Annotated in this window: 54 protein-coding genes, 1 tRNA gene and 1 pseudogene (1 of these 56 only partly in view); 28 read left to right on the top strand and 28 right to left on the bottom strand. The window is 69.5% G+C overall.

Features of this window, described 5'->3' with window-relative positions; all coding sequences use genetic code 11:
• Together V7D63_RS02730 and V7D63_RS02725 are read left to right on the top strand one after the other, a co-directional pair.
• On the top strand, positions 1-311 hold the end of the coding sequence (locus V7D63_RS02730) for an O-antigen ligase family protein (RefSeq protein ID WP_333590717.1). Its footprint begins 952 nt before the window's first position; 311 of the gene's 1,263 nt are visible here — the last part of the coding sequence; its start codon lies off the left edge, out of view; the stop codon is at positions 309-311.
• A gap of 35 nt (positions 312-346) precedes the next feature.
• Positions 347-1,243: a M48 family metalloprotease gene (locus tag V7D63_RS02725; protein ID WP_333590716.1), complete on the top strand. Its 897-nt coding sequence runs from the start codon at positions 347-349 to the stop codon at positions 1,241-1,243.
• On the opposite strand, the gene V7D63_RS02720 is transcribed toward V7D63_RS02725, so the two are convergent.
• The 4 genes from V7D63_RS02720 to V7D63_RS02705 all read right to left on the bottom strand — a co-directional run bounded on the left by V7D63_RS02720 (position 1,233) and on the right by V7D63_RS02705 (position 6,519).
• A complete protein-coding gene (locus V7D63_RS02720) occupies positions 1,233-2,567 on the bottom strand; it encodes an O-antigen ligase family protein (RefSeq protein WP_333590715.1) in 1,335 nt (444 codons plus the stop codon). The genes V7D63_RS02725 and V7D63_RS02720 overlap by 11 nt on opposite strands.
• 46 nt (positions 2,568-2,613) lie before the next feature.
• Complete coding sequence (locus V7D63_RS02715; protein WP_333590714.1) at positions 2,614-2,892, bottom strand: hypothetical protein; 279 nt, start codon at positions 2,890-2,892, stop codon at positions 2,614-2,616.
• Between the two features lie 115 nt (positions 2,893-3,007).
• Positions 3,008-4,249: a tetratricopeptide repeat protein gene (locus tag V7D63_RS02710; RefSeq protein ID WP_333590713.1), complete on the bottom strand. Its 1,242-nt coding sequence runs from the start codon at positions 4,247-4,249 to the stop codon at positions 3,008-3,010.
• A complete protein-coding gene (locus V7D63_RS02705; protein ID WP_333590712.1) occupies positions 4,246-6,519 on the bottom strand; it encodes a GumC family protein in 2,274 nt (757 codons plus the stop codon). Before V7D63_RS02705 ends, V7D63_RS02710 begins: the two co-directional genes overlap by 4 nt.
• Before the next feature lie 232 nt (positions 6,520-6,751).
• Between V7D63_RS02705 and V7D63_RS02700 the strand changes: the two genes are divergently transcribed.
• Positions 6,752-7,231, top strand: a complete 480-nt coding sequence (locus V7D63_RS02700) for a J domain-containing protein (protein ID WP_333590711.1) — start codon at positions 6,752-6,754, stop codon at positions 7,229-7,231.
• Between the two features lie 7 nt (positions 7,232-7,238).
• Here the strand turns inward: V7D63_RS02700 and V7D63_RS02695 are convergent, their stop codons facing one another.
• Positions 7,239-8,114, bottom strand: coding sequence for an isoaspartyl peptidase/L-asparaginase family protein (locus V7D63_RS02695; protein ID WP_333590710.1), 876 nt, complete (start codon positions 8,112-8,114; stop codon positions 7,239-7,241).
• Between the two features lie 104 nt (positions 8,115-8,218).
• On the opposite strand from V7D63_RS02695, the gene V7D63_RS02690 reads away from it, so the two are divergent.
• From V7D63_RS02690 to V7D63_RS02680, 3 genes are read left to right on the top strand one after another with little or no spacing between them, the layout of a single operon-like run.
• Entirely contained in the window at positions 8,219-9,226 is a 1,008-nt protein-coding gene (locus V7D63_RS02690; RefSeq protein WP_333590709.1) for an NADPH:quinone oxidoreductase family protein, read from the top strand.
• Positions 9,223-9,954, top strand: a complete 732-nt coding sequence (locus V7D63_RS02685; RefSeq protein WP_333590708.1) for a 2OG-Fe(II) oxygenase — start codon at positions 9,223-9,225, stop codon at positions 9,952-9,954. The genes V7D63_RS02690 and V7D63_RS02685 overlap by 4 nt, the downstream gene beginning before the upstream one ends.
• A complete protein-coding gene (locus V7D63_RS02680) occupies positions 9,951-10,712 on the top strand; it encodes a 2OG-Fe(II) oxygenase (protein ID WP_333590707.1) in 762 nt (253 codons plus the stop codon). The genes V7D63_RS02685 and V7D63_RS02680 overlap by 4 nt, the downstream gene beginning before the upstream one ends.
• A gap of 7 nt (positions 10,713-10,719) precedes the next feature.
• Here V7D63_RS02680 and V7D63_RS02675 read toward each other — a convergent pair whose 3' ends face one another.
• Positions 10,720-11,118: a YkvA family protein gene (locus tag V7D63_RS02675; RefSeq protein ID WP_333590706.1), complete on the bottom strand. Its 399-nt coding sequence runs from the start codon at positions 11,116-11,118 to the stop codon at positions 10,720-10,722.
• A gap of 54 nt (positions 11,119-11,172) precedes the next feature.
• On the opposite strand from V7D63_RS02675, the gene V7D63_RS02670 reads away from it, so the two are divergent.
• The 4 genes from V7D63_RS02670 (at position 11,173) to V7D63_RS02655 (ending at position 13,741) form a co-directional block, all read left to right on the top strand.
• Positions 11,173-11,955: an SDR family oxidoreductase gene (locus V7D63_RS02670; RefSeq protein WP_333590705.1), complete on the top strand. Its 783-nt coding sequence runs from the start codon at positions 11,173-11,175 to the stop codon at positions 11,953-11,955.
• 142 nt (positions 11,956-12,097) lie between these two features.
• Positions 12,098-12,172: transfer RNA gene (locus V7D63_RS02665), tRNA-Gly, on the top strand.
• 196 nt (positions 12,173-12,368) lie between these two features.
• Positions 12,369-12,917 carry an IPTL-CTERM sorting domain-containing protein gene (locus V7D63_RS02660; protein ID WP_333590704.1) on the top strand — a complete coding sequence of 183 codons (549 nt, stop codon included), beginning with the start codon at positions 12,369-12,371 and terminating at the stop codon, positions 12,915-12,917.
• An 83-nt stretch (positions 12,918-13,000) separates the two neighbouring features.
• Positions 13,001-13,741 (top strand): TMEM175 family protein, encoded by a 741-nt coding sequence (locus V7D63_RS02655; protein ID WP_333590703.1) that lies wholly within the window; start codon positions 13,001-13,003, stop codon positions 13,739-13,741.
• Between the two features lie 6 nt (positions 13,742-13,747).
• Here the strand turns inward: V7D63_RS02655 and V7D63_RS02650 are convergent, their stop codons facing one another.
• Positions 13,748-14,824: a phytase gene (locus V7D63_RS02650; protein WP_333590702.1), complete on the bottom strand. Its 1,077-nt coding sequence runs from the start codon at positions 14,822-14,824 to the stop codon at positions 13,748-13,750.
• A 247-nt stretch (positions 14,825-15,071) separates the two neighbouring features.
• On the opposite strand from V7D63_RS02650, the gene V7D63_RS02645 reads away from it, so the two are divergent.
• The 3 genes from V7D63_RS02645 to lpdA all read left to right on the top strand — a co-directional run bounded on the left by V7D63_RS02645 (position 15,072) and on the right by lpdA (position 20,994).
• On the top strand, positions 15,072-17,369 hold the full coding sequence (locus V7D63_RS02645) for a TonB-dependent receptor plug domain-containing protein (protein WP_333590701.1): 2,298 nt from the start codon (positions 15,072-15,074) through the stop codon (positions 17,367-17,369).
• A 214-nt stretch (positions 17,370-17,583) separates the two neighbouring features.
• The gene (locus V7D63_RS02640) at positions 17,584-19,392 is read left to right on the top strand and encodes a PAS domain-containing sensor histidine kinase (protein ID WP_333590700.1); all 1,809 of its coding nucleotides are present in this window, start codon (positions 17,584-17,586) and stop codon (positions 19,390-19,392) included.
• Positions 19,393-19,581: 189 nt separating this feature from the next.
• Positions 19,582-20,994 (top strand): dihydrolipoyl dehydrogenase, encoded by a 1,413-nt coding sequence (lpdA, locus tag V7D63_RS02635; protein ID WP_333590699.1) that lies wholly within the window; start codon positions 19,582-19,584, stop codon positions 20,992-20,994.
• Between the two features lie 25 nt (positions 20,995-21,019).
• Here lpdA and V7D63_RS02630 read toward each other — a convergent pair whose 3' ends face one another.
• The 4 genes from V7D63_RS02630 to fsa all read right to left on the bottom strand — a co-directional run bounded on the left by V7D63_RS02630 (position 21,020) and on the right by fsa (position 24,337).
• Positions 21,020-21,967 (bottom strand): aspartyl protease family protein, encoded by a 948-nt coding sequence (locus V7D63_RS02630; RefSeq protein ID WP_333590698.1) that lies wholly within the window; start codon positions 21,965-21,967, stop codon positions 21,020-21,022.
• 65 nt (positions 21,968-22,032) lie between these two features.
• Positions 22,033-22,950 carry a tyrosine recombinase XerC gene (locus V7D63_RS02625; RefSeq protein ID WP_442882108.1) on the bottom strand — a complete coding sequence of 306 codons (918 nt, stop codon included), beginning with the start codon at positions 22,948-22,950 and terminating at the stop codon, positions 22,033-22,035.
• Positions 22,947-23,660, bottom strand: a complete 714-nt coding sequence (locus tag V7D63_RS02620; protein WP_333590696.1) for a DUF484 family protein — start codon at positions 23,658-23,660, stop codon at positions 22,947-22,949. The genes V7D63_RS02625 and V7D63_RS02620 overlap by 4 nt, the downstream gene beginning before the upstream one ends.
• A 23-nt stretch (positions 23,661-23,683) precedes the next feature.
• On the bottom strand, positions 23,684-24,337 hold the full coding sequence (gene fsa / locus V7D63_RS02615) for a fructose-6-phosphate aldolase (protein ID WP_333590695.1): 654 nt from the start codon (positions 24,335-24,337) through the stop codon (positions 23,684-23,686).
• A gap of 84 nt (positions 24,338-24,421) precedes the next feature.
• On the opposite strand from fsa, the gene V7D63_RS02610 reads away from it, so the two are divergent.
• On the top strand, positions 24,422-26,575 hold the full coding sequence (locus tag V7D63_RS02610; protein ID WP_333590694.1) for a primosomal protein N': 2,154 nt from the start codon (positions 24,422-24,424) through the stop codon (positions 26,573-26,575).
• Positions 26,576-26,622: 47 nt separating this feature from the next.
• Here the strand turns inward: V7D63_RS02610 and V7D63_RS02605 are convergent, their stop codons facing one another.
• Both V7D63_RS02605 and V7D63_RS02600 read right to left on the bottom strand, forming a co-directional pair.
• Complete coding sequence (locus tag V7D63_RS02605; RefSeq protein ID WP_333590763.1) at positions 26,623-27,195, bottom strand: cob(I)yrinic acid a,c-diamide adenosyltransferase; 573 nt, start codon at positions 27,193-27,195, stop codon at positions 26,623-26,625.
• Positions 27,196-27,197: 2 nt separating this feature from the next.
• The gene (locus V7D63_RS02600; RefSeq protein WP_333590693.1) at positions 27,198-27,401 is read right to left on the bottom strand and encodes a twin transmembrane helix small protein; all 204 of its coding nucleotides are present in this window, start codon (positions 27,399-27,401) and stop codon (positions 27,198-27,200) included.
• A 165-nt stretch (positions 27,402-27,566) separates the two neighbouring features.
• Here V7D63_RS02600 and V7D63_RS02595 point away from each other — a divergent pair, with 165 nt between their 5' ends.
• Positions 27,567-29,729 (top strand): TonB-dependent receptor domain-containing protein, encoded by a 2,163-nt coding sequence (locus V7D63_RS02595; protein WP_333590692.1) that lies wholly within the window; start codon positions 27,567-27,569, stop codon positions 29,727-29,729.
• Between the two features lie 168 nt (positions 29,730-29,897).
• Here the strand turns inward: V7D63_RS02595 and ahcY are convergent, their stop codons facing one another.
• On the bottom strand, positions 29,898-31,289 hold the full coding sequence (gene ahcY, locus V7D63_RS02590) for an adenosylhomocysteinase (protein WP_333590691.1): 1,392 nt from the start codon (positions 31,287-31,289) through the stop codon (positions 29,898-29,900).
• 168 nt (positions 31,290-31,457) lie between these two features.
• On the opposite strand from ahcY, the gene V7D63_RS02585 reads away from it, so the two are divergent.
• The 3 genes from V7D63_RS02585 to V7D63_RS02575 are packed head-to-tail and all read left to right on the top strand — an operon-like array spanning position 31,458 to position 33,820.
• Positions 31,458-32,372, top strand: coding sequence for a pepsin/retropepsin-like aspartic protease family protein (locus tag V7D63_RS02585; RefSeq protein ID WP_333590690.1), 915 nt, complete (start codon positions 31,458-31,460; stop codon positions 32,370-32,372).
• 37 nt (positions 32,373-32,409) lie between these two features.
• Positions 32,410-33,408 (top strand): biotin synthase BioB, encoded by a 999-nt coding sequence (gene bioB / locus V7D63_RS02580; protein ID WP_333590689.1) that lies wholly within the window; start codon positions 32,410-32,412, stop codon positions 33,406-33,408.
• Positions 33,409-33,442: 34 nt separating this feature from the next.
• The gene (locus tag V7D63_RS02575) at positions 33,443-33,820 is read left to right on the top strand and encodes a Tat pathway signal protein (protein ID WP_333590688.1); all 378 of its coding nucleotides are present in this window, start codon (positions 33,443-33,445) and stop codon (positions 33,818-33,820) included.
• Between the two features lie 32 nt (positions 33,821-33,852).
• On the opposite strand, the gene V7D63_RS02570 is transcribed toward V7D63_RS02575, so the two are convergent.
• The 4 genes from V7D63_RS02570 to V7D63_RS02555 all read right to left on the bottom strand — a co-directional run bounded on the left by V7D63_RS02570 (position 33,853) and on the right by V7D63_RS02555 (position 38,797).
• Positions 33,853-35,193 (bottom strand): trypsin-like peptidase domain-containing protein, encoded by a 1,341-nt coding sequence (locus V7D63_RS02570; RefSeq protein WP_333590687.1) that lies wholly within the window; start codon positions 35,191-35,193, stop codon positions 33,853-33,855.
• 28 nt (positions 35,194-35,221) lie between these two features.
• Complete coding sequence (locus V7D63_RS02565; protein ID WP_333590686.1) at positions 35,222-36,643, bottom strand: sensor histidine kinase; 1,422 nt, start codon at positions 36,641-36,643, stop codon at positions 35,222-35,224.
• Between the two features lies 1 nt (position 36,644).
• Positions 36,645-37,451 carry a response regulator transcription factor gene (locus tag V7D63_RS02560; RefSeq protein ID WP_333590685.1) on the bottom strand — a complete coding sequence of 269 codons (807 nt, stop codon included), beginning with the start codon at positions 37,449-37,451 and terminating at the stop codon, positions 36,645-36,647.
• 155 nt (positions 37,452-37,606) lie between these two features.
• On the bottom strand, positions 37,607-38,797 hold the full coding sequence (locus tag V7D63_RS02555) for an acyl-CoA dehydrogenase (protein ID WP_333590684.1): 1,191 nt from the start codon (positions 38,795-38,797) through the stop codon (positions 37,607-37,609).
• Positions 38,798-38,895: 98 nt separating this feature from the next.
• On the opposite strand from V7D63_RS02555, the gene V7D63_RS02550 reads away from it, so the two are divergent.
• Positions 38,896-39,162, top strand: coding sequence for a DUF6356 family protein (locus tag V7D63_RS02550; RefSeq protein ID WP_333590683.1), 267 nt, complete (start codon positions 38,896-38,898; stop codon positions 39,160-39,162).
• 15 nt (positions 39,163-39,177) lie between these two features.
• On the opposite strand, the gene V7D63_RS02545 is transcribed toward V7D63_RS02550, so the two are convergent.
• On the bottom strand, positions 39,178-39,972 hold the full coding sequence (locus V7D63_RS02545; RefSeq protein WP_333590682.1) for an SDR family oxidoreductase: 795 nt from the start codon (positions 39,970-39,972) through the stop codon (positions 39,178-39,180).
• Positions 39,969-40,265, bottom strand: a complete 297-nt coding sequence (locus V7D63_RS02540) for a 4a-hydroxytetrahydrobiopterin dehydratase (RefSeq protein ID WP_333590681.1) — start codon at positions 40,263-40,265, stop codon at positions 39,969-39,971. The genes V7D63_RS02545 and V7D63_RS02540 overlap by 4 nt, the downstream gene beginning before the upstream one ends.
• Positions 40,266-40,443: 178 nt before the next feature.
• On the opposite strand from V7D63_RS02540, the gene V7D63_RS02535 reads away from it, so the two are divergent.
• The 3 genes from V7D63_RS02535 to V7D63_RS02525 are packed head-to-tail and all read left to right on the top strand — an operon-like array spanning position 40,444 to position 43,398.
• Positions 40,444-41,205: a class I SAM-dependent methyltransferase gene (locus tag V7D63_RS02535; protein WP_333590680.1), complete on the top strand. Its 762-nt coding sequence runs from the start codon at positions 40,444-40,446 to the stop codon at positions 41,203-41,205.
• Positions 41,193-42,791, top strand: coding sequence for a 2-polyprenylphenol 6-hydroxylase (gene ubiB / locus V7D63_RS02530; RefSeq protein ID WP_333590679.1), 1,599 nt, complete (start codon positions 41,193-41,195; stop codon positions 42,789-42,791). Before V7D63_RS02535 ends, ubiB begins: the two co-directional genes overlap by 13 nt.
• A 19-nt stretch (positions 42,792-42,810) precedes the next feature.
• The gene (locus V7D63_RS02525) at positions 42,811-43,398 is read left to right on the top strand and encodes a hypothetical protein (RefSeq protein WP_333590678.1); all 588 of its coding nucleotides are present in this window, start codon (positions 42,811-42,813) and stop codon (positions 43,396-43,398) included.
• A gap of 2 nt (positions 43,399-43,400) precedes the next feature.
• Here V7D63_RS02525 and arfB read toward each other — a convergent pair whose 3' ends face one another.
• The 7 genes from arfB to V7D63_RS02490 form a co-directional block, all read right to left on the bottom strand.
• Positions 43,401-43,802: an alternative ribosome rescue aminoacyl-tRNA hydrolase ArfB gene (arfB, locus tag V7D63_RS02520; protein ID WP_333590677.1), complete on the bottom strand. Its 402-nt coding sequence runs from the start codon at positions 43,800-43,802 to the stop codon at positions 43,401-43,403.
• Positions 43,799-44,257, bottom strand: coding sequence for a YaiI/YqxD family protein (locus V7D63_RS02515; RefSeq protein WP_333590676.1), 459 nt, complete (start codon positions 44,255-44,257; stop codon positions 43,799-43,801). Before V7D63_RS02515 ends, arfB begins: the two co-directional genes overlap by 4 nt.
• Before the next feature lie 44 nt (positions 44,258-44,301).
• Positions 44,302-45,660: an amidohydrolase family protein gene (locus V7D63_RS02510; protein ID WP_333590675.1), complete on the bottom strand. Its 1,359-nt coding sequence runs from the start codon at positions 45,658-45,660 to the stop codon at positions 44,302-44,304.
• Entirely contained in the window at positions 45,660-47,138 is a 1,479-nt protein-coding gene (locus V7D63_RS02505) for an amidohydrolase (RefSeq protein WP_333590674.1), read from the bottom strand. The genes V7D63_RS02510 and V7D63_RS02505 overlap by 1 nt, the downstream gene beginning before the upstream one ends.
• Before the next feature lie 157 nt (positions 47,139-47,295).
• Positions 47,296-47,583 carry a DUF167 family protein gene (locus V7D63_RS02500; protein ID WP_333590673.1) on the bottom strand — a complete coding sequence of 96 codons (288 nt, stop codon included), beginning with the start codon at positions 47,581-47,583 and terminating at the stop codon, positions 47,296-47,298.
• 44 nt (positions 47,584-47,627) lie between these two features.
• Positions 47,628-48,557 (bottom strand): electron transfer flavoprotein subunit alpha/FixB family protein, encoded by a 930-nt coding sequence (locus V7D63_RS02495; protein ID WP_333590672.1) that lies wholly within the window; start codon positions 48,555-48,557, stop codon positions 47,628-47,630.
• Complete coding sequence (locus tag V7D63_RS02490; RefSeq protein ID WP_333590671.1) at positions 48,557-49,321, bottom strand: electron transfer flavoprotein subunit beta/FixA family protein; 765 nt, start codon at positions 49,319-49,321, stop codon at positions 48,557-48,559. The genes V7D63_RS02495 and V7D63_RS02490 overlap by 1 nt, the downstream gene beginning before the upstream one ends.
• 110 nt (positions 49,322-49,431) lie before the next feature.
• Between V7D63_RS02490 and V7D63_RS02485 the strand changes: the two genes are divergently transcribed.
• On the top strand, positions 49,432-49,776 hold the full coding sequence (locus V7D63_RS02485; RefSeq protein ID WP_333590670.1) for a hypothetical protein: 345 nt from the start codon (positions 49,432-49,434) through the stop codon (positions 49,774-49,776).
• On the opposite strand, the gene V7D63_RS02480 is transcribed toward V7D63_RS02485, so the two are convergent.
• The gene (locus V7D63_RS02480; RefSeq protein WP_333590669.1) at positions 49,773-50,597 is read right to left on the bottom strand and encodes a TerC family protein; all 825 of its coding nucleotides are present in this window, start codon (positions 50,595-50,597) and stop codon (positions 49,773-49,775) included. The genes V7D63_RS02485 and V7D63_RS02480 overlap by 4 nt on opposite strands.
• Positions 50,598-50,723: 126 nt before the next feature.
• Between V7D63_RS02480 and V7D63_RS02475 the strand changes: the two genes are divergently transcribed.
• The 5 genes and pseudogenes from V7D63_RS02475 to V7D63_RS02455 all read left to right on the top strand — a co-directional run.
• Entirely contained in the window at positions 50,724-51,677 is a 954-nt protein-coding gene (locus tag V7D63_RS02475) for a DUF808 domain-containing protein (protein WP_333590668.1), read from the top strand.
• 185 nt (positions 51,678-51,862) lie between these two features.
• Entirely contained in the window at positions 51,863-52,417 is a 555-nt protein-coding gene (locus tag V7D63_RS02470; RefSeq protein WP_333590667.1) for a F0F1 ATP synthase subunit delta, read from the top strand.
• 71 nt (positions 52,418-52,488) lie between these two features.
• Complete coding sequence (atpA, locus tag V7D63_RS02465; RefSeq protein ID WP_333590666.1) at positions 52,489-54,021, top strand: F0F1 ATP synthase subunit alpha; 1,533 nt, start codon at positions 52,489-52,491, stop codon at positions 54,019-54,021.
• Between the two features lie 34 nt (positions 54,022-54,055).
• Positions 54,056-54,934 carry a F0F1 ATP synthase subunit gamma gene (locus V7D63_RS02460; protein ID WP_333590665.1) on the top strand — a complete coding sequence of 293 codons (879 nt, stop codon included), beginning with the start codon at positions 54,056-54,058 and terminating at the stop codon, positions 54,932-54,934.
• A 37-nt stretch (positions 54,935-54,971) separates the two neighbouring features.
• Positions 54,972-55,542 (top strand): annotated as a pseudogene (locus V7D63_RS02455) (F0F1 ATP synthase subunit beta); the annotation flags it as partial.

Below are 55,542 nucleotides of genomic sequence, written 5' to 3'. Positions count from 1 at the left end.
GCCTGTTGATCGTCCGGGCGCTGAGGACCATCCGGGCCGCCCGTCGGCATCCGCGCTCGAACGTGCGCTCGATCGCCATCGCCGGGGCCTGTTGGACCGTGGCCTTCATCACCAGCTATCAGGGCGTCGGCTGGTTCGAGCATGTGCACCCCCTGTTCGCCTGGCTGTTGCTGTTTTCGGCGGCCAGCACCACGGCGGGGGACGCGCTTCAGCAGTTCAGCGACCGCGCCGCCATGGCGCGGGAACGGGCGGCGCGTCCGTCGTCGTCTCCGGCCGTCGCCCTCGATCCGATCCGGGACGGTCGACCTTGAAGCGGGCGCGGGCCGCGTTCGCGATCGGCGCCGTCTTGATCCTGGCGCCGAGCGTCGCCGACGCGGCTGCGCGCGCGGACGGTCCCCGAACCGCCCTGCACGCCCTGCGCGACCAGGACCGCCGCGTCCTGGCCATAGGCTGGCGACTGAGCGAGGCCGCGGCCGATCTGTGCGGCGGCGCCCGGCCGGGCCTGGGCTGGACCCTGCACGACCTGGATCAGTACCGACCCGGCCTTCGTCCGGCCGTCGCCTCGGTCTTCGGGCTGAACGGTGGGGATCTGGGCGTCATGGCCCTGGCGCCCGACGGCCCGGCGGCGCGAGGCGGGGTGCGCGAAGGCGATGTGGTTCTGAGCTTCGGGCGGCGCCGTTTCGACGCCGCACGCGCACCGACGCCGCGGGCGGACTATGCGCCCATGGCCCGGGCGCTGCACGACATCGAGGCGGAAACCGCCGCCGCGCCGATCCCCGTGCGCGTCCGCCGTGAGGGCCGGGTCGTCGATCTGGTCGTGCGTCCGCGCGGCCGCTGTCCCTGGCCCGTCCAGGTCGAGCCTTCGTCGCGCCTGTTCGCCGCCTCGGACGGGGTGCGGATTTCGGTGTCCAGCGCCCTGGCCGACTATGCGGTCCGCGACGACGACCTGGCCTTCGTCATCGCCCATGAGATGGCGCACAATCTGCGCCGTCCCGAGGAGACCGGCGCCCGGCGCGGCACGCGCGCACGCGAAGAGGCGGCCGACCGGGCGGGTCTGATCCTAGCGGCCCGCGCGGGCTATGACACTTCGGGCGCCGCCGCCTTCGTGACCCGGCTGGGGCGGACCCTGGGACGCCGCCCGTTCGACGGCCATCCGCCGACCCCGGCCCGCGCCGAGGCCTTGGTCCGGCTGCACGCCTGGATCGTGGCCGAGCGGCATGCGGGGCGTCCGCTCAGGCCGTGACGACGTCCTTGCGCGGCGCGGCCCGATGCGGCTCGGCCGCCGCGATCAGGCCTAGGCACAGGGCGGTCAGGACCAGGATGGTGGTCGACCGGATCGGAAAATCGACGACCGAATGCATCGCCAGCAGCACCAGGGCCGCACCCGCCGCCCGCACCAGAGGATCGCCGCGCGTCTCGCCCTTGTCGCGCCAGCTTCTCAGCCATCGCGGCGCGGCCCAGACCAGGGCGAAAATCAGAACCGCCGCACCCAGCCAGCCGGTCTCCAGCCACAACTCCAGATAGTCGTTGTGGGCGTGGTTGAAATAGGTCGCATCCAATGACGCCACGGGTTCGACCGACCGATAGACGGCGTCGAACGAACCCAGGCCGGAACCCAGCGGCTGATAACGGCCCGCGGCCTCCAGCACCTCGGGCCAGCGGTCCAGCCGTTCCTGACCCCCGCCCGCCTGCTCGAACCGGGCCATCAAGGGCGACAGGCCGAAGGCCAGCACCGCCAGTCCCGCGCCGACGCCGCCCAACAGCCACAGGCGCAGGGCGCGGATCGACCGCCCCGCCTCGCCCGAGCGCGCGATGATCAACAGGCCCAACAGCATGGCGGGCGCCAGAAGCACCACCCCCGCCCGCGACCGTATGGCGGCCAGGGCGATGACCGCCAGAAGGCCGAACAGGGCGCAGGCCCAACTCAACATCCTGGGCGAGACCGGCCAGCGTCGGCTGGGCGCCGCCAGGGCCGCCGCGAAGGGCACGCTCATCAGCACCAGGGTGGCGAAATGATTGCGGTTGACGAAGAAGCCCGCCATGGCGCCGTCGGCGGTGCGGGCGTCGATGTGCAGGGTGTTGTCGCCGCTGGCGACCTGCAAGGCGCCCAACAATATGCTCAAAGCCGCGCCGATCAGGACGATGACGACGAGGGCGAAACGCTGTCGCGCGTCCAGAACCAGGCAGGCGGCGAAGACCGCCAGGGCCGGGATCAGGCCCAGCGCCGTGGCCCAGGTCCGGTCGGGCGTCAGCGACAGGGCGGCCCAACCCGGCGTCGCCCCAGCCAGGGCGGGCGCCAGGGCGGCCTCGGCATGACCGGGCAGCCGCGCCCACAACGGCGTCGACAGGGGGATCAGTTGGATCAGGGGAACCGCGACCACGGCCAGGGCCAGGGCCACGGCCCATCCGTGCCGCCGCCAGTCCCCGGCGGCGCCCAGGCGCAAGACGGCCAAGATCAGAACGCCCAGCCCCAGAAACTCCAGGATCGCCAGGAGGACGGGGCGGGGCGGGGCTGCGCCGCCGATCAGAATTGAAAAGGCCAGAAGGGCGCTGACGGAAATCGCCAACAGCCGCTTCTGGCCCGAAATGGGTTCAGGCGAGTTCAGGACTCACTCAGGACGGGCTGCTTTCGTTGTCGCTGGAGACCTGGTCCACCGTGATGACGGTGACGGTGGTGATGAGACCAATCGTCAGAATGGTGCCGAAGACGCCCCCGCCGCCGAAGAAGCCGCCGCTCGCCAGCCAGGGACCGAGGGCGAAATCCTCACGTTCGCCCAGGGCGGCGCCCACGCGGTCGCCGACGCGCAGCGATTGGGCCGCGCCGTTCGAGGCCAGGGCCTGACCGCCGACGAGCGCCAGTCCGATGACCGAAGCAGCGATGATCTTGCGCATCTCAAACCCTCTCGACTTTGCGGAAACGCCGCACAGTTCCAAAACCCTATGCGCCCAAATGGTTCCCGGAGCAATAATGGGAATGTGAATTTTCGCGCCGGACGTGTCCGACGCCCTATCGAACAGGGGTCAGCGCCACGTCGTCCACCCAGATTTCAACCATGGACCGCCGGTCCTGAACTCGGCTGGCCAGAGTGAGCCGTTGCGCGCCGCAGGCGTCGGGACCTACGTCGATGACGGTCGAAAATCCTGTCCAGGCTCCGTGCGCGGGGGCCGACAGGGGGGCGGTCCCCAAGACGCGGTCTCCGGTCGCGCAGGCCAGGGTCCAGGCCAGGCGGCCGCTGGGTTCGCCCTGTTCGACGCGGAACCGTCCCGACAGCCGCCAACGCCCCGGCGTCAACAGCACGAGCTGTTCGGCGACCGTGCGGCCGGCCATGTCGGCGACGACGGCGTGCAGGGCGGGCTGGCCGCCCTCGGGATCGGCCGCGATCTCGGCCAGAACCCCGGCCCCGGCGGGCAGGCTCCAGCCGAAGGGCGGCGCGCCGGTCCCGTCGGTGAAGTCGCCGTGGCTCAGGGCCGGCCGCGCGGCGCCCTCGATGCGGACGATCAGGTCGCGCAGCACCGGAATGCGGCCCTGGGCGATCAGCGTGCCGTACAGCCGCGCCTTTTCCTCTTCGGTCACGCGGCCGGGACCGTCCTTCAGGGCGACGGCGACCGCCGCCGCGACGGGCAGGCCCTCGGGCCGCTCCAGCGCATGGATGAAGAAGTCGATCCGCCACGGCGGCTCGCGCCGCAACAGGGCCACCAGGGCGCCCTGGGCCTGGACGTCGTTGCGCAACGCCAGGCTGATCATCAGGTCGAAATACCGGGGTCTCAGGTCCGTGCGGCGACGCATCAACGTGTCGGCGTGGGCCAGGGCCGAGGCGGCCTGCCCCTGCTCCAGCCGGTGCATGACCAGCCAGCTATGGGCCGGGTCATCGCGCAGGCTCCAGTTGCCGGCCAGGGTCAGCATCCGATCCGCGGCCTCCAGGTCGCCTTCCTTGGCCGCGGCCAGGCCGGCGACGCGCAGGGCCGCCACGTTGAACGGCTTGCGGGTCAGGGCGCGCTGGGCCAGGCGCTGGGCCGTGTCGATCCGGCCCGCCGCCAGTTCGGCCTCGGCCGCGCGGGTCAGCACCGTCGGAGCGTCGGGACCCAGCCGCAGGGCCAGGTCCGGCGCCGCCGTCAGCACCAGGGCGTTGCGCAGAATCTGCCAGGCGATCCAGACGCCCGCCACGATCACCAGAAAGACCAGGGCGTCCGGCGCTCGTCCGGCCGCCCGCCGAGCCGCCCTCGCGTCAGGGGCGGCGGCGCGGCTCAAGTATCGGCCTTACGGTCGGCGTTGGAATCCGCCCCATAGGCGTAGTCGTAGGCGTAGTCATAGGCCCCGTAGGCGCTGGACTTGGTGTTGAACTTGGTCAGGACGGCGCCGAGAATCCGGGCGCGGCCCATCCTCAGTCGGGCCAGGGCGCCGCGCGCCTGGCCGCGGCGGGTGCCGTTGGCCTCGATGACGAAGACGGTGCCCGCGACATTGGCCGCCATGGCCGGGGCGTCGGCGAAGCCCAGGGTCGGCGGCCCGTCGATGACGACGATGTCGAACCGGCGACGGCTCTCGTCCAGGAAGCCTTGGACCCGCGCGCCGCTCAGCAGTTCGGCCGGATTGGGCGGCAGGGGACCGCAGGGGATGAACCACAGGCCGCCGTCCTCGGGCCGCTGGACCACGTCGCTGAGGCTGGCCGAGCCGGACAGGATCGAACTCATGCCCCGGTCGTTGTTGGCGCCCAGCAGGCGGTGCATCGAGGGTTTGCGCAGATCGACGTCGACCAGCAGCACGCGGTGGCCGATGCGGGCGAAATTCTCGGCGATGGCCAGGGCTGTGGTCGACTTGCCCTCGCCCGGCCGGGCGCTGGTGACGAACAGGGTCGAGGGCGCGCCGTTGGGCGTGGAGAATTGCAGCGCCGTGCGCAGCGAATAATAAGCCTCGGCGAAACCGGATCGCAGGTCCGCCAGGGCCTCGACCGGCGTCTGGCCCCTGGGCAGGATCGGCACGGCGCCCAACACCGCCACGTCCAGCTTGGACTCCACGTCCTCGGGGGTCGAAAGCGACTGGTCCAGGGCCTCCATGGCGAAGGCCAGCAACACGCCGAAGCCCAGGCCCAGGATGGCCGCGATGGCCAGGTTCAGCATCATGTTCGGCTTGGACGGCCCGCCCGGCGGCCGGGCGCGGTCGACGATCGAGATGTTGTTGGCGGTGATGCCGCCGGCGACCCCGACCTCCTTGTAGCGTTGCAGCAGGCCGTCATAGAGGCTGCGGGTGGTGTCCACCTCGCGTTGCAGGATGTTGTACTGGATGCTGCGGCTGCGCAGGTCCAGCACATCGCCTTTCAGGCCGTTGACCTGGGCCTGCAGGGCGCGCTCCTGACCCAAGACGGCCTGGTAGTTCTGGCGGATCGACGAGCGGATTTCGTTGGCCAGGGTGCGGATCTGGCTGTCGGTCTCGTCGATGCGCGCCTTCAACTGCAGCATCTCGGGAAACTCGGGCCGGTAGATCGACAGCTTCTGCTGGTATTCGGCGTTCAGGGTGGCGCGGTTCTCCGTCAGGCGCTGGATGGCCGGGTTCTGCAACACCTCGGGCAGGCTCATCAGGCTGGACGAATTGACCTGGTTCCATTTCTGCTCGGCGGCGATCCGTTCGGCGCGCACGCGGGTCAGGGACGAATTCAGCGCCAACAGGTCGTTGGCGGCCAGCGAGCGCGCGCCCCCGCCCGACGGATCGGCGCCGGCGGCCGTGGTCTCGTCGACATTGATGATGCCCTGCTGCTGGGCGTAGGCGACCAGCGAGCGTTCGGCCTCCTCCAGGCGGGTCTTGGTCTGGGCCAGACGCTGCTCCAGGAAGTCGCGGGCGTAGGAGGAGGAATCGAATTTGCGGTCCAGGTTGGCCTGGATGAAGTTGACGGCGAAGGCGTTGGCGATGCGCGCCGACTGCACCGGGTCGGGGCTGTCGAAGGTGATGTTCACCAGGCGCGACCCCCGCGCCGGCTGGACGCCCAGATTGGCTTGCAGCATGCCGACCACCGCGTCCTGACGCCGGGCCAAGCTGGCCGGGGCGGCGGCGGCGGCGCCGTCGCCCGAGGCCATGCCCATGGCCTGAAGGAAGCGGGCGTCGGCGGCCAGGCCCTCGCTCTCGGCCACGCGCTGGGCCAGGGACCGGCTGCGGATCAGGCCGTACTGGGTCTGGAAGAACTCCTCGGCCTGCATGGCCGCCGCATTGGGCGAGACGTCGCTGGTCTCCAGCACGCGGGCCGATTCCCGGTCGATCTGGATCGTCGTGGTCGCCGTATAGATCGGCGTCATCAGCAGGGTCGCCGCCACGCCCAGAACGATCGCGCCGATGAAACAGGCGGCGATGACGAAACGGTATTTGAACAGCAGGCGCCAATATTGGGCCAGGTCGATGGCGGGTTCGTCGACCACCCGCTCGGGCCGCCAGACGTCGACCGCGCCGTCGGGTCCGCGCGGGGCCAGGCCGCGACCCGCGCCGGGCAGCCGCCGGGGTTCGTCGTCCTCGCCGAAGATCCGGTCGTCCGCCATGCGTCGCGCCACTTCCCTCACGATCCGCGGCCAGGCCGCGCATCGCAAACGCCAAAGTCAGGTTTCGGCTCCAGCCCATCCGGTCCGACGGCTCGACGCTTACCCCACGCCCCTATCGTCGCCAAGCCTTGACACCCTTTCGCGCGAGAGCGGACTCGATTATTGTTCCGAATAAGGATTTCGCTCCGGGGGGAGATCGGATGACGGGCGGGATCTCAAGGGACGGACCTGAATGAGTGATCCCTATCGCGTACTGGGGGTTGAGCCGACGGCGGATTTCGCCGCCATTCAGGCCGCCTATCGCCGCCTGATGCGCGAACATCACCCGGATCGCGCCGGGGCCGGGGCGGACGCCGACCGCGCCCAGGCCATCAACGCCGCCTTCACCCTGCTGAAAGACCCCGCCCGTCGCGCGCGCCTGGACGCCGAACGGCGGGTCCATGCTCCGATCCGGCCGTCGCGAGCCTATGAGCCGCCGGTGTTCGTGCGCCGTCGCGGGCCGTCGCTGCAAGCCCGCCAGCGGCGCATCGAGGAGGTGCGCTGGGTGCGCCGCGCCATGCTGGCGGGGGCCTGTCTGCTGGTCGGCCTGGGCGTCGTGGGGGCCGTGCTGAACTATCGCCCGGCCAATGCGCCCTGGCAGACGTCGGCGGCCGAGGCGTCCGAAAAACTGATCGCCGATTCGCGCGAGACCCTGCGCGACCGTCTGAACTGAGCCGGCTTCAGCGGCCGAACACGTCCACCCCGACCTCGCCCTCGACCGTCAGCCAGGCGCGTTTCATGCCTTGGCTGTTGTAGGGGTCGGCGATGTTCCCATCTGCGTCCAGCGCGATCAGGCCGCCGTCGCCGCCCAAGGCTCCCACCTCGTCGATCACGGCGCGCGCCGCGTCCGTCAGCGACGCCCCGGCCGCGACGCGCCAGGCCGTCTGAGCGCAGGCCGCCACGCGGATGAAATATTCGCCCTGGCCGGTCGCCGAGGCCGCCACGCGGGCGTCGGCCCAGGAGCCGGCGCCGGGGATGGGGGTGTCGCCCACCCGGCCCGACATCTTGCCGAACACCCCCGCCGTCGAAGTCGCCGCCGCCAGCCGCCCGTGGACGTCCAGCACGCAGCAGCCGACCGTGCCGTGCGCCAGCACGCCCGGCGGGTGGTTGTCGTCGCCCTGGCCGGCCTGGGTGAACCAGCTCGGTTCGTCGGCGATGGCTTCAAAGCCGTGCTCGGCCGCGAACAGGGCCGCGCCCTCGCCCGCCAGCATCACGTGCGGGGTCTGTTCGACCACCGCCCGCGCCACGCGGATCGGATTGCGGAAGCCTTGCAGCGCCGCCACCGCCCCGGCGCGCCGGTCGGGTCCGATCATCAGGCTGGCGTCCAGCTCATAGGCGCCGGCCGCGTTGGGCGAGGCGCCGCGCCCGGCGACGTACAGGCCCGAATCCTCCAGCATGACCACCGCCTCGACCGCGGCGTCGGCGGCCGACAGGCCGTCCAGCAGGCGCGGCTTCATCACCTCGACCACCTCGCGCATATGGGCGATCTCGCGGTCATAATCGACGCCTCTGCGGGCGCCGGCGCCGCCGTGAAGGATGAGGGCGGGTCGGCCCATGCCTGTCGTCTCCTGATCGAACGCTTCGGCCTCTTTCCAAACGGGCCGAGGCCTGATTAGCGTCACCTGACCTCGGGCGCCACGCCCTGAACGTGAGACACGACATGCGCGCCCTTCTGTCCAAGGCCCCCGGCGGTCCCGAGACCCTGTCGCTGGAAGAGGTGCTGGACCCGACGCCGCATCCCGGCCAGGTGGTGATCGAGGTCAAGGCCGTGGGGATCAACTTCCCCGACACCCTGATCATCGAAGACAAATACCAGTTCCGGCCCGAGCGCCCCTTCGCGCCGGGAGCCGAGGTGGCGGGGGTGATCGACGCCGTCGGCGAGGGGGTCAAGGGCCTGCACAAGGGCGACCGCGTCATCGCCGTGCCCGGCTGGGGCGGCCTGGTCGAACGGATCGCGGTTCCGGCCCAGAGCGTCATCAAGATGCCCGACGCCATGTCCTTCGAGGAAGGCGCAGCCCTGATCATGACCTACGGCACCAGCTATTACGCCCTGAAGGACCGGGCGGGGTTGAAGCCGGGCGAGACCCTGCTGGTGCTGGGCGCGGCGGGGGGCGTGGGGGCCGCCGCCGTCGAACTGGGCAAGGCCATGGGCGCGCGCGTGGTCGCCGCCGCCTCGACCAACGACAAGGTCGAGTTCGCCCTGGATCTGGGGGCCGACAACGGCCTGATCTATCCGTCGGGACCGATGGACAAGACGGCCCAGAAGCAGTTGTCGGGCGAGTTCAAGCTGGCCACCGGCCGCGACGGGGCGGACGTGGTCTATGACGCCGTCGGCGGCGACTATTGCGAACCGGCCCTGCGCGCCATGGACTGGAACGGCCGCTATCTGGTCGTCGGCTTCCCGGCGGGCATACCGTCGCTGCCGCTGAACCTGACCCTGTTGAAGTCGGTCTCGGTGGTCGGCGTCTTCTGGGGCGCGGCGGCGGCGCGCGACCCGGCCGCCCACGCGGTCAATATGGCCGAGCTGATGGGCCTGTACGCCGAGGGCAAGATCCGGCCGCGCGTCAGCCGGACCTTCCCGCTGGAACGGGCGGGCGAGGCGATCAAGGCCCTGGGCGACCGCCAGGCCCTGGGCAAGATCGTCGTCACCATCGACGACCCGGCGTGACCTTCACCCTGTCGTCCGATCTGGACGTGACGGCGGCGGCCGAACGGCTGGCCGCGACCGGCCGCACGCGCCTGCATGGGATCTTCGGCCGGGGTTCGACGGCGATCCATGCGGCCATGACCGATCCGGCCATGCTGTGGAACCGGGCCATCCGCAATCCCTACAACGCCGACGTGCCCGTCGCCGTGTTCGAGAACGAGCCGCCCGAAGAACAGGCCCGGCTGATCGGCATGGCCTATGAAGAGGCGACGCGCGACTTTCAGTTCATCTTCGACCGGCTGCGCCTGGGCCAGGCGCGCGGCATGGGCCTGGCCGTGCCTCAGGCGCTGTACGACCTGCACGCCGTCTTCAACGGCGCGGCCTGGCTGGACTTCGCGCGGCGCCTGACCGGCGACGACCGCATCGCCTATGTCGACGCCCAGGCCACCCGCTATCTGCCCGGCCATTTCCTGAACGGCCACACCGACGAGCACGAGGGGGCGGGGCGGCTGTACGCCTATGTGCTGAATGTCTCGCCGGAATGGCCGGTCGACTGGGGCGGCCTGTTGATGTTCACCGACCCCGACGGCCAGGTGGCCGAGACCTTCGTTCCCCAGTTCGACACCCTGAACGTGTTCCAGGTGCCCGCCTGGCATTCGGTGTCGATGGTCGCCCCCTATGCCGGGGCGCCGCGCCTTTCGATCACCGGCTGGTGGCGGGTCAACCCGCCGGAGGCGGGCCGGCCGTGAGCACGCCCCCGATCGAACTGAACCCCGACCTGGACGTCGCGGCGCTGAAGGCCGCCTTCGCCCCGAACCGGCGCCTGCACATCCCGTCGATCCTGAAGCCCGCCTCGGCCGAGGCTGTGGCCCAGGTTCTGGAGGCCGAGACGCGCTGGAAGACCACGGTGGCGGCGGGCGGCGCCTTCTTCGAGCTGCCGCTGGACGGGACCCGTGCGGCCGATCCGTCGAAACAGGCCTGGCTGGACGCGGCGGCCGTCGACGGCTCAAGCCCCCTGACCCAGTATGTCTTCGACAACCGCCGTCTCGGTCCCGAGCAGACCGAAGGCCCGCAGGACGCCGCCGACGCCGTCCACGCCTTTCTGAACAGCCCCGCTTTTCTGGATTTCATGCGCGCCGTGACCGGCGACGACCGGATCGACCTGGTCGACGCCCAGGCCAGCCGCTATCGCCCCGGCCATGTGCTGACGGCGCACAACGACGTCTCGGCGGGCAAGAACCGGCTGTACGGCTATGTGCTGAACTTCACCCGCGACTGGCGGGCCGACTGGGGCGGCAATCTGCTGTTCTACGGCGCCGACGGCCATATCGAGCACGGCTGGGTTCCGGCCTTCAACGCCCTGAACGTCTTCGTCGTGCCGACGAAACACGCGGTGACCGAGATCGCCAGCTTCGCCCCGCGCTTCCGCTACTCCATCGTCGGCTGGGTGCGGTCGAACCAGAAGGTCGGGCCGCAGACGCGCGAAGAGGCGAAACAAGCGTACTGACCCCTGACTATTGATCCTTCAGCCGCCGCAACGCCTCGGCCGCCTGGTCGCGGTGGCGTTTGCGGATATTGGCGCCCAGGGTCGCGATCAGGGCGGCGATCACCGCCGCGTCGTCGGTGAAGCCGATGCCGGCGAAGACGTCGGGGATCGCATCCACCGGCAGGACGAAATAGGCCAGCGCCCCCAGCATGATCCCCTTGGCGGCCGCCGGCGTCTGGGGGTCGCGCGCGGCGTACCAGACCGCCAGGACCTGGTCGGCGAACGGGATGCGCGCCGCCGTGCGGGTGATCTTGGGCCAGAAGCCGCGCGAGACGCGGCGTTCGTTGACGCGCTGGACCGAGGGGACCAGGGCCTTGTTCGGGTCCAGCGCCTCGTCTGGACGGATGGGTTTGGCTTTGGCGGGCATGGCCGCTAAACCCCGCGACTGACTTCAGGTTCACACAACATAGGGGCTTCGGCCATGAAACTCGACGGGTCGATCGCGGCGGTGGTGACGGGCGGGGCCTCTGGCCTGGGCGAAGGCACGGCGCGGGCGCTGGCGGCCAGGGGCGTCAAGGTCGCCCTGTTCGACCTGAACGCCGAGCGCGGCGAACAGGTGGCCAAGGAGATCGGCGGCGTCTTCTGCTCGGTCGACGTGACTGACGACGCCTCTGTGGCGGCGGCCTTCGCCAAGGCCCGCGCCGCCCACGGCCAGGAACGTCTGACCGTCAATTGCGCGGGCATCGCCACCGGCCAGAAGACCGTGTCGCGCAAGAAGGACACCGGCGAGATCAAGGCCCACGACATGGCCCAGTTCGAGCGCACCGTGCGGGTCAATCTGTTCGGCACCTTCCGCGTCGCCAGCCAGTCGGCGGCGGGCATGGTCACGCTGGACCCCATGGAGGACGGCGAGCGCGGCGCGATCATCAATACGGCGTCCGTCGCGGCCCAGGACGGCCAGATCGGCCAGGCGGCCTATTCGGCGTCCAAGGGCGGGGTCTACGCCATGACCCTGCCGATGGCGCGCGACCTGATGAGCGAGGGCGTGCGGGTCAACACCATCCTGCCCGGCATCATGTGGACGCCGATGATGGCCGGCATGGACCAGAAGGTTCAGGACGCCCTGGCGGCCATGATCCCCTTCCCCAAGCGCCTGGGCACGCCCGCCGACTATGCGGCCCTGGCCCTGCACCTGGCCGAGAACACCTATATCAATGGCGAGTGCATCCGCCTGGACGGGGCCATTCGCCTGGCGCCGCGCTGATCGCCAAGGCGATCCGCATCGCCTCTGGCGCCATGTTCACGACGCGGTCGCTCACGACTTGAGCGCATTGTCGCGGAATTCTTGCGAAGGGGGCTTGCGAGGGGCCGCGAGGGTCCGGTATAGGCCCGCCCTCGACTGAAGCGCGGGCGTAGCTCAGGGGTAGAGCATCACCTTGCCAAGGTGAGGGTCGGGCGTTCGAATCGCCTCGCCCGCTCCAGTCGAAAGCCTCTAAAGGGCCGGTCGCGAGACCGGCCCTTTTGCTTTGGCGCGTTGGCGGCACTGGATTCCCGGAGAAAAGGCGGACAGCGGAGACCCCTTCAATTCTCTCGCTGAGAGCCGGGCTGAGCATCGAGGAAAGTTCGAGACAGATAACAAAGTTCAGCATAAAGTTATGGCTCTTGGGGGGAGTCAGCATGCAGAAAATTCTGAAAATCGCCGCCCTGCTGATCGGCATGGCTGTCTCCGCGGCGGCATCCCCGGTGATGGCGCAGGTGCTGCCCTACAGCCTGGCGAACACCGATCCCACCCTGCCCACCTATCACTTCGATAGCGGTCAGCCCTGCAGCATCCACACGACCGGCGGCCCATATTACTACAGGTTGGTGACGGCCACGGTCAGCACGGCCGGGGTTTACACCTTTGTGGACAACTTCACCCCGGGGGATGCGTCGCTTGGCGTCTATTCGGGCGCGTTCAATGCGGCGACCCCTGCCACGAACTGCGTGGCGACCGTCGATGACAACCAAAACGTGACCCTGTCCGCGGGTATCTACACCTTCGTGCTGGCGTCGTTTTCGACGGCCGAGACCTCGACCTACCAGTACACCATCACCGGGCCGGCCGCCGTGGTCTTCAGCGCCCCGGCTCCAGTGCCGACGATGTCGGAATGGGCCATGATCCTGTTCGGCTTGCTTCTCGTCGGCGGGGCGGCGGTGATGATCCAGCGGCGCCGACTGGCCTGATCGTCCACGGCTGAATCTGACGGGGCCGCGTCGGCTTGGGCGCGGCCCTTGTCGTATCCGCGTTCTGCCGCATAGTCGGCGTCATGAGCGACAGCGCACCGAAATCCGGCATCCGGCCGGTTGAGACCGAACGGCTGGACGCCTTCGTCGACGCCTCCTTCGCCTTCGCGGTGACGCTTTTGATCATCGCGGGGGCCGAGCCGTTGCACGATTTCGGCGACCTGATGCGGGCGCTGGGGCGCATCCCGGCCTTCGCCGCCGGGTTCGGCCTGGTGGTCATGTTCTGGCTGGGGCACCGCAACTATGGCCGCCTGGCCCCGATCCGCGACAGTTGGTCGGCGACGCTGAGCCTGGCGATCGTCTTCATGATCCTGATCTACGTCTTCCCGTTGCGGCTGCTGACCGAGGCGGGCATGGCCTATTTCTCGGGCGGGCGGCTGCCGGGGCGCGAACTGATCGGATCGATCCAGCAACTGCGCGACGTCTATACGATCTACGGCGTCGGCTTCGCCTTTCTGAGCTGGCTGTATTTCCTGTTGTACGGCCATGCGCTGAAGCGCGGGACGGTCGCGGGCCTGGCCGATGACGACCGCGACGAAGCCGAGGAGAGCCGCGCCATCTGGGGCGTGATCACCGCCACCGGACTGTTGTCGGCGGGCCTGGCCTGGATCATCCCCTTGGGCGACCTGCCGTGGATTCCGGGCTTCACCTATTGGCTGATCCCGTTCGGCCTGTATTTCCTGAACCTGTTTGAACGCCGCCGTCACGGGCGGGGCATATTGAGACCCCGCAAGAAGACCGCCGCGCCAGAAAACCCAGCCTGAGCGACGTCAGCGCGGCGCGGGGTCGGCAACGCCCAGGGCGCGGCGGACGTCGCCCCAGTGCAGATATTTGAAATTCTGCGCGCCGCCGGGGTTCACGTCGTCCTGGACCACGACCAGCCCCTCGCCGAACGGGCCGAAGGCGCCGTGGGCGTCCAGGCCGTCGGTTCCGGTCACGGCGTCGACGCCGTCGCCCGCGTGTACGGCGAACCGGCCGACCCATTCGGTCTCGCGGCCGTGGAGACGCCAGACCGCGAAGGCGGAATCGCCCTGGCTGGAGGCGATCAGATACGTGCCGGTCATGTCGTTCAGGATCGCCGCCCCCTCGACGTCGGCGGTCAGGCGGACCCCGTCCGCCGCCTGGACCAGGGTGCGCGCGTCGCCCGAGACCGGATCGAGATCATAGCGCCACAGACCGACCGTCTCCTCGCTGATGAACAGGCCGCCCCACGTCGTGTCGATCGCACAGCCTTCGGCGATGGAGCCGACGGCGAAACGACGCACTTCGCGCGCCGCCGGGGTGCCGTCAGCCCCCTCGGTCAGAACGAGTTGGCGCGCCTGGCCGTCCTTGCCGATCAGGACGGCGTGAACCTGCCCGCGCCACTGACGCATGCAGAAGCCGTAAGGCTCGATGATGTCGGTGGCGATGCGGCCCCAATATTCGATCTCGCCGCCGGTGCGGGCGTCGAAACGGAACAGGGTGATTCCCTCGCGTCCCGGCGTGCGGTCGCTGGCGCCCAGTATGACCCACCCCCCCGCATCACGCGGCAGGGTGGCGACATCGACATTGTTCAACAGGCCCTGCGGCAGGAATTGCAGCACCGCGCCGGTCAGGTCGTAGATGTAGAGACCCGCCTTCTTGTCCGTCCCGGCGACGAAGGCGTTGAGGCGACGACCCGCCAAGGTGGTTTCCGGCCCGGACCAGATCGCAGGGTCGTCGGCCGCGTCGGCGTTGCGGGTGCCCACCGCCGTCGTTTCCGCGAAGGCCGTCACCCGCACGCCCGCGCCCGGCCGCTCCACGGTCGCGCAGGCCGCCAGGACGGCGGCGCAGGCGGCGGTCATGGCGAGGGTTCGCATACGGATCATCGTCGCTCTCACTTCAGGGATCGAGCCGCCAGACCACGACCCGGCCCAGCCTTTCTAGCGCCGTTTCACGACAACTCCAGGTCGTCTCGATGAAGAGCCTTCCGTGGCCGGAGACCTTGTCGCGACCTTGTCGGCGTTCCGCCACGTGAACTTCGTCTGGGCGTCGTCGGCGCTTCGTCATCGCGGCCTAGCCCTCGACGCCAGACCGGGCGCGATGGCCGCGAACCCGGCGATCGGGATGTTCGTCATGACACTGTCGCTTCTGCTCGGCGCCGCCGCCGCGCCCATGATCCTCGCCGCGCCCGCCGCCGCACAATCCTTTGCGGTCCAGGCCTTCGCGGCCGAGGACCCGTCGGGTCCCTCCACGGCGCTGGAAGAGGTCATCGTCACCGGCGAACCGGCGATGCGCAACCGCACCGACGACGTGGTCCCGACCCTGTCCTACGACCTGGAGTATTTCCAGCGGTTCGAGCCGCTGACCGTCGGCGACGCCCTGAAGCGCGTGCCGTCGGTGACCTTTCTGTCGGACGTGCTGGAATCGGACGGGGTGCGGCTGCGGGGTCTGGACCCGGGCTATACTCAGGTGCTGATCGACGGCGAACGCGTGCCCGGCGCGGGCCTGGACCGATCCTTCTTCGTCGACCGCATTCCCGCCGAGCTGATCGAACGGGTCGAGGTGGTGCGTTCGTCCTCGGCCAATCGTTCGGGCGACGCCCTGGCCGGGGCGGTCAACATCGTGTTGCGCGACGCCCTGTCGCTAGACGGCGGCTATGTGCGTCTGGGCGCCCTGAACTGGAGCGACAGCGAATACGGCCGGTGGGGCGGAACCTATGGCGCGGTCTGGGGCGGCCAGGTCGGGCCGGGGCGTCTGTTGGTCGGCGCCAACATTCAGGACCGCCGCAACCCCAAGAACAAGTTCAGCCAACGCTTCGACGCGCCGGGCGGAACCCTGGAGAACGTCGAGGTCCAGACCGATGTGCGCGACGGCGCGGACTATTCGTTCAACGCCGCCTATTCGGTCGATGTCGGTCCCGGCGCGCTGGAGCTGTCGGGCGCCTTCGTGCGCACCGACCGCTATCAGGACGAGGATTCGTTGGAGTACCGCAACGGCGTTCAGAGCGACGCCAATCTGTTGACGGTCAACGACAACGACCTGGACATCCGCACCGACAACCTGGCCCTGCGCGGCCGCTACGCCTTCGACATGGCGGGGGGGCGGACCCGCATCAAGCTGGGCTACGCCTCGATCAACGACGACCAGTACGAGTTCGAGGCCGAGTCGGAATATCTGCGCGACGCGGTCGCCTATCCCGACGAGGACCGCTTCACCCTGGATTCGACCCGGGTGAACATCGAGGACGCCGAGATCTCGGGCGCGGTCGAGCATGAACGCGGCCTGGCGGGCGGCGCGACGCTGGAGTTCGGCGTGCAGTGGAACCGCAAGGACCGCGACACCCTGATCCAGGAGACGCCGCGCATCCGCTTCAACGTGCCGAACGCCCCGGCCCCGCGTCCGGCCGTGCCCGCCTTCGGCGCCTTCGCCTCGGTTCCCGGCGGCGAGGGGACGATCGAGGAGACCCGCATCGACCCCTATGTCATGCTGTCGGGCGAGACCGGCGCGGTGAAGTGGGAGACCGGCCTGCGCTATGAGAGCACCCGGACCACGATCACCGATCTGACGGCCGCCGCGGCCGACCGGGTGACCGAAACCGATCACGGCTTCCTGCTGCCGTCGGCCAGCCTGCGCTGGCGGCTGTCGGAGACGGATCGGATCATCGTCTCGGTCGCCCGCACCGTGCGCCGTCCCGACTTCGACCGGCTGCAACCGGCCCTGCTGGAAGAGGAGTTCGGCGACAGCGACTTCATCGGCGATCCGAAGCTGAAGCCGGAAAGCGCCTGGGGCGTGGACGTCGGTTTCGAGCGCCGCCTGGGCCGTCGCGGCGTGGTCGGGCTGAACGCCTTCTATCGTGACGTGACCGACCTGATCGAGGCGGTGAACACCGGCGCCGTCGGATCGGGCGGGGCGGGGACCTTCGTCTATACGGTCGACAATGTGGGCGACGGCCGCGTCTGGGGCCTGGAGTTCGACCTGTCGACGCCGCTGGACGCCCTGGGCATGGCCGACACCGGCGTCTTCCTGAACGCCTCGTGGCTGGACAGCGAGGTCGACGACTTCATGGGGACGCGCCGGTTCAACGACCAGTCGGACTATGTCTTCAACACCGGCTTCACCCACGACATCCCGGCCTGGGGCGCGGCCTTCGGCGCCACCTATCGCAAACAGGGCGACGCCTTTTCGCGGGTGTTGGCCGAGGAGGTGCGCACATCATACGGCGCGGACCTGGAGGTCTTCGTCGAGAAGCGGATCGCGTCGAACATCGTCGTGCGCCTGACCGGCTCGAACCTGCTGAACGCCTCAAAGGACGAGGTCTTCGACAAGTTCGACAGCGTCGCCGATCAGACGGCCCGCGCCCATGACGAATACGAGCTGGAGACCGAGGACGCCGGTCCCTGGTACCAGTTGGTCATGCGCGTCGCCTTCTGACGCGGATCGGATCGCGATCTTCCCGCATGGGGCCGGGCGGCGACGTCCGGCCCTTTTGCATCGGTCGCCGCAAAGTGACCGGCGGGACGCTGGACGCCCGACTGCGCGCCCTCTACTCGCCTTTTCAGAGAGGCGGCCGGAACCGGTTCGCTCCTTGCAAGGTGTTTCCCGAAGGGACCGGTGCGTCCCGAAACGGGATCGGTGAAGGCGTTCGATGTTTCTGGAAGGCGAAGTGGACTGGGTTCTGGTTCTGGCGATCACCGCCGGCGTCACGACGCTGATCGCGCTCGTCGCCTCCTTCTTCGCCGTCAAACGCGGCGTCAGCCACGCCAGCGCCAGCGATGAGCTGGACATGGTCCAGAAGGTCGCCCACGCCGCCGACAAACGCCTGTTCGAGACGCTGAACGCCATCCCCGTGGCCCTGGTCGAGACCGACCGGTCGGGCAAATTCGTCTTCGCCAACCGCGCCGCGCACCAGCTTCTGGGTCGTCGCGACGCCGAGCTGTTGGGGCTGCGGTTCCATTCGGCGACCTGGGGCATCACCTATCCCGACGGCCGTCCCGTGCCGCCGGACCTGTTGCCCAGCGCCCGCGCCCTGCGCGGCCAGACGGTCAAGGGGTTCCAGCACCTGCTGTCCAACCCGGCCACGCGCCGCAAGATGCTGGTCTCGGTCACGGCCATGCCGATCGAGAACGAGCTGGGCGAGGTGATCGGCTCGACCGCCGCCATCGTCGAGACCGAGGGTCTGGCCATGCCCGAGGCGATGCAGCCGGTCGACAATTTCCCGCCCCTGTCGGCGGCCGACGACCTGACCCGGCGCGTCTTCGACGCCGCGCCCGGCGCCCTGGTGATCGTCGGAACTGACGGACGGGTGCGCGAGGCCAATCCGGTGGCCCTGGCCCTGGCGGCCGAGGGCGGCGCGGTTCTGGACCAGGATTTCGCCGAACGGTTCCTGGACGAGTCGGCGCGCGGCGCGGCGCGCCAGGCGCTGCACGTCGCCCGCGTCTCGGCCGAGGTCGAACCGGCGCCCATCGTTTCGGGCGGCGTGGCCTGGTCGATCCTGCGTCTGACCGACGCGGCCGGAACCGTGGACGCCCTGCTGCTGGCCGGAGAGGCGGCGCCGGCCGGGACCGCCGATGCGCCGGAACCGGCCGAACCCGGAATCGAGACCCTGCCCGTCGTGGGCGTCGATCTGGCCGCCGCCGCGCGCGAGGCCGAACTGTCTGCCCAGCGCGACGAAGCCCTGAACCAGGCCGAGACCGCCCGCGCCGAGGCCCAGGCCGCGCGCCGCGCCGCCGAGGCGGCCGAGACCCGCGCCGAGGCCGAACTGGCCGGAGGCCGCCGCATGGAGAATGTCGGCCGCTTGACCGGCGGACTGGCTCACGACTTCAACGCCCTGCTGGGCGTCATGACCGGCGCCCTGGACATGATGCTGCGCCAGGCCGACGATCCGGCGCGCGTGCGCCGCCTGGGCCAGGCCGCCCTGGCCGCCGGGCAGAGGGGCGAGGCCCTGACCCGCCGTCTGAGCGCCTTCGCCCAGGGCGACGACGAGACGCCGTCGATGCAGATTTTGGACGCCGGGGTTCTGTTGACCGCCATGGAGAGCCGCCTGCGCGCCCTGGCCGGTCCCGGCGTCGACCTGATGATCGAGGCGCCGTCCGAGGCCGCGCCCGTCCGCCTGGACCCCGTCGCCTTCGAGGGCGCGGTCAAGGCCCTGACGGCCAACGCCATAGAGGCCGTGGGCGGCGCCGGGTCGGTGGCCGTCCGGCTGGAGAGCCTGATGGAGGGCGGCTTGCGCCTGTCGGTGCGCGACAGCGGTCCCGGCATGGATCGCGAACTGGCCGCGCGCGCGCTGGAGCCGTTCTTCACCACCAAACCGGGGGCTGCGGGCCTGGGCCTGTCGCAGGCCTATGCCTTCGCCCGCCAGTCGGGCGGCAAGCTGTCGATCGATTCCGGTCCCGGTGAAGGCGCCGAGGTGGCCGTGACCCTGCCGAGCGTCCGGGTCGAGGATCAGGCGGCTTAAGTCTTCTCCTTCTCCCCTCGCGGGAGAAGGGAGCATCGCACTGTCGCCGGTCGCGGCCGGATCGTATCGGGGCCTGAAACCTCGCGTCACGGCAGTTGAGCGCCCATATCCGGCGCGGCGGTTGACCCCCGTGGGTTGAACGCTAGTGTCCGGCCGCTTTCCGCGCCCGCTCGATCCAAGGACGAACCCATGGCTGACGCCGCCCAATCCTATGATGTCGTGATCATCGGCGGGGGTCCCGGCGGCTACAACGCCGCCATTCGCGCCGGGCAACTGGGTCTGAAGGCCGCCTGCATCGAGATGCGCGACACCCTGGGCGGCACCTGTCTGAACGTCGGCTGCATGCCGTCCAAGGCTCTGTTGCACGCCTCGGAGCTGTTCGAGGCGGCGGGCAAGGAATTCGCCGGTCTGGGCATCAAGGTGGGGACGCCCGAACTCGACCTCGGCCAGATGATGGCCCAGAAGGCCGACAGCGTGACGGCCCTGACCAAGGGCATCGAATTCCTGTTCAAGAAGAACAAGGTCGAATGGATCAAGGGCCGCGGCCGCATCGCCGGACCTGGCCAGGTCGAGGTCACGGCCGCCGACGGGTCCAAGACCGTCGTGGCCACGAAGAACATCATCATCGCCACCGGCTCGGAGCCGACCCCCCTGCCGGGCGTGGACTTCGTGGAGGGGCGGATCATCGATTCCACCGGCGCCCTGTCGCTGCCGTCCGTGCCCAAAAAGCTGATCGTCATCGGCGCGGGCGTGATCGGGCTGGAGCTGGGTTCGGTCTGGCGTCGCCTGGGCGCCGAGGTGACGGTGATCGAGTATCTGGACGCTGTCGGCGCGGGCATGGACGCCGAGGTGGCGACCGCCTTCCAGCGCGGCCTGACCAAACAGGGCATGACCTTCCGCATGGGAACCAAGGTCGTCGCCGCCAAGGTCGATGACACGGGCGTCGAACTGACCGTCGAACCGGCGGCTGGCGGCGCGGCCGAAACGGTGCGCGGCGATGTGGTGCTGGTCGCCATCGGTCGTCGTCCGTACACGGAGGGCCTGGGTCTGGAGGCGGTCGGCGTCGAGACCGACAAGCGCGGCTTCATCGCCAACGACCATCTGAAGACCGGCCAGGCCGGGGTCTGGGTGATCGGCGACGTGACCCACGGCCCGATGCTGGCCCACAAGGCCGAGGAAGACGCCGTCGCCGCCGTCGAACTGATCGCGGGCAAGGCGGGCCACGTCGACTACGACCTGGTGCCCAGCGTCATCTACACCAGCCCCGAGGTCGCCTGGGTCGGCAAGACCGAAGAGCAGTTGAAGGCCGCGGGCGTGGCCTTCAAGAAGGGCAAATTCCCCTTCGCCGCCAACAGCCGGGCCAAGATCAACCACGAGACCGACGGTTTCGTGAAGGTGCTGGCCGACGCCGCCACCGACCGGGTTCTGGGCGTCCACATCTATGGTCCCCAGGCCGGGGAGCTGATCGGCGAGGCCGTGGTGACCATGGCCTTCGGCGGCGCGTCGGAAGACATCGCCCGCACCTGCCACCCGCACCCGACCCGTTCGGAGGCCGTCCGCCAGGCGGCCATGGGCGTCGAAGGCTGGACCATGCAGGCCTGACGGGGACAGGCCTGACGGCGGCGGCCTAGCTGGTCGGATATCCGGCGAACGGCCGCGCCCGACGCAGACCCGAGAAGATCATCCGGTTGCGGCCGTAGTCCAGGCCGACCTGACGGAAACGGGTCAACAGGTCCGCCCCCATCAACAGGGCCGGGTGATCCGCCAGCTCCAGGGCGCGGAAGGCGTGCAGGTCCGCGAACAGCAGGGGTGTGGTCCCCAGATCGAAGCGGCCGATCTGAAGGTCGCGCACCTCGCCGATCCGCGCCTCGACGCTCTGGCCGATCACGCCGAACACCTGGATGCGTTCACGCGGCGTCGAGCGGGGAATGTAGCGGTCGACCGTCTCCATCAGGGCCGGGTTGCCGATCGAATACTGGGCGCCGGAATCCACGAACAGATTGACCGGCCGCCCCTCGGCCCGCGCCGTCAGCAGCACCAATTGGCCGAACCGGGCCACGGCGCTGGACCGGCCTTGGCGGTTCATGCGGGTGGCTTCGTAGAAGGTCTCGGACGTCTCGACCACGCTGCCGCCCGACGGAGCCAGGGTGACCCGCAGGGCGCCCAGGTCGAAGGTCAGACGGAATTGCGACAGAACGTCCAGACCGACCAGGCCGTCCGCCGCCAACTGTTCGGCCGGAAAGACGGGACAGATCAGATCGTTGAACAGCCGCCCGCCGAACTGCAGCCGATCCAGCCGCACCGTCGGCGTCATCACGGCCGAGGTCACCCCATGGACCAGCACGTCGGGACCCGGCGGCAGGCGCAGCTCGGCCGCCACCCGGTCGGAAACGGAGGTGCGGCCCGCACCCGTGTCGATGACGAAGGCGTAGCGTTCGCGTCCGTTGACCCCGACCCGCGCGGCCATGCGGGTCACCATGTTGTTGAGGATGCGGTGTTCGTCGCCGGTGCGCGGAATGGCCGAGAACACCTGGGCGGACGCGGGCGTCGCCGCCGCGCCGGCCCATGCGGCCAAGACCGCCCGTCGGTCCCACTGCCGGTTCACGCCCATCCCGGTCCCCCCGAGGTCAAGCGCTTATGTTAAGCTCGGGGGTGTGCATTTGAATAGGCCCGGAGCAGGGCGGCGGCGTCGACGGCGGCGTATTTCTGGGTCGTCGACAGGCTGGCGTGGCCCAAAAGCTCCTGGATCGACCGCAGATCGGCCCCCGCGCCCAACAGATGGGTGGCGAAACTGTGCCGCAGGGCGTGGGGCGTGGCCGAGGGCGGCAGGCCCAGCCGGCCGCGCAGCCGCTGCACCGCCGCCTGGACGTGGCGGGGGCTTAAGGGACCGCCGCGTTTGGCCCGGAACAGGGGGTCGTTCGGCGTCGAGACGAGGGGCAGGGCCGCCAGATAGGCGTCCACCGCCGCACGCACGGCGGGCAGCACCGGGGCCATGCGCGTCTTGCCGCCCTTGCCGGTGATGCGCAGGGTCTCAGGCAGAGGCGCGTCGGCGCGGGTCAGGGACAGGGCCTCGGAAATGCGCAGGCCGCAGCCGTAAAGCAGGGTCAGCACCGCCCGGTCTCGGGCCGCCTCCCACGGTTCGGCGTCTGGATCGGCTTCGGTCTCGTTCAGCAGGCCGCGCGCCTGATCCTCGTTCAGCGGGCGCGGCAGGGTCGGTTTGACGCGGGGACCGCGCACCAGGGCCAGTTGCGACGCCACGACGCCCAGCCGCCGGTCCAGAAAGGCGTGAAACCCGCGGATCGCCGCCAGCGTCTGACTGAGCGAGCGGGCGTTCAGCGGGCGTTCGCCGCCGCGCCGTTCGGCCAGATGGGCGCGCACCTCGGCGGCCGTGACCGTGCCCAGGTCGGCGGCGTTCAGCGCCCCTTCGCCGCGATGCCGTTGCAGAAAGGCCAGGTACAGCCGCCCGATGTGGCCATAGGTCTCGACCGTGCGCGGCGACAGCCGCCGCTCATGCGCCAGATGCGCCAGCCAGTCGGCCAGCGCCTGATCGACGCTCATCCCAGGACCGGCCATCGCTCGGCCATCCGTTCGACCACCCGGGTGATGAAGGCCGCCAGTTCACAGCCCATGGCCGGGGTGAAGCCGTCGATGTCGGGAGAACCGAAGGCGCACAGGGCGTTGCGCGCCGCGCCGCCCGCGAACTGAGGCGCCATGCGGATCAGGGCCACGGACTTCACCTGGTCCTCGGCCGAGCCGAACAGGTCCAGCCCCTCGAAATTCTCGCCCAGCCAGTGCAGGCCGTCGTCGCCGACCAGCCGGTCCACCTTTCCGGCGATCAGGCCGCGCCAGCCGAAGGGCACGCCGCCGGGCTTTTCCAACGCGATCGCCGCCGCCGCCAGGCCGAACCGGGCCTGGGCCGCCGCATCCAGCCGCCGGGCCAGGTCGGCGTGGCTGCGCGCCTCCATCAGGTCCAGGGCCGCCGCATGGGTCTGGGTCTGGGCGGCGAAATTGGCGCGCGCCACCATCTCGATCTGCTTGCGGGCGCCCGCCTCACGCTCGGCCACGGCCTCCAGCTTGGTCAGGGCGGCGCGGCCCAGGTCGACGACCTTGCCGCGCGCCTCCAGCCCCATCTCCTGCAACAGGGCGGCGTCGCCGGTCAGGCTGTCGGGATGGGCCTGGACCCAGGCGCGCACTTGGGGCCAGTGAAGCGAGGACTCGGACAGGGCGTCCGCTTCCGTCGTGGGGTCGAGGTCCAATGCGCCGTTCAACAGACCTCTCCGGGGATCAGGTGTTACAGAATCGACTGACCGGTCTTGCCCCAGTCCGCCAGGAAGGCATCAAGCCCCTTGTCGGTTAACGGGTGTTTGATCAGCCCCTTGAACACGTCAGGCGGCAGGGTGGCGGCGTCCGCCCCGGCCAGGGCCGCGGCCGCGACATGGGCTGGATTGCGCAAGGACGCGGCCAGCACCTCGGTCTCGAAACCGTGGATGTCGTACAGGGTGCGGATCTCTTCCAGCAGGGCGATGCCGTCAGCCCCGTGGTCCTCCAGCCGCCCGACGAAGGGCGAGATGAAGGTCGCGCCGGCCTTGGCCGCCAGCATGGCCTGGGCGGCCGAGAAGCACAGGGTGACGTTGGTCTTGACGCCCTTGTCGGCGAAGACGCGCGTGGCGCGCAGTCCGTCCCAGGTCAGGGGCAGTTTGACGACCACGTTCGAGGCGATGGCGGCCAGCTTGTCGCCTTCCTTGACCATGGTCTCGAAATCGGTCGCCACGGCCTCGGCCGAGATAGGCCCCTCGACGAGGGCGCAAATCTCGGCGATGACCTCGGCGATGTTCCGACCGGACTTGGCGATCAGCGACGGATTGGTGGTGACGCCGTCCACCATGCCGGTGGGAACCATGTCCTTGATGACGGCGACGTCTGCGGTGTCGAGAAAGAGTTTCATGGGGCGGGTGATAGCGGAAAGGCGCGACCTTCGCCAACCGCCCTTCCTTCTTCCCCCCGCGAGGGGGGAAGGGATGCGCATCTGATGAAGGTCGCTTCTGTCCTCCTGCCCCTCCCGGTCCCAGAGGCCTTCGACTACGAAGTCCCGGAAGGTCTCGATCTCGTGCGCGGTGATCAGGTGGCGGTTCCGCTGGGTCCGCGCCTGGTGCGCGGCGTGGTGTCCGAAGTACGCGAGACCACCGGCTCGAACCGGCGGCTGAAGCCGATCGAGGGGCGGCTGGACGATCCGTCCCTGCCGGAACGCACATTGGATTTCCTGGAATGGGCCGCGCGCTGGACCCTGTCGCCGCCCGGCGAGATGGCCGCCGCCGCATTGAAGGGGCTGCGCGCGCCGCCGTCCCGGCCTGAACGCCGGGTGCGCCGCGTTCCCAACCGCGACCCGGCCCGCGCCACGCCCGCCCGCACCGCCGTGTTGGATGCCCTGGGCGAGCGGGCGATGCGCGCCGCTGACCTGGCGCGTGCGGCCGCCGTTTCGACCGGCGTGGTCAAGGGCCTGGTCGATGAAGGTGTTCTGGAGATCGTCGAGACCGCGGCCCTGGCCGTCTTCGACGCCCCTGATCCGGCCCACGCCCCCGCGATGCTTAACCCGGATCAGGCGGCGGCGGCCGACGCTCTCGCTTCGACGCGGGGGTTCGCGCCCTTCCTGCTGGACGGGGTCACCGGCTCGGGCAAGACCGAGGCCTATCTGGAGGCGGCGGCGCGCATCCTGACGGCCGATCCGACGGCGCAGATCCTGATCCTGCTGCCCGAGATCGCCCTGACCCAGGCCTTGATCGCGCGCATCGCCGACCGGTTCGGCGCCGCCCCGGCCGAATGGCATTCCGCCGTCGCCCCGCCCCAGCGCCGCCGGGTGTGGGAGGCGGTGCGCGCCGGGCGCTGCAACATCGTGGTCGGCGCCCGTTCGGCCCTGTTCCTGCCGTTCGTCAACCTACGCCTGCTGGTGGTGGACGAGGAGCACGACGGCGCGTTCAAACAGGAGGAGGGGCTGGTCTATCACGGCCGCGACCTGGCCGTGGCCCGCGCCCGGATCGAGGGGGCGGCGGTGGTCCTGGCCTCGGCCACGCCGTCGCTGGAGACGCTGGCGAACGCCCAGGCCGGGCGTTACGGCTGGCTGAAGCTGCGCGCCCGGCACGGGGCGGCGGTGCTGCCGGACATCGCGCTGATCGACCTGCGCCAGTCGCCGCCGGACCGCGAGACCTGGCTGTCGCCGCCGCTGCGCGCCGCCGTGGCCGAGACCCTGGCGCGGGGCGAGCAGACCCTGCTGTTCCTGAACCGGCGCGGCTATGCGCCTGTGGTCCTGTGCCGCGTCTGCGGCCACCGGCTGACGGCGCCGGACACCGACAGTTGGCTGGTCGAGCATCGCTACACCGGGCGGCTGGTCTGCCATCTGACCGGCTTCTCCATGCCGCGTCCCAAGACCTGTCCCAACTGCGGGGCCGAGGACAGCCTGGTCTCGGTCGGTCCCGGCGTCGAGCGGGTCGAGGAGGAGGTGCGCCAACTGTTCCCCGACGCCCGCACGGCCGTGTTCAGCTCCGACACCGTGCCCGACGCTAAGTCCGCGCGCGCCCTGATCCAGGCGATGATCGACGGCGAGATCGACATCCTGGTCGCCACCCAGGCGGCGGCCAAGGGCCACAACTTCCCGCGCCTGACGCTGGTCGGGGTTGTGGACGCCGACCTGGGCCTGCGCGGCGGCGATCTGCGGGCCGCCGAACGGACCTTCCAGCTTCTGACCCAGGCGACGGGGCGGGCGGGGCGGGCCGACCGGCCGGGCCGCGCCCTGTTGCAGACCTGGACGCCCGAACACCCGGTGTTGACGGCCCTGGCCGCGGGCGACCGCGACGCCTTCGCCGAGACCGAATCGGCCGAGCGTGAGATGGGGTCCCTGCCGCCCTATGGCCGTCTGGCGGCCCTGATCCTGTCCAGCGAGAACGCCCAGGCGGTCGAGAAGGTCGCCGCCGATCTGGCCGCCGCCATCCCCAATGCGGAGCGGCTGGAGGTCTATGGTCCCGCCGACGCCCCCCTGGCCCTGGTGCGCGGGCGGCGCCGCAAACGCCTGTTGGTCCGGGCCGACCGTGACGTCGATCTGCAAGGCTTCCTGCGCGCCTGGCTGGCGCGGGTGAAGGTCCCGGCCAGCGTGCGGCTGACGGTGGATGTGGATCCGTATTCGTTTTTGTGAGGTGCGGTCTCCTTCTCCCCCAAGGGGAGAAGGGTCTTTGCGGCGCCTTACCGCGTCGCGCCCGGCTTCCACAGCACGTCGCCGCCGCTCTTGGAGTTCGCGCGACGGGCGGCCACGAACAGGTGGTCGGACAGCCGGTTCAGATATTTCACGGCCTCGGCGTTCACCGCCTCGCCCGCCTCGATCAGCCGCACCGCCTCGCGCTCGGCGCGGCGGGCCACCGTGCGCGCCAGGTGCAGATGCGCCGCCAGGGGCGCGCCGCCGGGCAGGATGAAGCTGTCCAACGGTTTCAGGCTTTCGTTCATCCAGTCGATCTCGGCTTCCAGCCGTTCGACCTGAGAGGCGAGGATGCGCAGCGCCTCCCATTTCGGCTCAGGCTCGTGCGGCGTGGCCAGGTCGGCGCCCAGGTCGAACAGCTCATTCTGGATGCGGCCCAGCATGGCGTCGATGCGTTCGTTCTGGCCGGTGTGCAGCCGCGCGATCCCGATCACGGCGTTCAGCTCGTCCACCGCGCCATAGGTTTCGACGCGCGGATCGCTCTTGGACACCGGCCTGCCGGACGCCAGCCGCGTCTCTCCGCCGTCGCCGGTTCGGGTGTAGATGCGGTTCAGCGTGACCACGATCAGCCGCCGTGGGTGGAGCGCCACCACATGCCCAGGCACAGCAGCACGACGGCTACGGCCTGCAAGGCCACGCGCAGCCGCATCAGCTTGTTCGACCGACTGCGCGCCTCGGGTCCCTCGGTGAACAGGGTCTTCAGACCGAAGGCCAGGGTGACGGTCACGGCGGCGATGGCGACCAGGAACAGGATGTCGAACAGGTTCATGCCGCCTTGATAGGCCCCCCCGGCGGGCGGCGCCAGCGAGATGCGCGGCGTCGGTTATTGCGACTTAATCGCACACCCGCTTGCCTCGGCCGCTAAAAAGCTATTGAGAAGCGCTCGCAAGAAGCGGGCGCCCATCGACGCCCCGCCAGTATCAGGGGTTTGAATATGAACGGCCGTCTCTCTCTTCGTCGCAAGGCGTCCTGGCTTTGCGGGGCCGCCGCCCTGGCGATCTCCGGCCCGGTCATGGCGGGCGAAGACCCTGCCGCCGACCCCAAGGGAGAGACGCATGAGCTGGAGGAGGTGGTGGTCACCGCCGCCGGCTTTGAACAACGCATCGAACAGGCGCCGGCCTCCATCACCCTGATCTCGCGCGCCCAGATCGAAGAGATCCGCGCGGTGTCTCTGGTCGAGATCCTGGCCGATGTCGTGGGCGTGGACGTGGGCGCCCCGGTCGGCAAGACCGGCGGCCAGACCATCAACATCCGCGGCATGGGATCGGACTACACCCTGGTGCTGATCGACGGCCGCCGACAGAACACCGCGGGCAATGTCACGCCCAACGGCTTCGGCGAGACCTCGACCAGCTTCCTGCCCCCCGTCGGGGCCATTGAACGAGTCGAGGTGGTGCGCGGCCCGGTCGCCACCCTGTACGGCTCGGACGCCATGGGCGGGGTGGTCAACATCATCACCCGCAAGGTCGGCGACGACTGGACCGGTACGGGCACGGCCCACTACACTCTGCAAGGCGACGACGCTTTCGGCGCGGTCTGGGGCGGCAATCTCTATGCCGCCGGTCCCCTGGTTCCCGGCCTGGTCGGCCTGGCGGTGCGCGGCTCCTGGTCCGAGCGGGGGCAGTCGTCCCTGACCTATGACCAGGTCGGCGGCGCTCAGGCGCCGGTGACGGGTTTCGGCCGCAGCTCCACCGCCAATGAGATCTGGTCCCTGGGCGGGCGGCTGTCGTTCGACCTGCACCCCGACCACGACCTGTGGCTGGACGTCGACACCGCCAACCAGTGGTACGACAACAGCAAGGGCCAGATGGGCACCCTGGGCGTCGCGGGCGGCTATGGCCCGGCGCTGGAGTTCAACCGCGACCAACAGGTCCTGGCCCACGACTGGCGTCTGCCTTTCGGCGTGCTGGAAAGCACCCTGTCGCGCAACACCACCGAAAAGCGGGGCCGCATCGTCCCGGCCCTGGTGCCCGTCACCGGCGGCCAGCCGCGCACGGTGGAAAGCACCAGCCTGATCTTCGACACCAAGCTGCATTCCCAATGGCGCGATCACGCCTTCACCGTGGGCGGCCAGTATTGGGACGCCGAAATGATCGACGGCGTGGCCCCCGCCCCCTTCACCTTCGAGCAGTGGGCCGTCTTCGCCGAGGACGAGTGGCGCTTCACCGAGACCTTCGCCTTGACCATGGGTCTGCGCTACGACGATCACTCGACCTTCGGCGACCAGCTCAGCCCGCGCGTCTACGCCGTGTGGAACGCGACCGACGTCTGGACCTTCAAGGGCGGCGTCTCCTCGGGCTATAAGGCGCCGCGCGTCGAACAGTTGGCGCCGGGCATCATCGGGTTCGGCGGCCAGGGCCGCATCCCCCTGATCGGCACGCCCAGCCTGACGCCCGAGACCAGCGTTTCGACCGAACTGGCTGTCTTCTACGACAACCGGGATGACTTCCGCGCCAGCGTCACCGTCTTCCGCAACACCTTCGAGGACAAGATCGCCACCGGCGTGCCCGTGGCCAACTGCACCGCGGGGATCAGCCGTCCCGTCTATGACGCCGGAACCTACAACCGCACGGGCTGCGTCGATGTGGGCTTCTATCCCGCCGTGGCGACCTTCGGTCAGAGCGTCAACATCGACGAGGCCGAAACCCAGGGCGTCGAGGTGACGGCCTATTGGCGCCTGGCGCCCGACTGGAGCGTTCAGGGCAACTACACCTACACCGACTCCGAGCAGAAGTCGGGCGCTTCGGCGGGCCTGCCGCTGACCGACACGCCCGAGCATATGCTGAACGGCAGCGTCCGCTGGCTGGCGACCGATCGACTGAATCTGTGGGCGCGCGGCGAATACCGATCCGAGCGCTTCCGCACCGTCGGCGCGGCCCGCGACGCCTGGGGCGACTACAAGGCCTACGGCCTGGTCCATGTGGGCGGCGCCTTCGACGTCACCGATCGGCTGACGGTGAACGCCACCGTCTACAATCTGTTCGACACCGACTTCGTCAGCCTGCTGCCCTATGGGGCGCCGGTCCAGTACACGCCCGAATACGCCAACAACCAGGAGCCGCGTCGCCTGTTCGTCTCGGTGACGACGACCTTCTGAGACCGACCGCCGACGCGCGCGCGACAAGGTAAAGGGCCGGCGGATCGCTCCGCCGGCCCTTTGTTTCTTGCCCTAACGCTCGCGACGCGGTCGCTCGCTGCTTGAGGGCGTCTCTGTTCTTGCCCTACCGCTCGCCGCACGGCGGCTCTCTGCTTGAGGGCGGCGGGATCAGTAGCGGTAGTGTTCCGGCTTGAACGGACCCTGGGTCGGGACCGAGATGTAGTCGGCCTGTTCCTTGGACAGGGTCGTCAGCTTGGCGCCCAGTTTGGCCAGGTGCAGGAAGGCGACCTTCTCATCCAGGTGTTTGGGCAGGGTGTAGACCTGCTTGTCGTAGGCCTTGGCGTTGGTCCACAGTTCGATCTGGGCCAGGGTCTGGTTGGTGAAGGACGCCGACATCACGAACGACGGGTGGCCCGTGGCGTTGCCCAGGTTCACCAGACGGCCTTCCGACAGCAGGATGATCTTGTTCCCGCCGGGGAATTCGATGTGGTGCACCTGCGGCTTGATCTCGTCCCACTTGAAGTTCTTCAGGCCCGCGACCTGAATCTCGGAATCGAAGTGGCCGATGTTGCAGACGATGGCGTTGTTGCGCATGCGGCGCATGTGATCGACGGTGATGACGTCCTTGTTGCCGGTGGCCGTCACGAAGATGTCGGCCTTGTCGGCGACGTCGTCCAGGGTCTGGACGTCATAGCCTTCCATCGCGGCCTGCAGCGCGCAGATGGGGTCGATCTCGGTGACGATCACGCGGGCGCCGCCCTGGCGCAAGCTCGCGGCCGAACCCTTGCCCACGTCGCCATAGCCGCAGACCACCGCCACCTTGCCCGACAGCATCACGTCGGTGCCGCGACGGATGGCGTCGACCAGCGATTCCCGGCAGCCGTACAGATTGTCGAACTTGGACTTGGTGACGCTGTCGTTGACGTTGATGGCGGGGAAGGGCAGCTCGCCGCGCTCGGCCATCTGATACAGGCGGTGCACGCCGGTGGTGGTCTCTTCCGACACGCCGCCGATGGCGTCGCGGATGGCCGAATAGAAGCCGGGCTTCTCCTTCAGGTACCGCTTCATCACCTTGTAGAGGGCTTCCTCTTCCTCGTTCTGCGGATTGTCGAGGATGGAGGCGTCCTTCTCGGCCTTGGGACCCAGCACGCACAGCAGGGTGGCGTCGCCGCCGTCGTCCAGGATCAGGTTCGGATAGCCGCCGTCGGCCCATTCAAAGATCTTGTGGGCGTAGTCCCAATACTCTTCCAGCGTCTCGCCCTTGACGGCGAACACCGGGGTGCCGGCGGCGGCGATGGCGGCCGCGGCGTGGTCCTGGGTCGAGAAGATGTTGCACGAGGCCCAGCGCACCTCGGCGCCCAGGGCTTCCAGCGTCTGGATCAGCACCGCCGTCTGGATGGTCATGTGCAGCGACCCGGCGATCCGCGCGCCCTTCAGCGGCTGGGCCGCGCCGTATTCCGCGCGCACCGACATCAGGCCGGGCATCTCGGTTTCGGCGATGGCGATTTCCTTCTGGCCCCACGGAGCCAGGGCGATGTCGCGGATGATGTAGTCGGTCATGTTAGGGCCGGCCTTCGTCGTCGTTCGGGAAAAGGGTCGCGGCCCTATAGCCCGCCTGGTCTCGCGGGGCAATAAACACATAAGGATATCCTTATATAAAACCCTACGAAGGGTTCATTTGCCACCATGTCGGCGGCCTGTCAGCGTGCGCCCCAAGGGGAGGACGCCATGTCCATCGGGCTAGATCGCAGGGCCGCGCTTCTGGGCGCGGGGGCTTTTTCTCTGCTGGGCGCAGCCTCGGCGCGCGCGGACGCCGATACGCCCGTGGTCGAGACCGACCGCTTGGGGCGGATGACGTTGCCGGTCTTTCTGAACGAACGGGGTCCGTTCCGCTTCGCCCTGGACAGCGCCGCCTCCATGTCGATGGTCGCCGAGGATCTGATCGCGCCCTTGGGGCTGGACCGCGACGCGGACGTCACCTTGCACACCCTGTTGGCGGGCGAGCGGGCGCGAACCGTGCGGGCCGAGCGGCTGCGCTGCGGCGCCCTGTATCAGATCAAGCCGCGTCTGGCGGTCGGTTCGCGCGTGGGCATGGCCGGATTGGACGGCCTGATCAGCGCCTCGGTGCTGAACCAGAACCGCGTGCTGATGAATTTCCGCGGCGACCGCATGACCATCGGCCGTTCGCGCGCCAGGGGACGGTCGGACTTCGCCACCGACCGCAGCGTTCCCTTCCGGTCGCCGGATCGGCCGGGGTTCCAGAATCTGATCATGGTCGACGCCGGGGTCGGCGGCCGTCCGGTCACCGCCATCGTCGACACCGGGGCGCAGTCCTCGATCGCCAACACCGCCCTGATCGCGGCGGCCGGCGGCCAACCGGCTCAAACTTCCGACGGGTCGCGCACCCGCCCGGTCCAGTCGGCCACCGGCGCCGTCGCCGAGGCGCGGATGATGGTGGTGCGCGACCTGAATTTCGGCCCGCTCAGCCTGGAACGGGTGCCGGTGCTGGTCGGCGATTTTCACACTTTCGACGTCTGGGGCCTGGCGGATCGGCCCGCCATGCTGCTGGGCGTCGACCTGCTGGGCGTGTTCCAGAGCGTGGCGATCGACTTCAAACGTCGCGACCTGACCTTCGAGATCTGAGCTTGCCAGCGGTCCCGGTTCGGACGACACAGCGCCCATGAACCAGACACGCGATCTCTCCACGCCCCGCCACGACTGGACCTTGAACGAGGTCCAGGCCCTGTTCGCCCGGCCCTTCATGGAGCTGGTCTATGAGGCCGCGACCGTGCATCGCCGCTGGTTCGACCCGTCCGAGGTGCAAAAGAGCCAGCTTCTGTCGATCAAGACCGGCGGCTGCGCCGAGAACTGCGGCTACTGCAGCCAGTCGGCCAGTTTCGACACCGGCCTGAAGGCCGAAAAGCTGATGGACGCCACCGCCGTGATCGCCGAGGCCATGGCGGCCAAGGCCGGGGGCGCCGACCGCTTCTGCATGGGCGCCGCCTGGCGCGAGCTGAAGGACCGCGACACGCCCAAGCTGGCGTCCATGATCGCGGGGGTGAAGGCCCTGGGGCTGGAGACCTGCGCCACCCTGGGCATGCTGACCGCCGACCAGGCGAAGCAGCTCAAGGCCGCCGGGCTGGACTATTACAACCACAACCTCGACACCGGCCCGGAGTACTATGCCGAGGTCGTGACGACCCGGACCTATCAGGACCGTCTGGACACGCTTCAGCACGTGCGCGACGCGGGCATGGCGACCTGCTGCGGCGGCATCGTCGGCATGGGCGAGAGCCGTCGCGACCGCGCGGGCCTGCTGCACGCCCTGGCGACCCTGCCCGAACATCCCGACAGCCTGCCGGTCAACGCCCTGGTGCCCGTCACCGGCACGCCGCTGGGCGAACGGGTGAAACAGGAAGGCGAGATCGATCCCATCGAGTTCGTGCGCACCGTCGCGGTGGCGCGGATCGTCTGTCCCAGGGCGCGGGTGCGCCTGTCGGCCGGGCGCGAGACCATGAGCGCCGAGATGCAGGCTCTGTGCTTCCTGGCCGGGGCCAACTCCATCTTCGTGGGCGGCAAGCTGTTGACCACGCCGAACCCGGAACAGGACGCCGATGACGCCCTGTTCGCCCTGCTGGACCTGAAGCCGGCGGTGACCGCGCACGAGGCGGCGGCGTAACCGGCCCTTAACGGGCGTTGACCATCCTGGCCGGATGGAACGTCGCGCCCTGATCGGACTGTCGAAGCCCGCGCCCCTGAAGACCAGCGGCGGCGGGGGCGGGTCCCAGAACACCTATGTCCGCTTTCCCACGGTGACGGCGACCATCATCCGGTCGGGCGGCGGGCGTGGCGTCTTCTCGGTCGAGACCGGGGTGGACGTGGCCGACGCCGCCTTGCGCACACGCGCCGAACAGTCTGCGCCGCGCCTGCGCGCCGCCTATGCCGAGACCTGTCAGCGGGCCGCCAACGCCCTTTTGCCCGGCGCGCCGCCGAACATCGACGCCCTGTCGCGCGACCTCCAGGCCGTCACCGATCGGGTGCTTGGCCGAGCGGGCGCGCGGCTGTTGCTGGGCACGGTGATGATCGCCTGAGACCCTGTGTCGGCGCGCGGGCCGGGCCGGTTTCAGATCGCCAGTTCTATCGTCTCGCCGCCGCGACGCACCGTCATGGCGACCGGGCCGGTTTCGGCGTCCAGCGCCGCCGCCAGGGCCGCGCGGTTGGCGATGGGGCGCCCGGCCACGGCGGTCACCGTGTCACCGGCCTTCAGCCGCGCCGTGGCGGCGGGCGAGCCGCCCTCGACGGTCAGCACGGTGACCCCGCCCTCGCCGTCGCCGAACTGGGCGCCCAGGGCGCGCACCACGTCGCGGCCGACGATGACGCGCGGCGGATCACCCGCCTCGACGCCCAGGGTCGTCGCGGCCTCATGGCCGTCGCGCAGATAGACGATGCGCAGCGACGATCCCGGCGCGGCCACGCCGACGCTGGCCTGGACCGAACCGGCGTTGGCCACGGGCCGATCCTCGATCCGCATGATGACGTCGTTGCGGCGCAGGCCCGCGCGCTCGGCCGGAGAGCCGGGGGCCACGTCGTCGACCACCGCCCCGCGCACGATGCGCAGGCCCAGGGCCTGGGCGCGCTTGGCGTTCAGCGAACCCAGGATGGCGCCGGTGCGGCCGCGCTTGACCTCGCCGTGTTCGCGCAACTGCTCGACCACATAGCGCATGATCCGGGTGGGCACGGCGAAGGCGATGCCGTCGTTGCCGCCGCCCATGCCGCCCGACAGGATGGAGGTGTTGATGCCGATCAGCCGGCCCCGGCTGTCCAGCAGCGGCCCGCCGGAGTTGCCCGAATTCACCGCCGCGTCGGTCTGGATGTAGTCCTCGACCGCGTCGCCCATGCCGGACCGGTTCAGGCCCGAGATGACGCCCATGGTCAGGGTCTGGTCCAGGCCCAGCGGATAGCCGACCGCGAAGGCCAGGTCGCCGGTGCGCAGGGTGTCGGAATCGACCGTCTCGACCTGGGCCAGGCCGGTCGCCTCGATCTTCAGCACGGCGATGTCGGTGGCCGGATCGGCCCCGACCAGGACGGCGTCGAACAGGCGGCCGTCGGTCATATCGACGGTGAATTTCTGGCCGCCCTTGATGACGTGGTTGTTGGTGACGATGATGCCCTGGGCCGCATCGACGATGACGCCGGAACCGCCCGAGATCGGGGTCGGCTCGTTGGAGCCGCTGGTCGGTCCCTGCGACACGCCCAGGGTCGTCACCTGCACCACGGCCGGCAGGCTGCGCTCCAGACCGGCGGCGAAGCTGAATACGCCGCGCCGACTGTCGTAGGGCATGGGAAACTCGCCCGTGGCCGCGCCGGTCTGGATCGCGCGCTGATAGGGCGTCTGGGCCAGGGCCGGCAGGGCCGCGCCCGTCACCGCCAGAAGAGCCAGGGTCGAAACGGTCAGCAGGCGCATGGCGATCCTCGTATGAGTCTGGATCAACCTAGCGGTAGAAACGCGCCGTGACGACTGCCCCCGGAGCGGCGTCATCAATCGTCAGCCGTCCGCGATGCCGCTGGACCACGGCGCGCACGAAGGGCAGGCCCATGCCGTGGCTTTCGACGCCCTCGGCCGGGCGCGGCGCAGCGGGGTCGAAGCCCGGTCCCTGATCGCTGACCGACAGGGCGCAGCCGTCGGCCTCGCGCCAGGCCTTCAGCACGATCCGGCCGCCGGGCGGCGAGTGTTTGACGGCGTTGTCGACCAGATTGGTCAGCGCCCGCTGCAACAGGGTGCGCACGCCCAGGATGGTCACCGCCTCATCCGCCTCGACGATCAGCGCCGCACCGCGCGCCTCGGCCAGCGGTTCATAGAGTTCGGCCGCCTGATGCAGCAGCCGGTCCAGCCGCACGTCCTCGAACACCCAGGCCTCGCCGTCGCGCAGGGCCAGGGCGTCGTTCATGGCCCGGGTCAGGGCGTGGAGGTCCTCGCCCGCCTCCTCGGCCAGGGCGCGGCGCCGGGCGGCGGTTCCGGCCTCCTTCAACAGCTCCAGGCGCGCGGTGGCCCGCGCCAGGGGGGTGCGGAAGTCATGGGCCAACTGATCCGAGGAATCGCGCAGCCAGCTCAGCAATTCCTGCAGCCGGTCCAGGGTCCGGTTCACGCGCGAGGTCAGCTCGGTCAGCTCCGGCGCCACCCCGACCTCGGGCGCGCGGCGCGAGAAGTCGCCGACGGCGGCGCGGTCCAGCGCCAGACTGACCTCGGCCAGGGCGCTGGTCAGGCGGCGGCGGGCGAAGACGGCGGCGGTCAGGCCCGAGATCAGGATGACGCCGCCGGTGGCCAGAACGGCCAGCACGGCCCAGCCCCAGGCCTCGCCCGACGGCTCGACCACCCGGCCGACGATGATGTTCAACGATCCGGCCGTGCGACTGACCACCACCGCCTCGACCGCGCGGTTGGGGCACAGGGTCCCGGCCTTCAGCCGCACCAGATAAAGGTCCGCGCCCAGCCGGGGCATGCGTTCGGCGCGGGCGGTCTCCAGATCCGCCAGGCCCGCGGGCTTGCCGACCGGCGCGCGGATGAACCGCACCCCGGCGCCGCCCCGGCCGGTGCGGCAGGTCTCCTCCAGCGTGCGCTGGTCCCGTGTCGGGCCGTTCTGGAAGGCGCTGAGCCAGGCCGACAGGAAGGCGGCGTCGCCCGGCGTCAGGGCCTCGGCCGTCAGGGTCGCCTGCTCGCCCAGTTTGGAGACCATGGCGCCGTAGTCGTCCAGCGCCGCCAGGGCCGCCTGCTCGCGCTGGTCCATGCGCGCGGCCAGGCCGGTGGCGAACAGCGAAGCCGACAGGGCGGCCGCGGCCAGCACAGCCAGGGCCGATGACAACTGGGTCGTGGTCCGGCCCGCCAGCCAACGGCGGACGGCGGCCAGGGGACGCACCTCAGGTCCCGCCCAGATCGCGGAACACCAGGCTCTGACTGCGCGCCGAGACGATCAGCGGATGCCATTCCTCGGGCAGTTCCGGCGCCTGGTCCTTCAACCGGCGACGTAGGGCCGAGATGCGGGCGTCGATGATGTTGACGAAATTGTCGGGCAGGAAATTCCACTCCACCCAGCACCGGTCCCACAGCATGGTCTTGGTCACCGGCTGGCCGCGCGCGGTCATCAGCTCGGCGACGATGGCGAACTCCAGCGGCGACAGGTCGATCAGGCGGCTCTGGCCGTCGGCTTCGAGTTTCAGGGTGCGGGGGCCGGGGGCCAGGCGGAACGGCCCGTTGACGACATCGCCGCCCGCCGTCTTCACCGGCCGCGCCGCGCGCCGAAGCTGGGCCGCGATCCGGGCCAGAAGCTCCTCGTCGCCGACCGGCTTGGCCAGATAGTCGTCGGCTCCGCCCAGAAGGCCCTCGACCTTCTGCCGCTCGCCGCCCAGGGCCGTCAGCATCAGGGCGGGCGCGTCCGCCGACGGGCCGCCGCCGTCACGCAGGCGGCGCAGGGTCTCCAGCCCGTCCAGCCCGGCGGTCAGTCGATCCAGGATCAGAACGTCATAGGCGTTGGACGCGGCGGCCGTCAGCACGTCCTCGCCGCGATCGAACCGGTCCACGGCGGCGAAGCCCGCGCCCAACAGGCGGCCGACGACGTGCTCGGCCAGGGCCGGATCGTCCTCCAGAACCAGCGCCCGCCGGTCGGCGAAGACCGCGCGCAACTGGGCGAAGGGGTCATCCGCCGTTTCCGTCGATCCGTCCGTCAAGGCCGCCTCTCCAAACCTGTCCGCGACGATACGGCCGTGGGCCGAAACGACAAGTCGCGGAGCGTGGGTCGGTTTAGCGCGGGCGGTCAGGCGGGCGGACTGATTGTTGCTGACGCCGCCTCTCCTTCTCCCCCGGTGGGGAGAAGGGCGAAACCCTAGAACGCGCTTTCGCCGGTGATGGCGCGGCCCAGGATCAGGGCGTGCACGTCGTGCGCGCCTTCATAGGTGTTGACCGTTTCCAGGTTCATGGCGTGGCGCATGACGTGCAGCTCGCCGGTGATGCCGGCGCCGCCGTGCATGTCGCGGGCCTCGCGGGCGATGGCCAGGGCCTTGCCGCAGTTGTTGCGCTTCATCATCGAAATGGCCTCGGGCACCCAGGCGCCGGTGTCCAGCAGGCGGCCCAGGGCATAGGCGCCCTCGAAGCCCAGGAAGATCTCGGTCTGCATGTCGGCCAGCTTCTTCTGCACCAGTTGGCGCGACGACAGCGGACGGCCGAACAGCATGCGTTCGGCGACATAGTCGCGGCTGGCGTGGAAACAGAATTCGGCGGCGCCCATGGCCCCCCAGGCGATGCCGTAACGCGCCTTGTTCAGGCAACTGAACGGCCCGCGCAGACCCTTCACGCCCGGCAGCAGGTTTCCTTCCGGCACGAAGACGTCGTTCAGGCCGATGTCGCCGGTGATGGAGGCGCGCAAGCTCAGCTTGTCGCCGATCTTGTCGGTGGTGAAGCCGTCCATGCCGCGTTCGACGATGAATCCGCGGATGACGTCATCCAGCTTGGCCCAGACCACGGCCAGGTCGGCGATGGGCGAATTGGTGATCCAGTATTTGGCCCCGTTCAGGCGATAGCCGCCCTCGACGGCCACGGCCTTGGTCTTCATCGCGGCGGGGTCGGACCCGCCGTCGGCCTCGGTCAGGCCGAAACAGCCGATCAGCTCGCCCGCCGCCATGCGCGGCAGGAAGCGCATCTTCTGCTCTTCGGAGCCGAAGGCGTAGATCGGATACATGGCCAGGGACGACTGCACGCTCATGGCGCTGCGATAGCCGCTGTCGACCGCCTCGATCTCGCGCGCGATCAGGCCGTAGGCGACGTGGCTGGCGCCCGAGCCGCCGTATTGCTCGGGCAGCATGGCGCCCAGAAAGCCCATCTCGCCCATCTCGGTCATGATCGACCGGTCGAAGGTCTCGTCGCGGAAGGCGGCGACGATGCGCGGCAGCAGCCTGTCGCGGGCGTAGGCGCGGGCCGCGTCGCGGATCATGGTCTCGTCGTCGGTCAGGCGACCGTCCAGGTCCAACGGGTCCTCCCAGCGGAAGGTCTTGGCGGGTGCGTTCGAGCCGTCGGCCATGGCGGGAAATCCTGAAGCGTCGCGGAAACGCCGCGCTTTAGGGCAAATCGTCCCGCGAGGGTAGAGGGCGGGACCGGATGGCGTTACACTGTCCGCCCATGATCCAGACGCTGAACCGCCTGTTCCTCGAACACCCGCGCCAGGTGAAGGAAAGCTATTTCGAGCATATGGCGGCCTCGTCGCGGTTCGGGTTTCGCCTGTTGAAACTGTCCGCCTGCGCCTTCACCCACGCCCTGGTGCCGGGGGTGCACAAGGCCACGGTGTCGTCCTCGATCTGCAAGATGGCCTGCGAAATGAGCGGGCGCGCCGACGAAGCGCGCGAGTGCCGGATGCGCGACGCGGGCGTGTGGGACGTGGGTCTCTGAGCCTTCAGCGACCCTTCACTGGGCCGTCATGCCGCCGTCGATCTTGAACTCGGACCCCGTGACGAATTTCGATTCGTCCGAGGCCAGATAGAGCACGCAGTACGCCACGTCGTCCGGTTCGCCGATCCGTTTCAGCGGAATGCCGCGCGCCAGCCGTTCGTGGGCCTTGGTCTCGTCGCCGCCGCTCATGGCGACGAAGGGGTCCAGGATGGCGGTCTTGATGAAGACCGGATGCACCGAGTTGCAGCGCACGTTCCAGTCGGCCTTGGCCGCCTCCAGGGCGATGGTCTTGGTGTACATCCACACCCCGGCCTTGGTGGCGTTGTAGGCGCCCATGCCTGGCCCGGCCGCCAGGGCCGCGATCGACGAGATGTTGATGATCGACGCCGGGGCCGAGGCCCGCAGATGCGCCATGGCGTGTTTGCAGCCGAACATCACCGAGCGCAGGTTGATCTGATACTGGCGGTCCCAGTTGGCGGCGGTGTCGCCCTCGACGAAGACCAGATCGCCGCCGATCCCGGCGTTGTTCACCAGCACCGACAGGCCGCCCATCTGATCGACGGCGGCGGCGATGACGGCGGCCCACTGATCCTCGTCGGCCACGTCATGGGCGTGGGCGAAGGCGGCGCCGGGGACCTCGGCGTTGATCGCGGCCGCCAGGGCGGCGGCGCGCGGGCCGTCGATGTCGGTGACCGCGACCTTGGCCCCTTCACGGGCCAGCATCCAGGCCATGGATTCGCCCAGGCCCCCGGCGGCGCCGGTGATCAGGGCCGTCTTGCCCGCGACGCGCCCCGGCCGCCCGGCGGTCATTTCGCCGCTCCGGCGATGGAATCGATGAACCGGGCCAGGGTCAGGTCCTTTTCGGTCACGCCCTCGGCGTCATGGGTGGTCAGCACGATCTCGACCCGGTCATAGACATTGGACCATTCGGGATGGTGGTCCATGACCTCGGCCTTCAGGGCCACACGGCTCATGAAGCCGAAGGCGGCGTTGAAGTCGGCGAACCGCAGGGTGCGGGCCACGGCCGGGCGCGGATCGTCGGCGCGGCGCCAGTCGGGCAGGGCGGCCAGGGCCTGGGCGATCTCGATGACGGGACTGGACATGACGGCGGCTCCGACGCGGTTCGACCCTTGCCGTAGCGCGCGGCCGGGTCTGGCGGCAAGCGGGACGCACGACGTCGCGCGGCGACCGGTCCCGCCGGTTCGGGGAAATGCGCCGGTTACCGCGCCTGCGGCCATGCGGAAGGATGACGGGGCGGCGCCGAAAGGCTAGACCGCGCGGATGAGCGAAACGGCCACCTCTCCCTTCGGCTTCAAGGACGTGGATGCGCGCGAGAAGGTGCGCATGGTGCGCGGCGTCTTCGACAGCGTAGCGTCCAAATACGATCTGATGAACGACCTGATGAGCGCGGGCGTGCACCGGCTCTGGAAGGATGCGGCGGCGGCCAAGCTGAACCCCCGTCCGGGCGAGGTCATCCTGGACGTCGCGGGCGGCACCGGCGACATGGCGCGGCGCTATTCCAGGATGGCGCGCGCGGCCCAGCAACGGATGGGGGGCCAGGACGCCTCGGTCATCGTGCTGGACTACAACGCCGAGATGATCCTGGCCGGGGTCGAAAAGGGCGGCGAGCCGGAGATGAGCTGGACCGTCGGCGACGCCATGGCCCTGCCGCTGCCCGACGCCTCGGTCGACGCCTATTCGATCAGCTTCGGCATCAGGAACGTCTCGAACGTGGCCGGGGCGCTCAGCGAGGCGCGGCGGGTGCTGAAGCCCGGCGGGCGCTTCCTGTGTCTGGAGTTTTCGCGGCCCGTGGCCGAACCGGTGCGCCGCGCCTATGACGCCTGGTCCTTTCACGCCATTCCGCGCATCGGCGGTTGGGTCGCGGGCGACCGCGACAGCTATCAGTATCTGGTCGAGAGCATCCGCCGCTTTCCCGATCAGGCCGCCTTCACGCGGATGATGGGACAGGCGGGCTTCAGCCGCGTGACCCACACCAATTTGTCGGGCGGGATCGCCGCCATCCACCACGGGTGGGCGATCTGAGCCGGATCCACGTCAAGACGCCGCCGGACAAGCCGCGCGCCCTGCCGGTGCGCGATCCTGTGGGCGCGTCCTTGCGCCTGATCGGCTGGCTGGGGGTTCTGGTCCGCTACGACGCCCTGACGCCGCGCGAAATCACGCCCCTGCTGCCGGTCTGGGCGCGATGGATCGCCCATCTGCTGCACCTGTTCGCCGGGAGCGAGTCGCGCCAGGGACGGCCGGGCGAGCGGTTGGCGCGGGCCTGCGAGCGGCTGGGACCGGTGGCGATCAAACTGGGCCAGGTGCTGGCCACGCGGGCCGACATCTTCGGGCCGGTCTTCGCCACCGACCTGGGGCGGCTGAAGGACCGGTTGGCGCCGTTTCCGACGGCCGAGGCCAAGGCCGAGGTCGAACGGTCGCTGGGCCGCCCGGTCGAGGCCCTGTTCGTCGAGTTCGGAGAGCCGGTGGCGGCGGCGTCCCTGGCCCAGGCGCATCCGGCCTATCTGACGGACGGGCGCAAGGTGGCGGTCAAGGTGCTGCGGCCCGGCGTCGAGCGGCGCGTGGCCAAGGGGCTGGAGGCCATGCGGCTGGCGGCCGGCCTGGCCGACCGCTTCGTGCCGCCCGCGCGGCGGCTGGAGCCTCAGGCCTTCGTCGAGACGGTGGCGCGGGCGCTTCAGCTCGAACTGGACATGCGGCTGGAGGCGGCGGCCGCGTCCGAACTGGGCGACATCATGCGCGCCTCGGCCCAGGACGGCGGCGGCCATATGTCGGCGCCCGCCGTGGTCTGGGACGGGGTCGGCAAGCGGGTGCTGACGCTGGAATGGGCGCCGGGCCTGCCGATGACCGATCCCGCCGCCGTGGAGCAGCCGGGACTGGACCGCGACGCCCTGGCCGACAACATCGTGCGCGCCTTCCTGAGCCAGGCCCTGGACCACGGCGCCTTCCACGCCGACCTGCACGAAGGCAATCTGTTCGCCCGCGCTCCGGCCGAGGTGACGGCGGTCGATTTCGGCATCGTCGGGCGCCTGGGTCCGGCCGAGCGGCGCTATCTGGCCGAGATCCTGTGGGGGTTTTTGAGCCGTGACTACGACCGCATCGCCACGGTGCATTTCGAGGCCGGATATGTGCCGCCTGAACATTCGGTCCAGGCCTTCGCCCAGGCCCTGCGCGCTGTGGGCGAGCCGGTGATCGGCAAACAGGCGTCGCAGGTGTCGATGGGCCGCCTGCTGGGCCAGTTGTTCGAGATCACGGCCCTGTTCGACATGCATCTGCGGCCCGAGCTGATCCTGTTGCAAAAGACCATGGTCTCGGTCGAGGGGGTGGCGCGCCGCCTGAACCCCGATCACGATCTGTGGGAGGCGGCTCGGCCGGTGGTCGAACGCTGGATCCGCCGTGAACTGGGTCCCGCCGCCCAGGCGAAGGCGGCCGTCGAAGAGGTCGTGGCCGCCCTCAAGGCCCTGTCGCGGTTGGTGCAGGACCCGCCCCAGCCGCAAACGGTGGTGGTCGAACGCCCCCGCGGGCCGGGCTGGATCGTCGCGGGCCTAAGCCTGTTGTTGGGTGCGGCGGTCACCGCCCTTGTCTTGTCGCTTTGGCCGGGCATTCTGTCCTGATCATACGGGAGGTTCGCCGATGAAGATCCTGATCGCCGCCGTCGCCCTGGCTCTGATCGCCCAGCCTGTCGCGGCGCAGACGGCGCCCACGCCGCGTCCGGCCGGGACCGCCGCCGCGACCCTGCCCAACACCTTCGACGGCCCGCGCGCCGCCGCCGCCATTCCGAACACCTTCGACGGTCCCGCGACGCCCGCCGGGGACCGGGTGCGCACGGCCCCGCCCGACATGACCGCCCCCATGCCGGCCCCGGCGGCCGAGGTCGGCCCGGACGTCAAACGCGCCGAGGACGCCCTGCGCGCCGTCGTGACCGGGGTCCAGACCGACACCTTGAACTACGCCATGTTCAGCGAGGGTCTGGCGAGCCGGATCCGCGGTCAGGCGGCGACCATCGGGCCGCTGATCAAGGGCTTCGGCGGCCTGACCGACGTCATCTATGTCGGCCAGGAGCAAGGCGCCGAGCTGTTCGCCCTCGACTTCGCCAACGCCCGGACCCAGTGGATCATCGGCTTCAACGCCGAGGACGAGATCGCCCTGTTGCTGTTCCGTCCGGCGCCGGCCGAGGCGCCGACGCCGCCCCCGCCCGCCCAGGCGCCGCGCACGAACTGAGATCAATCCAGGCTGGGTTTGCCCCGGCCGCTCTTGAGACCCGAGCGTTTGGACTTGGCGTCCAGCCGTCGCTCCTTCGAGGCGCGGGTCGGCCGGGTCGGCACGCGATAGATCGGGGCGACGGCGGCCTTGTCCAACAGGCCTTGCAAGCGTTCGATCGCGTCAGCGCGGTTGCGCTCCTGGGTGCGGAACCGCACCGCATTGATCAGGATGACGCCGTCCAGGGTGGCGCGCGATCCCGCCAGTTTCAGCAGCCGCGCCTTCACCGCCTCGGTCAGGCTGGGCGAGTTGCGGGCGTCGAACCGCATCTGCACGGCCGTGGCGACCTTGTTGACGTTCTGCCCGCCGGGTCCGCCCGCGCGGTAGAAGCGGAACTCCAGCTCGTCTTCGGGCACGCGGATCACCGCGCGGCCCTCATGGCCCGCGTCACGGCGGCGTCCAGGGCCTGAAGAAAGCGCGAGCGGTCGGCGGGTCCGAACGGCGGCGGACCCGATGTCGCCACGCCCATGGACCGCAGATGCTCGCCGATCATCCGCCCGGCCAGGGCCGAACCGATGGAGTCCGGTGTGAACGACTGGCCGTTGGCCTTCAACGCCTGGGCGCCCGCCTTCAGACAGCGGTCGGCCAGGGGAATGTCGGCGGTGATGACGATGTCGCCCGGCCCGGCCCGTTCGGCGATCCAGTCGTCGGCGACATCCGGCCCGGCGTCGACCACCACCTGTTCGATCAGCGGCTCGCGCGGCGTATTGATCCAGGCGTTGGAGACGACGAACACCTTCAACCCGCAACGCCGCGCCACGCGATAGACCTCGTCCTTCACCGGACAGGCGTCGGCGTCGATGTAGAGGGTGGCGGCCATGCGCCGATCTAACCCTTCTCCCCTTGGGGGAGAAGGGAGAGACGTTACCGATTATACGCCGGCGGCAGGGTTCCCGGACGCGCATAGCGGTCGCGCAGCAGGAACTGGCGGCTGGTCATCGGCTGTTCCTGGCCGTCGATGAAGACGGCCTCGGCGATGGTCAGCGGCTCCAACGGATCGCCGGACCAGACCACCACATCGGCCGCCGCGCCGGGGCGCAGCTCGCCGAACTGGCCGCCCATGCCGAAGATGCGCGCCGGATTGACGGTGATCGCCTGGATGGCCGCCGCATAGGGCAGGCCGTGCGACACGGCGTTGCCGGCGTTGTAGCGCATCTCGCGCACGCGGCCGCCGCCGTCCGAACCCTTGATGGCGATGACCACTCCGGCGGCGTTCAGCACCGCGGCGTTCTGCATCCGCGCCGCCCGCATCTCGAAGTTGGACGGCAGGTTGTTCAGCACGTCCAGCAGGACCGGAACCTGGGCGGCCGCGATCTCGTCGGCGATCAGCCAGCCCTCTTCGGCGCCGTCCAGGATGATCTTCAGACCCTCCTCGCGGGCCAGGCGCAGGACCTGGCGGATGTCGGCGGCGCGGCGGGCGGTGACGATCAGCGGCATCCGTCCCTCGGCCACCGGGATCAGGGCCTCCAGATCGGCACGCGACAGGCTGAGGTCGCGTAAGCCCGCGCGGTCGTAGGCGGCGCGGTTGCGGGCGTAGAGGCGGACCTCGGCCAGGGTCTCCTTGAACTGGACGAACTCGGCCCCGCGCGCGCCGCCGGCGATGCCGGCCCCGGCCTCGCCGAAGGGCGCGACCATGGCCACGCGCGGCTTGACCAGGATTTCTCCGCCCTGGCCCAGGTCGATGATCGCCGCCTGGCCCGCGAACAGGCCGGGCGACTGCAGCCCGCCCTCGCCGACGCCGGCGAAGTCGCTGTCGTCCTGGTGGTCGTGGCCGTCGCCGCCGCCGGAATGGCTGGGGGTGACGACGGCGCGGGTGATGCCGCCCAGGCGCGCCACCGGCAGGGTGATCGACCAGGGGTCGAGACCGTAGGAGACGTCGAACGAGGCCGAGATGGAGTTGGCGTTGTTGCTGGAATCGCCGGTGCCTGACACCGAGCCGACCTCGGACACGGCCAGGACGGCGTCGACGGCGACCAGGCCGGGGGTCACGGTCTTGCCGCGCGCGTCGATGACGCGGGCGCCGGACGGCGCGGCGCCTGATCCGACCGAGACGACCCGGCCGTTCTGGATCACCACGGTGCCGTTCTCGATCACCGAGGTTCCGGTCAGCACCCGGCCGCCGGTGATGGCGGTCAGGGATTGGGCGGCGGCGGGCGCGGCCAGGGCGAGGACGCCGAGAGACGCGGAAGCGGCGGCGCCGAGGATGAGGGTCTTGAGGCGCATCAGCGTGCTCCCTGATCGACGGTGGCGGCGGGCATGGCGAAGCCGGGCTGGCCCAGCTCGAAATCGGACACCGGCTGATAGGCCGGGTTCATGCGGTCGAAGGTCAGGGCGCCGTCGATGAAGACCTGATCGGCGCGGGCGTAGACGCTGAACGGATCGGCGGACCAGATCACCACGTCGGCGCGCTTGCCGGTCTCCAGACTGCCGGTCTGATCGGCGATGCCCAGCGACCTAGCCGGGTTCAGGGTGATCCAGGCGATGGCGCGCTCTTCAGGGATGTTCATGCCGATGCGGCGCCCGGCGGCGATGGAGGCGGCGGCCTCCTGGTTCAGGCGCTGGGTCAGTTGGGCGTCGTCGGAATGGATGACGGCGCAGCTATTGGGCTGGGCGTCGACGATGGCGGCGTTCGCCTCCAACCCGTCCAGGGCCTCCATCTTGAAGCCCCACCAGCCGGTCCACATGTCGGCGCAGATGCCCTCGCGGGCCAGCAGCGGCGCGATCTTGTAGGCCTCGATGGCGTGGTGGAAGGCGGTGATGCGGTAGCCGAACTCCTTGGCGATATCGATCATCACCGCCATTTCGTCGGCGCGGTAGCAGTGGTTCTGGATCAGGACCGAACCGTCCAGAACGCCCGCCAGGGTCTCAAGCTGCAGGTTGCGGGTCGGCGGGCTGCCCTCGCCGGTCTCGCGCCACTTGTCCCATTTGGCCTTGTATTCGCGCGCAGCGATGAAGGCGGCGCGATAGCCGGCGACATTGCCCATGCCCGTGGCGGGCGAAGAGTTGCGGCTGCCGTAAACGCGGCTGGGGTTCTCGCCGCAAGCCATCTTCAAGCCGTAGGGGGCGCCGGGGAATTTCATCCCCTGCATGGTGATGGACGGCACATTGCGTACGGTCACGCCGCGCCCGCCGAACAGATTGGCCGAGCCGGGCAGGATCTGAAGCGTGGTGACGCCGCCCGCGCGGGCGGTGTTGAAGCCGGGGTCCTGGGGCCACAGGCTGTGCTCGGCCCAGACCTGGGCGGTGTTGGGGTTGGTGGCCTCGTTGCCGTCGCTCATCCCCTGGACGCCGGGCGAGGGATAGACGCCCAAGTGGCTGTGCACGTCGATCACGCCGGGGGTGACGTAGCGGCCGCGCGCATCGACCACCCGGTGCCCGGCCGGGACGGCGGTGCCGGGCCCGCCGACGGCGGTGATGCGGCCGTCGGTGACCACGACCACGCCGTTCTCGATCTTCTGGCCCGCGCCGGTCAGGACGGTGGCGCCGACGATGGCCATGTTCTCACGCGGCAGGGCGGCGTAGGTCGAGGGATAGGGATCGGGGTTGGCGGCGTAGTCCAGGCCGCGGGCCATGGCTTCACGCTCGCGCGGCGCGGCCGCGGCGGCTCCGTCGCCGGATGACGATCCGGTGGTGGCGCAGGCGGCCAGGGTCAGGGCCGAAAGCGCGGCCAGGCTGACGCCGGTCAGGCGAAATGATCTCATCGGAAAGCTCCCCCCTCGCGCATCGGTCGGCGCACGGCCGGGGAACTGAACAGGTGCAAGGCGGCGGCGTCAATCGCCGATGGTCAAGCCGGACTCAATCGCCGCCTCACCTCTGCGTCATTCCACCCGTGGCGGCCGATGGGCGAGGCTGGAAAGATCACGATCTCTCAAGACGATCTCGAATATCGTCCAGGCTCAGGTCGCGCACCTCGACCGCCTTGGTTCGGGACTGATCGCCGCGCAGGATGGAGACGGCGGACTTGGGCGTCCCCAAGGCCTTGGCCAACAGGGCGGCCAGGGCGACGTTGGCCTGGCCCTCGATCGGCTTGGCCCGCACTCGGCATTTCAGGACGGGACGCCCGTCGGCGTCCACATCCCAGCCGTCGATGCGGTCATGGGCGGCCCCGGGCGTCAGACGGATGTGGAAACGGGCATGATTGCTCATGCCCGCTCCGCGATCGATCTGAGGGTGTCGCGACAGAGTGAACCCTACCCCAGCGCCTTCATCAGCTCGGGCACGGCGGTCTTGTAGTCGGCGACCAGGCCGTAGTCGGCGATCTGGAAGATCGGGGCGTCGGCGTCCTTGTTGATGGCCACGATGACCTTGGAGTCCTTCATGCCCGCCAGGTGCTGGATGGCGCCCGAGATGCCGATGGCGATGTAGAGCTGGGGCGCGACCACCTTGCCGGTCTGGCCGACCTGATAGTCGTTGGGGGCGTAGCCGGCGTCGACGGCGGCGCGGCTGGCGCCCACGGCGGCGCCCAGCTTGTCGGCCAGGGGGTCCATGACGGCCTGAAACTCCTCGGCCGAACCCAGGGCGCGGCCGCCCGAGACGACGATCTTGGCGGCGCCCAGTTCGGGACGATCCGACTTGACCATCTCTTCCGAGACAAAGGCTGACTTGGCCGCCTGGCCCGCCGTGACGGTCTCGACCGGGGCCGAGCCGCCGTCGGCCGCCGCCGCGAAGGCGGTCGGGCGCACGGTGATCACCTTCTTGGCGTCCGACGACTGGACGGTCTCCAGCGCGTTGCCGGCGTAGATCGGGCGCACGAAGGTGTCGGCCGAGACGACCTCGACGATGTCCGAGATCGGCGCCGTGTCCAGCTTGGCGGCGATGCGCGGGGCGAAATTCTTGCCGTCGGTGTTGGCCGGGGTCAGGACGGCGTCATAGCCGCCGGCCAGCGGCAGGACGGTCGCCTCGACCGCCTCGGCCAGGCCGTGGCCCACGGCGTCGCCGTCGGCCAGCAGCACCTTGCGCACGCCCGAGATCTTGGCGGCGGCCTCGGCGACGCCCTTGGCGTTCTTGCCCAGCACCAGCACGTCCACGTCGCCCGACAGGGCCAGGGCGGCGGTCACCGTCTTGTTGGTGGTGTCGCGGACGACGTTTCCGTCGTGATCGGCGATGACGAGAACGGCCATTACAGCACCCCCGCGGACTTCAGCTTGGAAACCAGTTCGGCCGCATCGGCGACCTTGACGCCCGCCGACCGCTTGGGCGGCTCGGAGACCTTCAGCACCTTCAGGCGCGGCGTGGTGTCGACGCCGTAGTCGGCGACCGCCTTCATGGCGATCTCCTTCTTCTTGGCCTTCATGATGTTGGGCAGGCTGGCGTAGCGCGGCGTGTTCAGGCGCAGGTCCACGGTGACCACGGCGGGCAGCGTCGCCGCCACAGTCTGCAGGCCGCCGTCGACCTCACGCGTCACCGTCGCCTTGCCGCCGCCGATGGCCAGCTTGCCGGCGAAGGTGGCCTGGGGCCAGTCCAAGAGGGCGGCCAGCATCTGGCCCACGGCGTTGTTGTCGCCGTCGATGGATTGCTTGCCCATCAGCACCAGGTCCGGCTTCTCCTCATCGACCACGGCCTTGAGGATCTTGGCGACGGCCAGCGGCTCCAGGTCGGCGTCCGACTGGATCAGCACGCCGCGATCGGCGCCCATGGCCAGGGCGGTGCGGATGGTCTCCTGGGCCTGGCTGACGCCGATGGAGACGACCACGATCTCGTCGGCGGTGCCGGCGGCGTGATGCTCCTTGCCTTCCTTCAGGCGCACGGCCTCTTCGACGGCGATCTCGTCGAAGGGGTTCATGCTCATCTTGACGTTGGCCAGATCGACGCCGGTCTGATCCGCCTTGACGCGGGCCTTGACGTTGGAGTCGATCACCCGTTTGACGGGGACGAGAACCTTCATTGTCCTATCCATGAAAGCGTCGGATTGTTGCGGCAGGGATTGGACCGCCGCATCCGGCCTGTCAACGTAACGCCGGGGAAACTCATGCCCGAAACACCGAACGGAACGCCATGATCAACCGCTTCCTGACGCCGGCCCGGCTGGGCGTGCTGTTCTTCGCCGTCTTCGCCGTGCTGGCGGCGGGGGCCGGGATCTATCAGGTGTACTGGGCGCAGCCCGGCGACCGCTGCGAAAAGGGCGGCCGCTGGTGGTGGGCCGACAGACGTGAGTGTGTGACCCCGATCGTCATCGCCGACATCACCGGCCGCAAGGCCGGTCAGAGCCGGGCCGAGGCCTCGGCCGAGAACAACCGCGACCTGGTCGCCATCGAGCATCGGCTGGCCGCTGAGAAGCGCGCCCGCGCCGAGGCGACTGAGGCCGAGCGCAAGCGGGTGGCGGAAACGACCGGGGGCTAGACCCCCGGCTCGGCCTTTTCGCGGTCGTTCAGGACGGCGCTGGCGGCGGCGGCCGCCGCCGCCTTTTTCGCCGAGGCGCTGCGGCCCATCATGTTCAACCCCTCGACCAGGGCCGAGAAGGCCATGGCGGCGTAGATGTAGCCCTTGGGCACATGGACGCCGAAGCCGTCGGCGATCAGCACCATGCCGATCATCAAAAGGAACGCCAACGCCAGCATGACGATGGTCGGGTTCTTGTCGATGAAGTTCGCCAGCGGATCGGAGGCGACCAGCATGACGATGACGGCGAAGATCACGGCCACCATCATGATCGGCACGTGATCGGTCATGCCGACGGCGGTCAGGATGGAGTCGATCGAGAAGACCAGGTCCAGCATGATGATCTGGCCGATCGCGGCGCCGACGTTGTTGATGACGGCGGTGGTCTTTTTCTTTTCCAGCAGATCGTCGCCGATGCTGGTGTCGACCGCATGGTGGACCTCGGTCGTGGCCTTCCAGACTAGGAACAGGCCCCCCGCGATCAGGATCAGGTCTTTCCAGCTAAAGGCCGTGTCCCAGCCGGCGCCGGAGAAGCCCAGGTCGAAGACGGTCGCCTTGAGACCGATGATCCAGCCGATCGTCGCCAACAGGCCCAGGCGCATGATCAGCGCCAGGCCGATGCCGATGCGGCGCGTCCGTTGGCGATGTTCGGGCGGCAGCTTGTTCGACAGGATCGAGATGAAGATCAGATTGTCGATGCCGAGCACGACCTCCATCACTACCAGAGTGATCAGGGCGGCCCAGGCGGCGGGGTCGGACATGATAACGGCGATGTCTTGCATTTCGGCTGACTAGCGGACGGCGTCGCCGCCAGCAACGAAACCCGGCAGCGCAGGTTGTCGCACCCGCTCTGGACCCCGGCCCTCGGCTCCCCTAGCAGGGAGCGTCCAGCAACGCGCAGGTGATCCTTGCCTTCCGGTCTTGCCGCCCTTCTCGACGACGTCGCCACCATAGCCAAGATGGCGGCGGCTTCCGTCGACGACGTCTCCGCCGCCGCCGGCCGGGCCAGCGCGAAAGCCGCGGGCGTGGTCATCGACGACGCGGCCGTGACGCCCGGCTACGCCATGGGATTCTCGCCGGATCGGGAGCTGCCCATCATCGGCAAGATCGCCGTGGGGTCGCTGCGAAACAAATTCCTGTTCCTGTTGCCCGGCGCCCTGCTGATCAGCGCCTTCGCGCCCTGGGCGCTGACGCCCCTGCTGATGATCGGCGGCGCCTATCTGTGTTTCGAGGCGAGCGAAAAGCTTTGGGAGAAGCTGGCCGGGCATGGCGACGGCGAGACCCCGGTCGAGGAATTGGCGCTGGCCTCTGAGGAACGGGAAGCCCAGATGGTCGGCTCGGCCGTGCGCACGGACCTGATCCTGTCGGCCGAGATCACCGCCATCGCCCTGGCGGATCTGGCCGACCAGCCGCTGCTCACGCAGGCGGCGGCGCTGGCGGTGGTCGCCCTGCTGGTCACGGGGGGCGTCTATGGCGTCGTGGCGCTGATCGTGAAGATGGACGACATCGGCCTGCATCTGACGGGGCGGCGATCCGCCTCCGCGCGGGCGCTGGGTCAGGGGCTGGTGCGCGCCATGCCCGTGGTGCTGAGCGGCCTGGCGACGATCGGGACCGCGGCGATGCTCTGGGTCGGGGGCGGCATCATCGTCCATGGCCTGCACGCGTACCACCTCACCCCGATCCCGGGCCTGGTGGAGGCCTTCGGGCATTGGGCGGCGGGCGCGCCCGTCGTCGGGCCGGTCGCCGGCTGGGCCGCGACGGCCTTCGCCTCGGCGATGGTCGGATTGGCGGTGGGGGCGGTGATCGTCGCCGTGATGCACTTCCTGCCCAAAAAGGCGTTCGCGAACGGCGTCGGCCACTGAGGCTGCGGCCTGCTGTCTCGGTTGCGGTTTGGGGGGATAGGTGCTATCCGGCGCCCGGCTTCGCCAAGGGGCGCGTCGCAAGACGCGTCCCTGGTATGCTTTCTGCAAGCATTTCAAGCCTTTGGTTGGTGCGGGAGTTCGCATCGGCCACGACCCGAACGCTAACCCGCGCGGACATTATATCTGTGGCTGATGATTTCAGGACGACGGAAGTCGGCGAGCGCTACGCACAGGCGCTGTTCGACCTCGCTGACGAGACCAAGGCGCTGGACGCCGTGCGCGCCGATCTGAGGTCGCTGCGCGCCGCCTGGGGCGAGAGCGCGGACCTGCGCCGCCTGGCGACCTCGCCGGTCATCGCCGCCGAGGATCAGGGCAAGGGTCTGACGGCGATCGCCGACAAGGCCAAGTTCAACGCCACGACCAAGAAGTTTCTCGGCCTGCTGGCCGCCAACGGCCGCGCCCGCGACCTGACCGCCGTCATCGCCGCCTTCGAGGCCCTGTACGCCAAGAAGATGGGCGTGGTGGCCGCCGAGGTCGTCTCGGCCCAGGCGCTGAGCGCCGCCCAGTTGAAGTCGATCCAGTCGGCCCTGCGCACGGCGCTGGGCAAGGACCCCGAAACCACCGTCCGGGTCGATCCGTCGATCCTGGGCGGCCTGAAGGTCAAGGTCGGCTCGAAGCTGTTCGACGCCTCGCTGAAGACCAAGCTCGACCAGATGAAATTCGCCCTGAAGCGCGCGTAAGCGCGCCGACCACAAGAATGCAGCGCGCCTGACCGGCTCGCCCTGAAGAAGACGAAGACAGAGAGATCCACATGGACATCCGCGCCGCTGAAATCTCGGCCATCCTGAAGTCGCAGATCGCCAATTTCGGCGTCGAGGCGGACGTCTCGGACGTCGGCCAGGTGCTGTCGGTCGGCGACGGCATCGCCCGCATCCACGGTCTGGACAACGTCCAGGCCGGCGAGATGATCGAATTCCCCAAGGCCGGGGTTAAGGGCATGGCCCTGAACCTGGAGCGCGACAACGTCGGCGCGGTGATCTTCGGCGCCGACACCGCCATCTCGGAAGGCGATGAAGTCCGTCGTCTGGGCGAGATCGTGGACGTGCCGGTCGGCAAGGGCCTGCTGGGCCGCGTCGTCAACCCGCTGGGCGAGCCGATCGACGGCAAGGGTCCGATCAAATTCACCGAGCGCCGCCGCGTGGACGTGAAGGCCCCCGGCATCATCCCGCGCAAGTCGGTGCACGAGCCGATGCAGACCGGCCTGAAGGCCATCGACACCCTGATCCCCGTCGGCCGCGGCCAGCGCGAACTGATCATCGGCGACCGTCAGGTCGGCAAGACCGCCGTCGCCATCGACACCATCCTGAACCAGAAGTCGGTCAACGCCACGACCGATGAATCGGCCAAGCTGTACTGCATCTATGTGGCCATCGGTCAGAAGCGTTCGACCGTGGCCCAGATCGTCAAGACGCTCGAAGAGTCGGGCGCGCTGGAATACACCATCGTCGTGGCCGCCACGGCGTCGGAACCGGCCCCGCTGCAGTTCCTGGCCCCGTTCGCCGGCACCGCCATGGGCGAGTATTTCCGCGACAACGGCATGCACGGCCTGATCGTCTATGACGACTTGTCGAAACAGGCCGTGGCCTATCGTCAGATGTCGCTGCTGCTGCGCCGCCCGCCGGGCCGCGAAGCCTATCCGGGCGACGTGTTCTTCCTGCACTCGCGTCTCCTGGAGCGCGCCGCGAAGCTGAACGACGACAACGGCAAGGGCTCGCTCACCGCGCTGCCGGTCATCGAGACGCAGGCCAACGACGTGTCGGCCTACATCCCGACCAACGTCATCTCCATCACCGACGGCCAGATCTTCCTGGAATCGGACCTGTTCTATCAGGGCATCCGCCCGGCCGTGAACGTCGGCATCTCGGTGTCGCGCGTCGGCTCCTCGGCCCAGACCAAGGCCATGAAGAAGGTCGCCGGCACCATCAAGGGCGAGCTGGCCCAGTACCGGGAAATGGCCGCCTTCGCCAAATTCGGTTCGGACCTGGACGCCTCGACGCAGAAGCTGCTGGCCCGCGGCGCGCGCCTGACCGAGCTGCTGAAGCAGCCGCAGTACAGCCCGCTGACCATGGAAGAGCAGGTCGTCTCGGTCTACGCCGGCACGCGCGGCTATCTGGACGGCGTCGCGGTGGGCGACATCGGCCGCTTCGAGGCCGAACTGCTGGCCCGCATCAAGTCGTCGAACCCCGGCCTGCTGGAAGGCATCCGCACCAAGAAGGACCTGACGCCCGAGCTTGAAGCCGAGCTGAAGTCGGTGCTGGAAGCCTTCACCAAGACCTTCGCCTGAAGCTGATCACTAGGGACTAGGAAGAGCAGCCCGAATGGCCAGCCTCAAGGAAATGCGCAATCGGATCGGAAGCGTGAAATCCACGCAGAAGATCACGAAGGCCCTGAACATGGTCGCCGCGGCCAAGCTGAAGCGCGCCCAGGATCAGGCAGAAAGCGCCCGCCCCTACGCCAAGAAGATGGCCGCGGTCATCGCCAACCTGGCCGCCGGCGTCTCGGGCGACGGCGCGCCGAAACTGTTGGCCGGCACCGGCAAGGATCAGAAGCACCTGATCGTCGTCGCCACCGGCGACAAGGGCCTGGCGGGCGGGTTCAACACCAACGTCATCCGGGCCGCGCGCGAGCGCATCAACGCCCTGACCGCCGCAGGCAAGGACGTCCGCATCATCGCCGTGGGCCGCAAGGTCCGCGACGGCCTGGCGCGCCTGTACGGCGACCGTATCGTGCGCACCTTTGAAATGTCGGACCACAAGGTCATCGGCCTGCCGGCGGCCGAGCCGATCGCGGCCCTGATCTCGGAAGAGTTCGAGGCCGGGAACGCCGATGTGGTGACCCTGTTCTACAGCCGCTTCCAGTCGGTCATCGCCCAGGTGCCGACGCCCAAGCAACTGATCCCCGCCGTCGTCGACGGCGACGCCGCTCCGATCGATCTGAACGGCGCGACCTATGAGTATGAGCCGTCCGAGGAGGAGATCCTCGAAACGCTTCTGCCGCGCAACATCACCACCCAGATCCTGGCCGCCCTGTACGAAAACCAGGCCAGCTTCTTCGGCGCCCAGATGGGCGCCATGGACAACGCCACCCGCAACGCGGGCGACCTGATCAACAGCCTGACCCTGCAATACAACCGCAAGCGCCAGGCCCAGATCACCACCGAACTGATCGAGATCATCGCCGGCGCCGAAGCGCTCTGATCCGATACCGACACGACATTCCGAACGGAACGAACCGATGACCGACACGACCAAGAAACCCGCCGCCAAGAAGCCGGCCGCTCCCAAGGCCCCCAAGGCCGCCGCCAAGACCGCCGCGCCCAAGGCCGCCGCCGTCGCCACCGGCCGCATCGCCCAGGTGATCGGCGCCGTCGTCGACGTCGAGTTCGAGGGCCACCTGCCGGCCATCCTGTCGGCGCTGGAGACCCAGAACGTCGACCAGAAGACGGGCGAGCCGTTCACCCTGGTCCTGGAAGTCGCCCAGCACCTGGGTGAGAACATGGTCCGCACCATCGCCATGGACACCTCGGAAGGCCTGACGCGCGGCCAGCCGGTGACCGACACGGGCAACTCGATCCTGGCTCCGGTCGGCCCGGGCACCCTGGGCCGCATCATGAACGTCGTCGGCGCGCCGATCGACGAACAAGGCCCGATCAAGACCACCATGTTCCGCCCGATCCACCGCGAGGCGCCTTCGTTTGAAGAGCAGTCGACGTCGTCGGAAATCCTGGTCACCGGCATCAAGGTCATCGACCTGATGTGCCCCTACACCAAGGGCGGCAAGATCGGCCTGTTCGGCGGCGCCGGCG

Origin of the sequence: Brevundimonas sp., assembly GCF_036732845.1 — a bacterium.
GTDB lineage: Bacteria > Pseudomonadota > Alphaproteobacteria > Caulobacterales > Caulobacteraceae > Brevundimonas.
This window is presented reverse-complemented; position numbering and strand designations above follow the sequence as displayed.

What these genes read in the sequence shown, in the direction of transcription:
- V7D63_RS02715 (WP_333590714.1), bottom strand. Translation starts at nt 2,892, where the DNA reads ATGCGCAAGATCATCGCTGCTTCGGTCATCGGACTGGCGCTCGTCGGC.
- V7D63_RS02705 (WP_333590712.1), bottom strand. Translation starts at nt 6,519, where the DNA reads ATGGCGGACGACCGGATCTTCGGCGAGGACGACGAACCCCGGCGGCTG.
- V7D63_RS02700 (WP_333590711.1), top strand. Translation starts at nt 6,752, where the DNA reads ATGAGTGATCCCTATCGCGTACTGGGGGTTGAGCCGACGGCGGATTTC.
- V7D63_RS02695 (WP_333590710.1), bottom strand. Translation starts at nt 8,114, where the DNA reads ATGGGCCGACCCGCCCTCATCCTTCACGGCGGCGCCGGCGCCCGCAGA.
- V7D63_RS02690 (WP_333590709.1), top strand. Translation starts at nt 8,219, where the DNA reads ATGCGCGCCCTTCTGTCCAAGGCCCCCGGCGGTCCCGAGACCCTGTCG.
- V7D63_RS02675 (WP_333590706.1), bottom strand. Translation starts at nt 11,118, where the DNA reads ATGCCCGCCAAAGCCAAACCCATCCGTCCAGACGAGGCGCTGGACCCG.
- V7D63_RS02670 (WP_333590705.1), top strand. Translation starts at nt 11,173, where the DNA reads ATGAAACTCGACGGGTCGATCGCGGCGGTGGTGACGGGCGGGGCCTCT.
- V7D63_RS02660 (WP_333590704.1), top strand. Translation starts at nt 12,369, where the DNA reads ATGCAGAAAATTCTGAAAATCGCCGCCCTGCTGATCGGCATGGCTGTC.
- V7D63_RS02655 (WP_333590703.1), top strand. Translation starts at nt 13,001, where the DNA reads ATGAGCGACAGCGCACCGAAATCCGGCATCCGGCCGGTTGAGACCGAA.
- V7D63_RS02650 (WP_333590702.1), bottom strand. Translation starts at nt 14,824, where the DNA reads ATGATCCGTATGCGAACCCTCGCCATGACCGCCGCCTGCGCCGCCGTC.
- V7D63_RS02645 (WP_333590701.1), top strand. Translation starts at nt 15,072, where the DNA reads ATGACACTGTCGCTTCTGCTCGGCGCCGCCGCCGCGCCCATGATCCTC.
- V7D63_RS02640 (WP_333590700.1), top strand. Translation starts at nt 17,584, where the DNA reads ATGTTTCTGGAAGGCGAAGTGGACTGGGTTCTGGTTCTGGCGATCACC.
- lpdA (WP_333590699.1), top strand. Translation starts at nt 19,582, where the DNA reads ATGGCTGACGCCGCCCAATCCTATGATGTCGTGATCATCGGCGGGGGT.
- V7D63_RS02625 (WP_442882108.1), bottom strand. Translation starts at nt 22,950, where the DNA reads ATGAGCGTCGATCAGGCGCTGGCCGACTGGCTGGCGCATCTGGCGCAT.
- fsa (WP_333590695.1), bottom strand. Translation starts at nt 24,337, where the DNA reads ATGAAACTCTTTCTCGACACCGCAGACGTCGCCGTCATCAAGGACATG.
- V7D63_RS02610 (WP_333590694.1), top strand. Translation starts at nt 24,422, where the DNA reads ATGAAGGTCGCTTCTGTCCTCCTGCCCCTCCCGGTCCCAGAGGCCTTC.
- V7D63_RS02600 (WP_333590693.1), bottom strand. Translation starts at nt 27,401, where the DNA reads ATGAACCTGTTCGACATCCTGTTCCTGGTCGCCATCGCCGCCGTGACC.
- V7D63_RS02595 (WP_333590692.1), top strand. Translation starts at nt 27,567, where the DNA reads ATGAACGGCCGTCTCTCTCTTCGTCGCAAGGCGTCCTGGCTTTGCGGG.
- ahcY (WP_333590691.1), bottom strand. Translation starts at nt 31,289, where the DNA reads ATGACCGACTACATCATCCGCGACATCGCCCTGGCTCCGTGGGGCCAG.
- V7D63_RS02585 (WP_333590690.1), top strand. Translation starts at nt 31,458, where the DNA reads ATGTCCATCGGGCTAGATCGCAGGGCCGCGCTTCTGGGCGCGGGGGCT.
- bioB (WP_333590689.1), top strand. Translation starts at nt 32,410, where the DNA reads ATGAACCAGACACGCGATCTCTCCACGCCCCGCCACGACTGGACCTTG.
- V7D63_RS02575 (WP_333590688.1), top strand. Translation starts at nt 33,443, where the DNA reads ATGGAACGTCGCGCCCTGATCGGACTGTCGAAGCCCGCGCCCCTGAAG.
- V7D63_RS02570 (WP_333590687.1), bottom strand. Translation starts at nt 35,193, where the DNA reads ATGCGCCTGCTGACCGTTTCGACCCTGGCTCTTCTGGCGGTGACGGGC.
- V7D63_RS02555 (WP_333590684.1), bottom strand. Translation starts at nt 38,797, where the DNA reads ATGGCCGACGGCTCGAACGCACCCGCCAAGACCTTCCGCTGGGAGGAC.
- V7D63_RS02550 (WP_333590683.1), top strand. Translation starts at nt 38,896, where the DNA reads ATGATCCAGACGCTGAACCGCCTGTTCCTCGAACACCCGCGCCAGGTG.
- V7D63_RS02545 (WP_333590682.1), bottom strand. Translation starts at nt 39,972, where the DNA reads ATGACCGCCGGGCGGCCGGGGCGCGTCGCGGGCAAGACGGCCCTGATC.
- V7D63_RS02540 (WP_333590681.1), bottom strand. Translation starts at nt 40,265, where the DNA reads ATGTCCAGTCCCGTCATCGAGATCGCCCAGGCCCTGGCCGCCCTGCCC.
- V7D63_RS02535 (WP_333590680.1), top strand. Translation starts at nt 40,444, where the DNA reads ATGAGCGAAACGGCCACCTCTCCCTTCGGCTTCAAGGACGTGGATGCG.
- V7D63_RS02525 (WP_333590678.1), top strand. Translation starts at nt 42,811, where the DNA reads ATGAAGATCCTGATCGCCGCCGTCGCCCTGGCTCTGATCGCCCAGCCT.
- V7D63_RS02515 (WP_333590676.1), bottom strand. Translation starts at nt 44,257, where the DNA reads ATGGCCGCCACCCTCTACATCGACGCCGACGCCTGTCCGGTGAAGGAC.
- V7D63_RS02510 (WP_333590675.1), bottom strand. Translation starts at nt 45,660, where the DNA reads ATGCGCCTCAAGACCCTCATCCTCGGCGCCGCCGCTTCCGCGTCTCTC.
- V7D63_RS02505 (WP_333590674.1), bottom strand. Translation starts at nt 47,138, where the DNA reads ATGAGATCATTTCGCCTGACCGGCGTCAGCCTGGCCGCGCTTTCGGCC.
- V7D63_RS02500 (WP_333590673.1), bottom strand. Translation starts at nt 47,583, where the DNA reads ATGAGCAATCATGCCCGTTTCCACATCCGTCTGACGCCCGGGGCCGCC.
- V7D63_RS02495 (WP_333590672.1), bottom strand. Translation starts at nt 48,557, where the DNA reads ATGGCCGTTCTCGTCATCGCCGATCACGACGGAAACGTCGTCCGCGAC.
- V7D63_RS02490 (WP_333590671.1), bottom strand. Translation starts at nt 49,321, where the DNA reads ATGAAGGTTCTCGTCCCCGTCAAACGGGTGATCGACTCCAACGTCAAG.
- V7D63_RS02485 (WP_333590670.1), top strand. Translation starts at nt 49,432, where the DNA reads ATGATCAACCGCTTCCTGACGCCGGCCCGGCTGGGCGTGCTGTTCTTC.
- V7D63_RS02480 (WP_333590669.1), bottom strand. Translation starts at nt 50,597, where the DNA reads ATGCAAGACATCGCCGTTATCATGTCCGACCCCGCCGCCTGGGCCGCC.
- atpA (WP_333590666.1), top strand. Translation starts at nt 52,489, where the DNA reads ATGGACATCCGCGCCGCTGAAATCTCGGCCATCCTGAAGTCGCAGATC.
- V7D63_RS02460 (WP_333590665.1), top strand. Translation starts at nt 54,056, where the DNA reads ATGGCCAGCCTCAAGGAAATGCGCAATCGGATCGGAAGCGTGAAATCC.